This is a genomic window from Pseudoclavibacter sp. RFBA6, from assembly GCF_002931575.1.
GTDB classification, from domain to species: Bacteria; Actinomycetota; Actinomycetes; order Actinomycetales; family Microbacteriaceae; genus Pseudoclavibacter; species Pseudoclavibacter terrae.
On the sequence record NZ_PSUA01000015.1, the window covers coordinates 222897 to 279471 of the forward strand.

General features: G+C 68.4%; 54 protein-coding genes (2 of these 54 only partly in view). 24 read left to right on the forward strand and 30 right to left on the reverse strand.

Annotation, left to right across the window (positions count from 1 at the left end):
• The 3 genes from C5C17_RS15765 to C5C17_RS15775 all read right to left on the reverse strand — a co-directional run.
• On the reverse strand, window positions 1-167 hold the beginning of the coding sequence (locus tag C5C17_RS15765; protein ID WP_104254340.1) for a DASS family sodium-coupled anion symporter. It extends 1432 nt beyond the left edge of the window; the window shows 167 of its 1599 coding nt (coding positions 1-167); the start codon lies at window positions 165-167; its stop codon lies off the left edge, out of view.
• A 109-nt stretch (window positions 168-276) separates the two neighbouring features.
• Window positions 277-1743 carry a hypothetical protein gene (locus C5C17_RS15770; protein ID WP_104254341.1) on the reverse strand — a complete coding sequence of 489 codons (1467 nt, stop codon included), beginning with the start codon at window positions 1741-1743 and terminating at the stop codon, window positions 277-279.
• A complete protein-coding gene (locus tag C5C17_RS15775) occupies window positions 1740-2093 on the reverse strand; it encodes a hypothetical protein (protein ID WP_104254342.1) in 354 nt (117 codons plus the stop codon). Before C5C17_RS15775 ends, C5C17_RS15770 begins: the two co-directional genes overlap by 4 nt.
• A 198-nt stretch (window positions 2094-2291) precedes the next feature.
• Between C5C17_RS15775 and C5C17_RS15780 the strand changes: the two genes are divergently transcribed.
• Entirely contained in the window at window positions 2292-2846 is a 555-nt protein-coding gene (locus C5C17_RS15780; RefSeq protein WP_308471317.1) for a low molecular weight protein-tyrosine-phosphatase, read from the forward strand.
• Complete coding sequence (gene purB, locus C5C17_RS15785; protein WP_104254344.1) at window positions 2843-4225, forward strand: adenylosuccinate lyase; 1383 nt, start codon at window positions 2843-2845, stop codon at window positions 4223-4225. The genes C5C17_RS15780 and purB overlap by 4 nt, the downstream gene beginning before the upstream one ends.
• Window positions 4226-4246: 21 nt before the next feature.
• Here purB and C5C17_RS15790 read toward each other — a convergent pair whose 3' ends face one another.
• The 10 genes from C5C17_RS15790 to C5C17_RS15835 form a co-directional block, all read right to left on the reverse strand.
• Entirely contained in the window at window positions 4247-4732 is a 486-nt protein-coding gene (locus C5C17_RS15790; protein WP_146079209.1) for a hypothetical protein, read from the reverse strand.
• 7 nt (window positions 4733-4739) lie between these two features.
• The gene (locus C5C17_RS15795; RefSeq protein WP_146079210.1) at window positions 4740-5393 is read right to left on the reverse strand and encodes a hypothetical protein; all 654 of its coding nucleotides are present in this window, start codon (window positions 5391-5393) and stop codon (window positions 4740-4742) included.
• A gap of 129 nt (window positions 5394-5522) precedes the next feature.
• Entirely contained in the window at window positions 5523-6182 is a 660-nt protein-coding gene (locus C5C17_RS15800) for a response regulator transcription factor (protein WP_104254347.1), read from the reverse strand.
• A complete protein-coding gene (locus C5C17_RS15805) occupies window positions 6179-7525 on the reverse strand; it encodes a sensor histidine kinase (RefSeq protein WP_104254348.1) in 1347 nt (448 codons plus the stop codon). The genes C5C17_RS15800 and C5C17_RS15805 overlap by 4 nt, the downstream gene beginning before the upstream one ends.
• Entirely contained in the window at window positions 7513-8748 is a 1236-nt protein-coding gene (locus C5C17_RS15810; protein ID WP_104254349.1) for a serine hydrolase, read from the reverse strand. Before C5C17_RS15810 ends, C5C17_RS15805 begins: the two co-directional genes overlap by 13 nt.
• Before the next feature lie 348 nt (window positions 8749-9096).
• Window positions 9097-10479 carry an NAD(P)/FAD-dependent oxidoreductase gene (locus C5C17_RS15815; RefSeq protein WP_104254350.1) on the reverse strand — a complete coding sequence of 461 codons (1383 nt, stop codon included), beginning with the start codon at window positions 10477-10479 and terminating at the stop codon, window positions 9097-9099.
• On the reverse strand, window positions 10476-12044 hold the full coding sequence (locus C5C17_RS15820) for an aminotransferase class I/II-fold pyridoxal phosphate-dependent enzyme (protein ID WP_104254351.1): 1569 nt from the start codon (window positions 12042-12044) through the stop codon (window positions 10476-10478). The genes C5C17_RS15815 and C5C17_RS15820 overlap by 4 nt, the downstream gene beginning before the upstream one ends.
• Window positions 12045-12047: 3 nt before the next feature.
• The gene (locus C5C17_RS15825) at window positions 12048-13382 is read right to left on the reverse strand and encodes a glutamine synthetase (protein WP_104254352.1); all 1335 of its coding nucleotides are present in this window, start codon (window positions 13380-13382) and stop codon (window positions 12048-12050) included.
• On the reverse strand, window positions 13375-14586 hold the full coding sequence (locus C5C17_RS15830; RefSeq protein WP_181028642.1) for a M20 family metallopeptidase: 1212 nt from the start codon (window positions 14584-14586) through the stop codon (window positions 13375-13377). Before C5C17_RS15830 ends, C5C17_RS15825 begins: the two co-directional genes overlap by 8 nt.
• Entirely contained in the window at window positions 14583-15710 is a 1128-nt protein-coding gene (locus C5C17_RS15835; protein WP_104254354.1) for an amidohydrolase family protein, read from the reverse strand. Before C5C17_RS15835 ends, C5C17_RS15830 begins: the two co-directional genes overlap by 4 nt.
• Window positions 15711-15942: 232 nt before the next feature.
• On the opposite strand from C5C17_RS15835, the gene C5C17_RS15840 reads away from it, so the two are divergent.
• Genes C5C17_RS15840 through C5C17_RS15865 form a run of 6 tightly spaced genes read left to right on the forward strand, consistent with a single transcriptional unit; the run spans window position 15943 to window position 21958 of the window.
• A complete protein-coding gene (locus C5C17_RS15840; RefSeq protein ID WP_104254355.1) occupies window positions 15943-17217 on the forward strand; it encodes an ABC transporter substrate-binding protein in 1275 nt (424 codons plus the stop codon).
• Window positions 17205-17957 carry an ABC transporter ATP-binding protein gene (locus C5C17_RS15845; RefSeq protein WP_104254356.1) on the forward strand — a complete coding sequence of 251 codons (753 nt, stop codon included), beginning with the start codon at window positions 17205-17207 and terminating at the stop codon, window positions 17955-17957. Before C5C17_RS15840 ends, C5C17_RS15845 begins: the two co-directional genes overlap by 13 nt.
• Entirely contained in the window at window positions 17950-18711 is a 762-nt protein-coding gene (locus C5C17_RS15850; protein WP_104254357.1) for an ABC transporter ATP-binding protein, read from the forward strand. The genes C5C17_RS15845 and C5C17_RS15850 overlap by 8 nt, the downstream gene beginning before the upstream one ends.
• Window positions 18704-19576 (forward strand): branched-chain amino acid ABC transporter permease, encoded by an 873-nt coding sequence (locus C5C17_RS15855; RefSeq protein ID WP_181028643.1) that lies wholly within the window; start codon window positions 18704-18706, stop codon window positions 19574-19576. The genes C5C17_RS15850 and C5C17_RS15855 overlap by 8 nt, the downstream gene beginning before the upstream one ends.
• Window positions 19573-20619 carry a branched-chain amino acid ABC transporter permease gene (locus C5C17_RS15860; protein ID WP_104254359.1) on the forward strand — a complete coding sequence of 349 codons (1047 nt, stop codon included), beginning with the start codon at window positions 19573-19575 and terminating at the stop codon, window positions 20617-20619. Before C5C17_RS15855 ends, C5C17_RS15860 begins: the two co-directional genes overlap by 4 nt.
• Window positions 20606-21958: an ArgE/DapE family deacylase gene (locus tag C5C17_RS15865; RefSeq protein WP_104254360.1), complete on the forward strand. Its 1353-nt coding sequence runs from the start codon at window positions 20606-20608 to the stop codon at window positions 21956-21958. The genes C5C17_RS15860 and C5C17_RS15865 overlap by 14 nt, the downstream gene beginning before the upstream one ends.
• 21 nt (window positions 21959-21979) lie before the next feature.
• On the opposite strand, the gene C5C17_RS15870 is transcribed toward C5C17_RS15865, so the two are convergent.
• Together C5C17_RS15870 and C5C17_RS15875 are read right to left on the reverse strand one after the other, a co-directional pair.
• On the reverse strand, window positions 21980-22846 hold the full coding sequence (locus tag C5C17_RS15870; RefSeq protein ID WP_160070981.1) for a MurR/RpiR family transcriptional regulator: 867 nt from the start codon (window positions 22844-22846) through the stop codon (window positions 21980-21982).
• Between the two features lie 110 nt (window positions 22847-22956).
• Window positions 22957-23856 (reverse strand): alpha/beta fold hydrolase, encoded by a 900-nt coding sequence (locus C5C17_RS15875; protein ID WP_104254362.1) that lies wholly within the window; start codon window positions 23854-23856, stop codon window positions 22957-22959.
• Between the two features lie 73 nt (window positions 23857-23929).
• On the opposite strand from C5C17_RS15875, the gene C5C17_RS15880 reads away from it, so the two are divergent.
• Entirely contained in the window at window positions 23930-24682 is a 753-nt protein-coding gene (locus C5C17_RS15880) for an SUMF1/EgtB/PvdO family nonheme iron enzyme (protein WP_104254363.1), read from the forward strand.
• Between the two features lie 58 nt (window positions 24683-24740).
• On the opposite strand, the gene C5C17_RS15885 is transcribed toward C5C17_RS15880, so the two are convergent.
• Window positions 24741-25235 (reverse strand): small multidrug efflux protein, encoded by a 495-nt coding sequence (locus C5C17_RS15885; RefSeq protein ID WP_104254364.1) that lies wholly within the window; start codon window positions 25233-25235, stop codon window positions 24741-24743.
• A gap of 181 nt (window positions 25236-25416) precedes the next feature.
• Between C5C17_RS15885 and C5C17_RS15890 the strand changes: the two genes are divergently transcribed.
• A complete protein-coding gene (locus tag C5C17_RS15890; RefSeq protein WP_104254365.1) occupies window positions 25417-26685 on the forward strand; it encodes a sensor histidine kinase in 1269 nt (422 codons plus the stop codon).
• A complete protein-coding gene (locus tag C5C17_RS15895) occupies window positions 26682-27284 on the forward strand; it encodes a response regulator transcription factor (RefSeq protein ID WP_104254366.1) in 603 nt (200 codons plus the stop codon). The genes C5C17_RS15890 and C5C17_RS15895 overlap by 4 nt, the downstream gene beginning before the upstream one ends.
• Before the next feature lie 514 nt (window positions 27285-27798).
• Here C5C17_RS15895 and C5C17_RS15900 read toward each other — a convergent pair.
• Both C5C17_RS15900 and C5C17_RS15905 read right to left on the reverse strand, forming a co-directional pair.
• Entirely contained in the window at window positions 27799-29922 is a 2124-nt protein-coding gene (locus C5C17_RS15900) for an FtsX-like permease family protein (protein WP_104254367.1), read from the reverse strand.
• Window positions 29919-30710, reverse strand: coding sequence for an ABC transporter ATP-binding protein (locus C5C17_RS15905; protein WP_104254612.1), 792 nt, complete (start codon window positions 30708-30710; stop codon window positions 29919-29921). The genes C5C17_RS15900 and C5C17_RS15905 overlap by 4 nt, the downstream gene beginning before the upstream one ends.
• A 133-nt stretch (window positions 30711-30843) precedes the next feature.
• Between C5C17_RS15905 and C5C17_RS15910 the strand changes: the two genes are divergently transcribed.
• Both C5C17_RS15910 and C5C17_RS15915 read left to right on the forward strand, forming a co-directional pair.
• Window positions 30844-32046 (forward strand): sensor histidine kinase, encoded by a 1203-nt coding sequence (locus C5C17_RS15910; RefSeq protein ID WP_181028644.1) that lies wholly within the window; start codon window positions 30844-30846, stop codon window positions 32044-32046.
• Entirely contained in the window at window positions 32043-32687 is a 645-nt protein-coding gene (locus C5C17_RS15915; RefSeq protein WP_104254369.1) for a response regulator transcription factor, read from the forward strand. Before C5C17_RS15910 ends, C5C17_RS15915 begins: the two co-directional genes overlap by 4 nt.
• Before the next feature lie 215 nt (window positions 32688-32902).
• Here the strand turns inward: C5C17_RS15915 and C5C17_RS15920 are convergent, their stop codons facing one another.
• Window positions 32903-33799: a LysR substrate-binding domain-containing protein gene (locus C5C17_RS15920; protein WP_104254370.1), complete on the reverse strand. Its 897-nt coding sequence runs from the start codon at window positions 33797-33799 to the stop codon at window positions 32903-32905.
• A gap of 125 nt (window positions 33800-33924) precedes the next feature.
• Between C5C17_RS15920 and C5C17_RS15925 the strand changes: the two genes are divergently transcribed.
• The gene (locus tag C5C17_RS15925) at window positions 33925-34920 is read left to right on the forward strand and encodes a DMT family transporter (RefSeq protein WP_219820522.1); all 996 of its coding nucleotides are present in this window, start codon (window positions 33925-33927) and stop codon (window positions 34918-34920) included.
• Here C5C17_RS15925 and C5C17_RS15930 read toward each other — a convergent pair.
• Window positions 34861-35673, reverse strand: a complete 813-nt coding sequence (locus tag C5C17_RS15930) for a tyrosine-protein phosphatase (RefSeq protein ID WP_104254371.1) — start codon at window positions 35671-35673, stop codon at window positions 34861-34863. The two genes, C5C17_RS15925 and C5C17_RS15930, sit on opposite strands and share 60 nt — an antisense overlap.
• A gap of 387 nt (window positions 35674-36060) precedes the next feature.
• Between C5C17_RS15930 and C5C17_RS15935 the strand changes: the two genes are divergently transcribed.
• The 8 genes from C5C17_RS15935 (at window position 36061) to C5C17_RS15970 (ending at window position 45243) form a co-directional block, all read left to right on the forward strand.
• A complete protein-coding gene (locus C5C17_RS15935) occupies window positions 36061-37131 on the forward strand; it encodes a mandelate racemase/muconate lactonizing enzyme family protein (RefSeq protein WP_258066248.1) in 1071 nt (356 codons plus the stop codon).
• A 31-nt stretch (window positions 37132-37162) separates the two neighbouring features.
• Complete coding sequence (locus C5C17_RS15940; protein WP_104254373.1) at window positions 37163-38227, forward strand: ABC transporter substrate-binding protein; 1065 nt, start codon at window positions 37163-37165, stop codon at window positions 38225-38227.
• 34 nt (window positions 38228-38261) lie between these two features.
• Complete coding sequence (locus tag C5C17_RS15945) at window positions 38262-39812, forward strand: sugar ABC transporter ATP-binding protein (RefSeq protein ID WP_104254374.1); 1551 nt, start codon at window positions 38262-38264, stop codon at window positions 39810-39812.
• Entirely contained in the window at window positions 39809-40801 is a 993-nt protein-coding gene (locus C5C17_RS15950) for an ABC transporter permease (RefSeq protein ID WP_104254375.1), read from the forward strand. The genes C5C17_RS15945 and C5C17_RS15950 overlap by 4 nt, the downstream gene beginning before the upstream one ends.
• Window positions 40798-41790: an ABC transporter permease gene (locus tag C5C17_RS15955; protein ID WP_104254376.1), complete on the forward strand. Its 993-nt coding sequence runs from the start codon at window positions 40798-40800 to the stop codon at window positions 41788-41790. The genes C5C17_RS15950 and C5C17_RS15955 overlap by 4 nt, the downstream gene beginning before the upstream one ends.
• Window positions 41791-41852: 62 nt before the next feature.
• Window positions 41853-42632, forward strand: coding sequence for a glucose 1-dehydrogenase (locus C5C17_RS15960; protein ID WP_219820523.1), 780 nt, complete (start codon window positions 41853-41855; stop codon window positions 42630-42632).
• Between the two features lie 10 nt (window positions 42633-42642).
• Window positions 42643-44127 (forward strand): aldehyde dehydrogenase family protein, encoded by a 1485-nt coding sequence (locus tag C5C17_RS15965; RefSeq protein ID WP_104254378.1) that lies wholly within the window; start codon window positions 42643-42645, stop codon window positions 44125-44127.
• A 90-nt stretch (window positions 44128-44217) separates the two neighbouring features.
• On the forward strand, window positions 44218-45243 hold the full coding sequence (locus C5C17_RS15970; protein WP_104254379.1) for a LacI family DNA-binding transcriptional regulator: 1026 nt from the start codon (window positions 44218-44220) through the stop codon (window positions 45241-45243).
• Window positions 45244-45280: 37 nt separating this feature from the next.
• On the opposite strand, the gene C5C17_RS15975 is transcribed toward C5C17_RS15970, so the two are convergent.
• The 5 genes from C5C17_RS15975 to C5C17_RS15995 form a co-directional block, all read right to left on the reverse strand.
• Window positions 45281-45478, reverse strand: a complete 198-nt coding sequence (locus C5C17_RS15975; RefSeq protein WP_104254380.1) for a hypothetical protein — start codon at window positions 45476-45478, stop codon at window positions 45281-45283.
• A 125-nt stretch (window positions 45479-45603) separates the two neighbouring features.
• Entirely contained in the window at window positions 45604-46749 is a 1146-nt protein-coding gene (locus C5C17_RS15980; protein WP_258066249.1) for an alcohol dehydrogenase family protein, read from the reverse strand.
• Window positions 46750-46813: 64 nt separating this feature from the next.
• On the reverse strand, window positions 46814-48136 hold the full coding sequence (locus tag C5C17_RS15985; RefSeq protein ID WP_104254381.1) for an NAD(P)/FAD-dependent oxidoreductase: 1323 nt from the start codon (window positions 48134-48136) through the stop codon (window positions 46814-46816).
• A gap of 51 nt (window positions 48137-48187) precedes the next feature.
• Window positions 48188-49705, reverse strand: coding sequence for an MFS transporter (locus tag C5C17_RS15990; protein WP_104254382.1), 1518 nt, complete (start codon window positions 49703-49705; stop codon window positions 48188-48190).
• A gap of 320 nt (window positions 49706-50025) precedes the next feature.
• The gene (locus C5C17_RS15995) at window positions 50026-50886 is read right to left on the reverse strand and encodes a fumarylacetoacetate hydrolase family protein (RefSeq protein WP_104254383.1); all 861 of its coding nucleotides are present in this window, start codon (window positions 50884-50886) and stop codon (window positions 50026-50028) included.
• Between the two features lie 228 nt (window positions 50887-51114).
• On the opposite strand from C5C17_RS15995, the gene C5C17_RS16000 reads away from it, so the two are divergent.
• Both C5C17_RS16000 and C5C17_RS16005 read left to right on the forward strand, forming a co-directional pair.
• Window positions 51115-51360, forward strand: coding sequence for a hypothetical protein (locus tag C5C17_RS16000; RefSeq protein ID WP_104254384.1), 246 nt, complete (start codon window positions 51115-51117; stop codon window positions 51358-51360).
• A gap of 88 nt (window positions 51361-51448) precedes the next feature.
• The gene (locus C5C17_RS16005; RefSeq protein WP_104254385.1) at window positions 51449-52297 is read left to right on the forward strand and encodes an IclR family transcriptional regulator; all 849 of its coding nucleotides are present in this window, start codon (window positions 51449-51451) and stop codon (window positions 52295-52297) included.
• 76 nt (window positions 52298-52373) lie between these two features.
• Here the strand turns inward: C5C17_RS16005 and C5C17_RS16010 are convergent, their stop codons facing one another.
• The 5 genes in view from C5C17_RS16010 to C5C17_RS16025 are tightly spaced (at most 47 nt apart) and all read right to left on the reverse strand, a layout consistent with a single transcriptional unit that may run on beyond the window.
• The gene (locus tag C5C17_RS16010) at window positions 52374-53843 is read right to left on the reverse strand and encodes an aldehyde dehydrogenase (NADP(+)) (RefSeq protein WP_104254386.1); all 1470 of its coding nucleotides are present in this window, start codon (window positions 53841-53843) and stop codon (window positions 52374-52376) included.
• Between the two features lie 47 nt (window positions 53844-53890).
• Window positions 53891-54682 carry a 2-keto-4-pentenoate hydratase gene (locus C5C17_RS16015; protein ID WP_104254387.1) on the reverse strand — a complete coding sequence of 264 codons (792 nt, stop codon included), beginning with the start codon at window positions 54680-54682 and terminating at the stop codon, window positions 53891-53893.
• 5 nt (window positions 54683-54687) lie between these two features.
• Window positions 54688-55104 carry an ester cyclase gene (locus C5C17_RS18785; RefSeq protein WP_258066250.1) on the reverse strand — a complete coding sequence of 139 codons (417 nt, stop codon included), beginning with the start codon at window positions 55102-55104 and terminating at the stop codon, window positions 54688-54690.
• The gene (locus C5C17_RS18790) at window positions 55101-55655 is read right to left on the reverse strand and encodes a flavin reductase family protein (protein ID WP_219820524.1); all 555 of its coding nucleotides are present in this window, start codon (window positions 55653-55655) and stop codon (window positions 55101-55103) included. The genes C5C17_RS18785 and C5C17_RS18790 overlap by 4 nt, the downstream gene beginning before the upstream one ends.
• Window positions 55656-55667: 12 nt before the next feature.
• On the reverse strand, window positions 55668-56575 hold the 3' portion of the coding sequence (locus C5C17_RS16025; RefSeq protein ID WP_258066251.1) for an LLM class flavin-dependent oxidoreductase. The gene runs 472 nt beyond the window's last position; the window shows 908 of its 1380 coding nt (coding positions 473-1380); its start codon lies off the right edge, out of view — the gene reads right to left on this strand; its stop codon occupies window positions 55668-55670.

A 56575-nucleotide genomic window follows, 5' to 3' on the forward strand; every position in this document is an offset into this window, starting at 1 on the left:
AGGCCGGCGAGGGCGATGCCGCCGACGAATCCCAGCCAGCGATTGCGGGTCGTCTTGCCGGAGAAGGCTTCGGCTCGTTCACCCGGGGAGCGCATCTGGGTCTCTGTGCTGGCGGTGGGCAGGGGTGAGAAGTGCTCGGCGTGCTCGCCGGCTCGGCGTTGTGGCATTGCATACTCCCTTGTATGTGTCAGCGCGCGTTGTCGTGTTCTCAACGGTAGGAAACCGGGCTTGGGACGGCCTCAGGAGTCTCGGTGACGTGACTGGTATCGACCACGGTCACGAGCGACGACCCTGAGCCCCGAGTTCGATCGGACCGTTCTCGATCTCCTCGGTGACCGCCGCGAACTGCTGCTCGATGCGTTCGACGAGGTCCTCAGGTCGCTCATCCATGCCTGGAAGCGGGTCGAGCCGATCGATCGTGTAGAGGTTCGTCTCGGCGATCTGAAGCCCGTCGTACGCCTCGAGCAGGTCAGCCCGGACTGAAGCAAGGGCCCGGTCGTCGCTCGCGTCGGCGAGGCCGGCGGTGTCGAGGTACCTGGCCTGGGAGTGCGCGGCGAGCGGGTCCAAGTCGAGTGGGGTCACGGCGTCGGCATCGCCGACCACGATGGTCGAGTCCGAGCCGTCGGGCGCAAGTCCCTGCAGTCCGACGATCGGGTCTTCCCTGTGCTGGATCTCGATGATGGGAGCCTCCCGCGCGCTGCCCCGCTCCTGCTTCTGCAGCTCCAGGCGGAGCCTCTCCGCGTCGATCGGGCCGCCGATGGAGACGAGGCCCTTGGTGTCGAACTTGCCCGTGCCGGCGATGGCCGCCGCGACGAGCGCGCCCTGGGAGTAGCCGGCGAACACGACGGCGTCGCCCGGGTCGATGCCGGCGACGTCCATGACGGCGAGCACGGCGGAGACCGACTGCGCGTCGATACCCGCGTAGGCGGCGAGGTTGCCGGCGAGGTCGAAGGGGTTCTCGGTCGTCCCGTAGGCCTGGTTCGATGTCCCCGTGATCGCGACCTCGTGGAGATGCTCGCCGCTCGCGTCGACGTAGCTCGTGATGCGCACCTGGGGCCCGCCGTCGACGGAGGGCGGGATGGCTGCGACGAGGTCGCGAAGGCCTACGGGAGGCGCGCCCCGCCCCTCGAGCGGGACCGCGGCGCTCGTCACCCGGAAACGATCGCTCGGGACGAGGCCGAGGGCACCCGCGCCCGCGAGGGCCCACGAGACGAGGCTGCTGCCATCCGCGCCCGGCACCGGCGGCAGACCGAGGAGGCCGAGCGCGAAGTCGTCGGCGTTCTCGACGGTCACGCGAATGAGGTCCTGGATGCGCGGATCGCTCAGCGTGGGCGCATCACCGGACAGTGCTACGACGGCAGCGATGCCGGCCGCTGGTCCCAGGAGCGCGACCGTGAGCGGCACCGAGCGGCCGAGCGCGTTGGCGATGCTGGCACCGACCGCATCGACCACGGCCCGAGAGAGGACCTCGGCACGTTCGTAGAGCTCAGCGGCGGTGAGGATGCGGGCGCTCAGCGAAGAGAGCTGCAGCTCGAGCGGTGCACCTCCGTAGAACGCCACTTCGGCTTGTGCGGACGAGGCCGCGAACGACAAGCCGGATGAGCTCAACCAGGCGTTCGGGGGCATCCACTCCTGCGCGGCGAGGATGGAGCGCAGCGCGGTGAAGTCCGCCGCGAAGAGGCCGGCGCGCGCGGCGACGGCCCGGACATCGCTCGCGCCGACGACAACAAGCTCGCCGCTCACCGTGCGATCAACGCCGCGGATTCGAGGGCGAGGGCATCGTGCACCGATCGGTAGTCCTCTTCCGCGAGTGCGGCCGCGGTGGCGACGAGCGAGATCGCGTCGGCGAGCAGTTCCGCCTCCAGCGCGAGGCACCGTTGCGCGGGCGAGGTCCACGTGTCCGCGTTCGCGAGCAGTCTGAGCCCAGAACAGATGTCGCGGGCTCCGGAGTCGAACGCCTGCAGTGCTCGAGCATTGTCGAGCGCCACGAGCTGCAGTTCTCGGAGGATCTGCGCTCGGACGGCGTCGACGGCCGGCAGGGTGGGGCCGATCACCGGCACCGCAATGGGAACGGTTGGCATGGTCTCTGGCATCGGCTGCCGTCCTCTCGTTCTTCGAAGGCTTCGATCCTCGAACGCGAACGCGCGCCGAAACGGATGCACCAGCCGCGGTGTGCACAGCGTCGCGTCCACAGGCGAATGGTCTGCGAAGTGGGGCCGGGTTCAGCGGCGTTGGAGAAGAGCGGATGAACGGGCACGCGGATGGGCTCGGAATGCGTGACAATGGGCGTCATGGCGAAAAACAGCAAGGACGCGGTCTTTCGCATCATCTTCGTCTGCACGGGCAACATCTGCCGTTCCCCGATGGCCGAGGTCATCTTCCGCGACATGGTCGAGAAGCTCGGGCTCGGCAGCGCCGTCAGCATCGCGTCCGCCGGGACCGGAGAGTGGCACGTCGGCGAGAAAGCAGACCCGCGCACGCAGTCGGCGCTCGAGCGGGCCGGGTTCACGGCCGAGAACCACCGCGCGAAGCAGTTCGAGGTCGACTGGTTCGACACGTTCGACCTCATCGTGACCTTCGATCGCGGCCAGCGGCGCATCCTCAAGGCGTGGGCCTCCGACGACGAGCAGCGCTCGCTCGTGCAACCACTGCTCACGTTCCATCCCGCGCCTCCCGGCGGGATCACGGAAGTCCCGGACCCGTACTATGGCAACGACCAGCTCTTCGACCACGTGCGCGACATGATCACGAGCGCATGCGAGGAGCTTCTTCGCCAGATCGAGCCCGTCGTCCGGTCGGCCCTCACGTCGCGCGCCGGATCGTCCTCATCCCAAGGAGCACAATGAGCCCCCTCCCTCCCCAGATGCTGAGCCCCCTCGACTCGCGTTACCGCAAGAGCGTCGAAGGCCTCGGCGAGCACCTCTCCGAGGCAGCCCTCAACCGTGCCCGCGTGCACGTCGAGGTCGAGTGGCTGCTGTTCCTCACCGACCGCGAGATGTTCGGGTCGCACAAGATCGACGCTGACAAGGCCGCCGCGCTGCGCGCCGTCGTCACCGACTTCGGCCAGAAGGACATCGACGAGCTCGCCGAGGTCGAGGCTCGCACACGCCACGACGTGAAAGCCGTCGAGTACTACGTGCGCGCCCGCCTCGAGGAGCTCGGGCTGAGCGAGCTCGCCGAGCTCACGCACTTCGCCTGCACGAGCGAGGACATCAACAACCTCTCGTACGCGGTCACGATCCGCGACGCGGTGAACGACGTCTGGCTTCCGGCCGCCTCAGGTCTCGCCGACCGCATCGCCGAGCTCGCAGTCGAGCTCCGGGATGTGCCCCTGCTGTCGTTGACGCACGGCCAGCCCGCGACGCCCACGACACTCGGCAAGGAGCTGGCCGTGTTCGCGCACCGCCTGCGCCGCCAGCTGAAGCGCGTCGACGCCACCGAGTACCTCGGCAAGTTCGCCGGCGCGACCGGCAACTTCGCGGCGCACCAGGCGGCGAGCGCCGACACGAACTGGGAGCAGCTCGCCGACGAGTTCGTCACGGGCCTCGGCCTCAGCTGGAACCCGCTGACGACGCAGATCGAGTCGCACGACTGGCAGGCCGAGCTGTACGCCGACGTGTCGCGGTTCAACCGCATCCTCCACAACTTCTGCACCGACGTGTGGACCTACATCTCGCGCGGCGTCTTCCGCCAGATCCCGCAGGCGGGCGCGACGGGGTCGTCGACGATGCCGCACAAGATCAACCCGATCCGCTTCGAGAACGCGGAGGCGAACCTCGAGATCTCGAGCGCCCTCCTCGACTCGCTCGGCTCGACCCTCGTCACGTCTCGCCTGCAGCGCGACCTCACCGACTCGAGCGCGCAGCGCAACATCGGCGTCGCGTTCGGCCACTCGCTGCTCGCCCTCGACAACGTGACGCGCGGCCTGCGCGAGATCGCCGTCGACGAGGAGCTGCTCGCGAACGAGCTCGACAGCAACTGGGAGGTGCTCGGCGAGGCGATCCAGACCGTCATCCGCGCCGAGATCGTCGCGGGGCGCTCATCCATCGCCGACCCCTACGCCGTGCTGAAGGACCTGACGCGTGGCCGCCGCATCGGCAAGGCCGAGCTCGTCGAGTTCGTGACGGGTCTCGACATCGGGCAGGACGCGAAGGACTCGCTTCTCGCGCTCACGCCCGGCAGCTACACGGGCGCCTCGTCGCGCCTCGTCGACCACCTGAGCTAGACGCTCAGCCCGGTCCGGCGACTACTTGCTGGTGGGGGCCTCGCCCGACGTCGTCTCGTCGAGCGGGGCCTCTTCTGCGTCTGCAGTCGGGGCGGATGCGGGGGCATCCGTTGTCGGCGTCGGCTTCTGCTCCGCGACGGGCTCGGCGGATCCTGCGGGCTCGGAAGCCTCGGAGTCTGCGACGACCGGCTCGCTGTTCACGGATTCCTCGGAGTCCACCCGCTTCGCCGCACGGCTCTCCTCGCCTTCGTCGCTGCGCGAGACGCCCTGCTCCGCGTTCTCGAAGCGGTCGAGGTAGCGCTCGGCGTCGGGGTTCGGCGAGTAGGAGAGCACGAGCATCGCGATCACGAGGATCGCGGCGATGAAGGCGACGCCGGCGAAGATGAGGGCGAGCACGAAGTCCTGCGTGGTGAGCAGCAGGATGAGGAGCACGAATCCGGCCATGACGGCGGAGATGCCGAGCAGTTCGAATGGCTTCAAGACCGCGCGGCGCTTGGGTTGTGTCACTGGGGAATCAGGCTTTCTTGGTGAGTTCTGGCTCGGCGGCCGGCGCATCCGCGAGGATGCCGCGAAGGGTGATGCCTTCGATGACCAGCAGCACGCCGAGCACTGCGAGGTACGCGCCGACGTAGCCGACGGTCTGCACGGATGCGGTGAGGCTGCCCTCGACCTGCTCGAGTCCGCCGTAGTCGACGCGCAGGTCTGGTGGGATGATCGCGACGAGGAGTCCGAGCAGCACCGTGATGGCGCCGGTGATGAGGACCTCTCGGGAGAAGAACTTGGTGGCGCGGCCGACTCGGGCGCTGATGAGCTCGAGCACACCCGTGACGAGCGCCCAGGTCGCGACGGTCGCGATGAACGCGGCCGGGGTTGCGTGCTCGATCTCGGCCGTGCCCATGAAGAGGGCGAAGCCGCCCGCGAGGGCTGAGACGACGGCGCGCACGAAGGTGAGGGCGCGGGCCGGGTGGTCCTTGAAGCCGACGGCTTCGAAGCCGATGAGCACGCCGGATGCGAGCGCGAACGCCCCGAAGGTGATGAACCCGAACGAGGCCGAGTGGTCCTGCGAGAAGGTGATGACGGCGGCGATGATCAGCGCGGGGACGGCGCGGGCGATCATCGACATCCACAGGCGTTCCGGTACCGCGGTGGGCCCCACTTGCATCGTCATCGTTCGCTCCTCACGATCTGCGGCCAGTCTACCCAGTGGGTCGTGTGTGGCTCCCCGGCGGGTCGGGCCGTCACCGTGTTGCAACCTGGGCGCCGGCAATCCCGTCACGCGTGCGCGCTGCGACCTCCGTCAGCGGACGTCGACGAGCCCAGCGCGGATGCCCCAGAGCACGACCTGCAGGCGGTCCCTCGACGCGGTCTTCTGGAGGAGCCCCGCGAGGTGGTACTTCACCGTGGTGGGTTCGACGTACAGCTCGCCGGCGATCTCCGCGTTGGATAGGCCGCGCGCGAGGAGCCCGAGCACGTCGAGCTCCCGCTCGGTCAGCACGACCTGCGTCGGCGGGGCGATGTGAGCGGCGGGTCGCCGCCTGTCGGCGAATTCGTGGAGGATACGGCGCGTGAGCCGCTGGTCGAGCGTCCCGTACCCAGCGGCCACCGAGCGGACCGCGGCGAGCAGCGTCGCCTCATCCGCGCCCTTCAGCAGGAACCCGGCGGCCCCGGCCTCGAGCGCCGCGAAGACGTCGGCGTCGACGTCGAAGGTCGTGAGGATGAGCACCGCGGCGTGGAGGGATGGATCCGCGGCGATCGTCCGCGTCGCCTCGATGCCGTCGGTGCCCGGCATGCGGATGTCCATGCAGACCACGTCGGGGTTCAGCTCGCGAGCGAGGCGGGCCGCTTCGGCACCGTCGGCGGCTTCGCCGACGACCTCGAAGTCGGCCTCAGCGCCGAGGATGACGGACAGCCCGGCGCGCACGACCGCCTGGTCGTCGGCGATGAGGATCCGGATCATGATGCCTCCCAGTCTCGGTCCACGCCTCGGACTGCGCCTCGGATCGTGAGTTCGTTCCGCCAACCGCCGTCGCTCGTTGGCCCAGTTTTCAGAGTCGCACCCACGAGCTCGGCCCGTTCGGCCATGCCGGAGAGGCCGTACCCTGGCGGTGCGGGCGCGGGCTGTGCGATCGCATCCGGCGCGGACCGGGTCGGCGCGTTCGCGACGACGATCGCCACCTCGCCGTCATCGAAGCGGATGCTGACGTCGCTGCGCGCACCGCGGGCGTGACGTGCCGCGTTCGCCAGGGACTCCTGCACCATGCGGTACGCGGCGGCCTCTGTCAGCGGGCCGAGCGACCGGGGCGCGCCGGTAGTGCGAAAGTCGACGACCTGGCCCCGCTCGCGCGCGGCATCGACGAGCGTCGCGATACCGGCAAGATCGGGGGTGGGGCTCGGGCGATCTGGCCCGCCGTTCGACTCGTCGTCGTCGCTTCGCAGCAACCCGACGGTGCGCCGGAGGTCGACGAGCGTCGTTCGTGCATCGTCTTGAATGCCCTGCATCATGGACCGCGCGCGCTCGGGATCGGAGCGCGTCAGGGTCGTCGCCGCCTGCGCGCTCACGATGATGCCAGACAGGTGGTGGCCGGCGATGTCGTGCAGTTCGCGTGCGAGCGCGGTGCGCTCCGCCCGGAGCTCGCCGCGCGCCCGCTCCACCTGTCGCTGCTCGGCCATGCGCGCCTGCTCGCGGAGCGCATCCGTCAGCCGCTCCCTCCCGAGCACGTAGTCGGCGATGCCCGCGGGGAGGACATAGAGGAGCAGGATGCGCAGGAGCAGCGTTGCGGTGAGGACCAGCGGCGCCTCGCGTGACCCGAGGAGCATCGCGACGCCACCGACGGTGGTCGTCGCCGCAGCCCCCACGACGAGCGCGATGAGCGCGGATCGTCGGGGCAGGTGTCGCACGACACGGTACGAGGCGATGCCCACGGCGAGCGCGCCGATGCCGAGCTCCCCGGCCGTCGTGCCGAGGATGGCGAGGTCGATGCCGACGACCGCAAGGAACACGGGCAGCGGTCGGAGGCGGCGAGGCCCGAGCAGCACCCCCTGCACTGCGATGAGACCCGCCAGCAGCAGCGGTGAACCGGTTCCGGGAACCGACGCGAAGAGTGCGCGATCCCAGGTGCCGATCGCGAGGAATCCGACGGCTCCCGCCAGCACGAGGAGACTGGGCGTGGCGGACCAGAGGGCGCCGACCACGGCCGAGTTCCGCGGCGATGAGCGCATGACCCGATTCAACCACGTCGGGTGGTGGCCGTTGATGAGGCCACCACCCGACGCGAACGCGTCGTCTGCTACTGCCCGCACAGCGTCTCGTCGAGGGCGTCGATGACCATGCGGTACTGCGCGAGGAGCCGCTCGTTGTCGTCGGCCGGCACGACCGCCCAGGGCAGCGCGGTGACGGCGATCGTCACGGCGGTGCCGTCGGGGCCGATGGCGTTGCGGGTCTGCGTTCCGGGGATGTCTCCCCCGTGTCCCCACGCGACTCCGCCGCAGGACAGCGGGTAGCTCTGCACGCCGAGGCCGTACGCGGCCCCGGGGGTCAGCTCGTCTCCCGCGGGCACGGTGGACTGCATCTCGGCGATCGACTCCGCGCTCAGGAGACTGCCGTCGAGGAGTGCCCGCATGAAGGTGTTGAGCTCCGACGGCGTCGAGACCAGAGCTCCGGCGGCCCAGCCGAACGCGGGGTCCAGGTCGGTGATGTCCCGGAAGTCGCCAGGCGTCTCCGCGTGGTAGCCGCGGGGATGCTCGCCGCGCAGTTGCCGCTCGCCGGGTGCGGGCAGGTAGGTGTGCTCGAGACCGAGTGGTGAGGTGATGCGCTCCTCGATCTGCGTGGCGAGGGCCCGGTCGGTGACGGCCTCGATCATGAGCCCGAGCACGAGGTAGTTGGTGTTGCTGTAGCCCCACTTCTCCCCCGGGGCGAAGGCCGCGGGGCGCTCGAACGCGACGTCGAGCATGTCCCTGGGTGAGATATAGGTGTGCTGCGCGCCGAACGCGTCCGCGGCGATCTTGTCCGCGTATTCGGGCAGGCCGGCGGTGTGCTGGAGGAGCTGGCGCACGGAGATCTTCGTGCCGTCGACCCCGTCGCCGGTGACGAGGCCGGGCAGGTACGTGTTGATCGGCTCGTCGAGGGCGACCTGCCCCTCTTCGGCGAGCTGGAGGACGATCGTCGAGACGAACATCTTCGTGTTGCTGCCGATGCGCACCTCCCCGTCAACGGGTGGAGCCTCCCCCGTGGCGAGGTCTCCCTGTCCGAGGGCGAGGTTCGCGGTCCTACCCTCGGGGTCGGTGACGGATGCGAGCACGCCGGGGTAGCCAGCGTCCACGAGCGCCTGCATGGTCGCCTCGTGCGGGTCCGGGCCGACATCCGCGTTGGCGTTCGCACTGTTCGACCACGCACCGACGCTGATCGCGCCGGCCGCCAGGACGCCGGCGGTGGCGATCACCGCGGTCAGCTTCCTCGGGCGGCCACTCAGAACGGGGGCTGTCGGATCGGTTGGCTGTGCGTCTGCGGTTCGTTGCGTTTCCATGCATCCAGCGTGACGAACCCCGCCACTCGGCACCCCATCCCTGCGAACAGTCGCGCCTGCCTGCGTGGCCAGTCCGGTCGCGGCTCGCGGCTCGCGAACGTCAGCGGTGCAGGCCAGGACCGCCATCGACGTCGTGACCGAAGAAGTATTTGACCCCGGCCCGCCACGGAAGGTCGAGGAGCCGTTCGGCGTACTCGCCGAACGCGGCGACGTCGTCTGGTCCGATCGTGCTGCCGATGGTGGGATGCGCGAGGCCCGACCAGGTGGAGTCCTACGTCTGATGGACACAAGCCAGGCTCGGTCGCGGTGACGAACTCGCGATGACGTGGCCGCCTGACCTCCTGGCCTTCAAGCGAGGACGGAACGAGCGGCCTCCTCGCCCATGCGTATCGCGCCTTCGATATGCGTGAACCCGAGTCCGGCGATGTCGGAACTCGCGAAGCGGATCCGCCCAACTGCGGCCTTCGACGCCTCCCCGTATCGAACGGTGCCACCGACGTCGAAACTTGCCCCGTACGCGCCCCGCGTGTAGCGCTCGTTCACCCAATCACTCTCGAAATACGCACGTGGATGCAGGGCAGCGTCACCGAAGTACGCAGCGAAGGAACCGAGAATGGCGCTCCGTCGCTCCTCCTCGGAAAGCGTGTAGAGGCGGTCGGCCACCCGATCCGAGACGAACCCGACGAGCGTGCCGCCGTTGTCACCCGGCACCGTGTTGTCGTACGCCTCGTGCACGTCCCGGTAGGGACTGAAGGCCGTGCCGGAAAGCCCATTGTCGCGCCAGAACGGCTCGTCGTACCAAGCCTGGACCTTGATCACCTGACCGCTGGAGAGGTGCTGATATGCCTGCTGCTTGATCGGCGGGAGAGCAGGCTCAAAGTCGATTCGTGAGATGAGCTGCGGTGGAACGGCCACGATGACGTCCGAGGCCAGGAAATCGGCTTCGTCCGTGCGAACGAGAATGCGATCACCGGACTGCGCGATGGCGCGAACATCTGCGCTGAGCCGCATCGCGTGCTCACCGACCCGCTTGGCGAGGGCGAGCGGCACCTGGTGCATTCCACCGCTGACCCTGCGATCGAGAATGAAGTCGGGGTCCACGAGATCATCGAATCCGCCCGCACTCGCGCACATGACGAGAGCCTGGAGCATCGAGAAGGCGTCGGCCGGCTTGGTGAGCATGGCCCCGGCGATGAAAAGCGCGACATTGTCAACCGCCTCGTCATCAGAGGAACGGGCACGGAGCCAACCGTCCAAGGTCACCGAGTCCAGTTCGGCAGCCCGAGGATGCAGCCACGGCGCAGAGGGGTCGACCTCGAGCGACAACGTCTGCAACTCGGCCATGAGTCGCTCTGCCTCAACGACGGTGGCCGGAGGCATGGGGAACACCTCGCCCACGTAGGTGCGCGCCACGCCATCGGGCCCGATGTAGACGTTCTCCCCCGTCCTGTAGCGCTGGAACGTCTGCAGACCCAACTCCTCGATGACGGCGATCAACCTGGTCTGGTCTGGCGCGATCCACTGCCCGCCGACCTCGACGAGCGTCTCGCCGTGGTGCTCTGACTTCACCCGCCCGCCGACACGATCCCGCGCCTCGAGCACGAGCACAGAGAGCCCGGCGTCCTGCAGCATCCGAGCTGCGGACAATCCGGCCATGCCTGCGCCGATGATGACCACGTCTGCGTCCGCGTCCTGGGCCCGATCAGTGGGGCCGGTCTCGGTTCTCGTCATCTCGCATCTCCTCGTCTCCGGCGCTCGGCGCCGTTTCCATCGAACCCGGACCGGACGACCCGGAACAGACTGCTGTCGCGGGTGACCGCGCCGCGAATGAACCCTCCGTGGCTGCGCGCCGTGTCGCGGAGGAAATGCACGACCTCCTCGGTGATCTCCTCGCCCGGCAGGACGTTCGGGATGCCGGGCGGGTAGGCCGCGAGGGTGTCCGAGGACACCCGCCCCACCGCCAGCGCCGCCGGCACCAGCTCACTCGGAGCGAGGAATGCGGCGCGGGGCGTGAGCACGCTCCGGCCTGCCGGAGGCAGCGTCCGCTGCAGCACGCCTGGCGGCGTGGCCGCGTCGGTGAGACCCTCTCCTGCGATCCTGGCCGCCTCCTCGAGACTCGACACGATCCTTTCGACATCGGGTTCGGCCCCCGCCCCGAGCAAAGCGATCACGGCATGCGAGGTCGCGGCTTCGAAGTAGACGCCGAGGCTGTTCGCGCAGATCTCCTTGAGCTCGTACCCGGAAGTGCCGAGGGCTGAGACGTCGATGGGCACGTGAAGCGGGTCCATCGCCACGATGTCCGGGAATTGACCAAAGCTGTCCTCGACGAGCGTCAGTGCGCTGCTCGCACGCACTGCCGCACGCAGCGCATCCGCCGAGCGCACCGACCTGGCGATGGCCTCGGCCCCCGTGCTCAGGTGGTGGCGAGCGATGTCGAGGGACGCCAGCAGCCACGTGTTCTCGCTCGTGGACTGCTCGAGGTTGAAGGTGCGCTCGACAAGGGGTTCGAGCAGGTCGGCGAACGGTCCCTCCGCCAGGTGCAGCATTGCCGATTGCGTGAGGCTCTGGCCTAGCTTGTGCGTACTGGAGACGACGAGGTCGGCCCCTTGACGCAACGGGTTCTCCGGAACGAGCGGGCTGAAGCCGAAGTGCGCCCCCCAGGCCGCGTCCACCACCAGGGGAAGCCCGTGCCGGTGAGCGACGGACGCGAGCCCCTCGACATCGGCCACTGCCCCGAAGTAGCTCGGGCTGATGACGTAGACACCGGCCACGTCGTCACCGGCCGCCGCGCTCTCTGCGAGTACGTCCTCCAGGTCGGCCGGGGAGACGCCGTGCGCGATGCCGCGCTCCACGTCGATCCCTGGGAGCACGAAGCGCGGCGAGAGGCCCGAGAGGATGAGTCCGTCGACGAAGGAGCTGTGCGAGCTGCGTTGGGAGATCATTCCGGAGGCCAGGCAGCCGAGGGCAAGCGCAGCGACGCGATTGCCCTGCGAGGCGCCGTTCGTGAGGAACCAGACCCGGCGGGCTCCCCATGCGTCCGCAGCGAGTGCTTTCGCGCGATCCAGGGGGTTGTCATCACCTTTGTCGAGCCCCGTGAGGAGTGGCGTCCAGTCTTTCGCGAACGGCCGATCGGCCATGAACCGGTCGAGGCGCTCGGGCACGGCACCGGCCTGAGCACTGTGCCCTGGCACGATCACCCGGACGAGATCTCGCTGCGCGAACGCATCGAGCGCGTCCGCATACGGTGTCTGATCCTGGCTGTGCGCATCAGAGGATGCAGCGGAATCGTTGGTCATCGTTCAGTACCTCCAGCGGACGCGAGCCGCCACATCGTCGCCCTCGAGGTCGCGATGGGCCTCCCAGTCGCGAGCGCGGACTGCGCGGTAGGAGTCGAAGAGCTCGGGCCCGAGCAGGTCATGGAAGAACGTGCTCGCGGAGTAGCGATCGAGTGCGTTCCCGAGGTCGGTGGGGAATCGCTCCACTCCGAGGCTCGTCCGCTCGGCATCAGTGAGCTCGGCAGGATCTGCACGGACGGCGGACGGCAACGGCGTGCGCCTCCGGACGCCCTCGGTAGCCGCCCCGATCAGAGCAGCCACTGCCAGGTAGTGGTTGGCGGCGGGGTCAGCGCACTTCACTTCGATGTTCGACTGCTCGGCACCGTACCCCGCGAAGCCACCCATGTACCGGACCGCCGCTTCGCGGTTGCTCGGCCCCCAGCAGGCGTATGCCCCTGCCCAGTGGTGGGGTTTCAGTCGCTCGAAGCTCAGCGTGGATCCTCCGAGCAGCACCAGGCCGTCGACGAGGTTGCCGACGATCCCGCCGACCATGTGCTCCGCGTCCTCCGCCATGCCTGACTCGCGCTCGGGATCGAAGAAGATGTTCGACCCGCTGGCCGAGGCCGACAGGTGGATGTGGCATCCGTTCGATACGCCGCCAAGCACGGCCACGGGGGCGAAGGAGACCAGGAACCCGTGTCGAAGGGCCACTCGGGTCACTACCATGCGGGCGAGGACGTAGTCGTCGACAGCGCGCACCGGGGCGCGCGGCGCTAGGGACAGCTCAATCTGCCCGGACTCGTACTCGGGGTGCAGCTGCTCGACGGGGACACCGGCGACGCGGAGGGCGTCGAGCAGCTCGAGGTGCCAGGTCTCGAGTTCCAGGAACGGCAGGGTGCCATAGCCCGGTCCCGAGTGAGCGAGTTCCGGCGCGTCCTTCGTGCCCCGGAAGAGGGTGAACTCCAGCTCCATGCCGACGAGGAACTCGTAGTCGGAGTCACTCGCGATGCGCTTGAGGGCCGATCGCTGACAGGTGGGGTGGGGCATGCCGTCCAGGGCGAAGAGGTCGCTCGGCGCCCATGCGAGGCCGAGCTCTTCGTCGATCCAGGCCAGGGCGCTGGAGTCGGGGATGCCGCGGAGGTCGCCGATGGTGGGATCGATCGCCGTGGTCGAGGTCGCGAAATCGTCAACCGCCAGGAGCATGCCCACGCTCAAGGAGATCGTCGATCCTCGTGTGAGAGCGGAGGGCACCCGGTCTTGCGGGATGACCTTGAGTCGGCTGATTCCGGCGTTGTCGATGTGCGAGATCATCAGCGCACGGATATCCCGGATGTCGACGTTCTGCGGTGCGTCAGGCATGGAGCTCCTTCTGGTCGAACATGAGCTGGGGGTTGTTTCGCACGACGGCGAAGTAAGCGCGGAGCATCATCCGCGCCAGCACCTCGACGAGGTCGTCATCGGGTGCAAACGCCGGATTGTGCAGTCCGGGCGAGTCAGCATGGCCATCACCGACGCCGACGAAGATCATGAGCGAGGGGAAGATCTCGCAGTAGAACGCGAAGTCATCTGACCCGCACGATCGGAAGGGTTCCGCCTGCACGGCGCCATCGTCCTCGAGCGCGGCAGCGATGGATGCGGTCAGCTCCGGATCGTTGTGCAGGACGGGCTCGCCCTGACTGAAGACCACTTCGGCCTCGCATCCGTACGCCCCCGCGACTGAACGCGCGACCTGGCCGAGCTCAGCTTGGAGGAACCCCCGGTCGCCCTCGTGATAGCTGCGCACCGTTCCGCCGAGCGTTGCTTCGCCGGGGATCTGATTGTTGGAGTCGCCGGCGCGGAGACGGCCGATCGTCACGACCGCGGGCGTCATCGGATCGATTCGCCGGGAAACCAGCTGCTGGACCGCTTGGACGATGGCCGCGGCCGCCACGATCGGATCGTTGCCACGGTGCGGATAGGCGCCGTGGGCGGCCCGTCCCGCGATCCGAATCTCGAAGTCATCGGCAGACGCGTTCACCGGGCCGGGAATCGACGAGATGTGGCCGCTTGGGAGCGCCGGCTGAAGGTGCAGTCCGAGCATGGCCTGGATCTCGTTGCCTCGGAACTCATCGCTGGCGACGAAGTCACGGGCTCCGGACGGCATCACCTCTTCGCGCGGCTGGTAGGCGGCGACGAACCCGATCGGGATCTCAAGCTCCCTGAGTGTCATCGCTGCCGCCGCGAGCGCGGCTGCATGCACATCGTGGCCGCACAGGTGCGCAGCGCCTGGGCGCTCGGACGACCACGCTCGACCGCTCTTCTCCTGGATCGGCAGGGCATCGAGCTCCGCACGGACCGCCACGGAGGGCCCGCTCGCGGGGCCGACCCGGACGTACATCCCCTCCGCGACCGGCACGCCCGTGACACCGAGTGCAGCTTCGATGAGCGACCGCGTCTCCGTCTCTTCCCCGCCGAGGCACGGGCTTCGGTGAATACTGTGGCGCAGTCCGATCGCCGCCGGGATGTGGCCGGCGAGGTGTCGGCTCGCTTCGCGCTCGAGCGCGTCGATTTCCGCGATCCTCACGCGTGGTCCTCGATTCCGTAGAGGCGCGCTGCGTTGCCGGACGCGATCAGGCCCGCTATGCGGCGCGCTTCCTCGGCGGTCGTCCAGTCATCGGCGATCCAGCTGTCGAGGAGTCGCCCCAGCTGCGTTCGCCACGACAGGCTGCTGATGAGGTACTGCTCGGCGAGGCCGTAGGCGTCCGAAGAGAACAGAATCTTCGTGAATGGTGCGACCTCCATCATGTGTCCGATCGCCACGCCAGCGCTTGGCCCGAGGTAGTGCGTGACGGCGCCGACGTCGCAGTACACATGCGGGAAGAGCTGGGACAGGATCCCGGCCTCGCGGATGAACGGGTAGCAGTGAAGCAGGGTGAATGCGGCACCGGACTCGACGGTCGCCGCGAAGAATCTGGTCGCCCTCGATGGGTCGGCTCGGAACAGCTGGATGTCGCTGTCTCCGTACCCCGTGTGCAACTGGATGGGCTTGCCGAACGGAATCGCCGCCCAGAGCAGGTGACGCAAGATGACGGGTTCAGTGAGCCGCCAATTCCCCGTGGCCGAGGCTGTGGAGAACCAGCGCCCTGCCGCCTCGACGACCTCAGCGGCGCTCGGCGGCTCGGGCGGGATGTCGAACCCGAACCGGTAGACGATGATCGACTTGAAGCCGATCGCGCGCTCGGCGGCCTCGGTGAGTGCGGTGAGGAAGTCGATGGCGAACGTTGCCGCGGTGCTCGCGGGGGCAACGCGCTCTGCAATGCGCTCGAGTCGCACGATCTCATGGGCAGGAATCCCGGTGATCTCCGTCATGGTCGGCGGCGAGGCCACCGGAGACGCTTCGAATCCCGTGTCGATGAGCAGGCGTGAGATCCCAGAGGCGCCCATCAGACGGCGGTGCACCTCGTCGGCCCCGAGCTCCGCGCGCCGGTCGAGATAGGCGTCGATTTCCGTGTGGCGCGGGAGGTCGAGCAGCGGCGCGCAGCGGGAGCGGATCGCGAGGCCGATCGGAGAGTCGAGCGTCTCTTGCGGTATGGGGGCCAGGTGGTCTGACTCCGTCGCGAGGAGGCGGAACTCTCCTCCCGTCAGCGAGGTCGGAACCAAGCCGTGGCAATGGTGATCCAGCAGCGCCAGTGAATCGGTCACGCTCATGTGAATCCCTTCGAAGTTTCATCGTTGCCGACATGAGATGGAGGCAATATTTCCGGTATGCACGTTCCGAACAACCTCGTTCGAGGCACACTATCGCAGATCCGAGCAGAACGTAACAAAAATTTCACATCATTATCTATTGATCAATTCAGGAATGTGAGTATCGTAAGTCCAACGCATTCCAGACCGCTCGGGCAACGGTGTCCGAGACCACAACTGCAGGGAGTCCCCCATGAGTTCCAAACGCGTCCAAGTGCCTTCTCGTCGGGCAGCAGCACTGGCGGCAGTGGCGGCAGTGACCCTGACCATGTCCGCATGCGCACCCCCAGGTGGTGGGTCCTCCGGAGGTGGGGAGGGTGACGTCGTCCTGGGCCTGCTTGCACCGCTCACCGGCGGCTCAGCCGCAGACGGCGCGCTCATGGAGCAAGGAGCGCGGCTCGCCGTCGACGAGTTGAACGCGGCGGGGGGCATCGAGGGTCGGACAGTGACGCTCGAGGTCGCCGACGTCAAAGACCAGAGCGCCGACGCGGTGGCCTCGGCGGTCAACTCCCTGACGGCCAACCCCGACGTGGCAGCGGTCTTGACCGGGTACGCGAGCACCACCAACTTCGAGATCGACCTCATGGCCGAAGCGGGCATGCCCTACATCATCGGCGGAGGCAGCGACCAGACAGCGGCGATCATTTCCGAGGACCCCGAGGCCTACCCGACGGTGTGGTCACTCACCCCCTCGTACGCCGGGTACGGCACCGACTTCCCTTCCAAGGTCGCAGCGTGGAACGAAGACGGCTCCTTCCCGCTTCGCAACGAGACCGTGTACATCATCTCCAGCGACAATCCCTACTCGAACGGAATCGCCTCCGGTCTGAGCGAGACGTTCGAGAGCGACGGCTGGAACGTGGTTGGCCCCGACACCGTTCCGTTCGGCGAAGTCAACGACTGGACGACGCAGATCACCAAGATCAAAGAAGCCGATCCCTCGGTCATCGTCAACACCGACTACCAGACCGCGAACGCCGCGAGCTTCCTCAGCCAGTTCGTCGCCAACCCGACTGATTCCCTGGTGTTCTCGCAATATGCGCCAAGCGTGCCCGAGTTCATCGATCTGGCAGGGTCCGCCGCGAATGGCGTGCTCTACAACCTGCCGATCTCCCCGTTGAAGACCACGCCGGAAGGCGAGGCGGCGATCGCGGCATTCGATGAGGCCTACGGCACCGACCCGGGTCTCTACGGAATCATGCTCTACGAATCCGTCCGCCTGTGGGCGGATGCCGCCGAGGCCGCCGGTGACCCCGGCGATCGCGAGGCGGTCGGCGCCGCGATCGGTGATCTCGACGTCGTGACCTCACTCGGTCGAGTGCATTTCGACCCGGCTACGCATCTCACCGTAGCGGGCGACGACGGAATCCCGATGATCTACTTCCAGATCCAGGATGAGCAGCGAGTCAGCATCGCGCCGGACGAAGCCGCCGAGACCTCCTTCACCGTGCCGCCATGGATGCAGTGACCCCCCGGCCCGGCCCCGTGCTGTCCGTGCGCAACGCCAGCCGGGTGTTCGGCGGCTTCACCGCCGTGCGCGACGTCTCCTTCGATGTAGCCGAGGGAGAGATCCTCGGCATCGCGGGCCCCAACGGCGCAGGCAAGTCGACGCTCTTCAATCTGATCTCCGGCGTGCCGTTCGGACCGTCGTCGGGTGAGATCTGGTTCGACGGCGCGAGGATCGACCGACTCCGTGCACCGAAGATCGCGCGCCGCGGCCTGCGTCGCACCTTCCAAAGCGAGCAGCTGTTCACGACGCTCACAGTCGGGGACAACGTGTCAGTCTCCGCCGCATACCTCAGCACCGGTATGACCCGTGCGGCTCGCCAAGAGTCCGTCGACATCGCCATCGACGCCGTCGGTATCGGCGCATACCGTGACCTGCCCTCCGGCGAGGTGCCGCTGCTGGTGAAGAAGAAGCTCATGATCGCTTCCGCCCTGGTCGCGCAGCCGCGGCTCCTGATGCTTGATGAACCAGCGGGCGGCCTCGACTCGGAAGACCAGGCCGAGCTCATCGAGCTCCTCAGCTTGCTCAACAGCCAGGGCCTGACACTGCTCATCATCGAACACGTGCTGAGCCTCCTCCGCGAGCTGGCGGGTCGGATGGTCGTGATGGCTGCCGGGTCCTCGCTGAGCGAGGGGACCCCCGAACAGGCGCTCAGCGACCCCGCCGTCGTCGAGGCCTACCTGGGGGGCGCGCATGAGTGAGCATCCACTGCTAGAGATCTCGGGTCTCCGAGCCGGGTACGGCCGCGCGACTGTGCTCCGGGGCATCGACGTCACCGTGCAACGAGGAGAGGCAATCGCGCTCCTCGGCCCGAACGGCCACGGCAAGACCACCATGCTCAACGCCGTCTCCGGACTCATCCGCCCGATGGCGGGAGCCATCCGATTCCAGGATGAGGACATCGTGCGCCGCGACCCGACGGAGATCTTCCGACGCGGACTCGTCCACATCCCTCAGGGCAGCCTGCTGTTCCCGCGACTGACCGTGCAAGAGAATGTGCTGCTCGGTTCGCGTCGCCCCGAGGCCCGTGCCCACCGGAGCGAGACGCTCGAGCTCGTGCAGGCCCTGTTCCCGAAGCTGCAGCAGCGCCGCGACCAACTCGTCGGCACACTGTCCGGCGGTGAACGGCAGATGGTCGCGATCGCAATGGGTCTGATGGCGAGGCCGGAATTGCTGGTCCTCGATGAGCCCACGCTCGGACTCGCCCCCAAGGTGCGGGGCGAGATCCTGGCAGCCCTCAAACAGGTACAGCGCACAGGACTCACGCTCCTGGTCGCCGACGGAGACATCGATTTCCTCTTCGAGCTCACCGACCGTTGGTATCTCATCGAACTCGGCCGCGTGGTCGGAAGTGGCAGCGCAGACCAGCGCCCCTCACAACAGGAGGTCATGGACATGTACGTTGGCGGGACCCATCCCACAGCCAGCTCGACTCCGGCAGGCAGCAATGGCTGACGCACTCATCGCCATCCTCGTCTCCGCCGTCGTACTCGGCTCGCTCTACGCTCTTCTGGCGAGCGGATTGTCGATCGTCTGGTCCACCCTCGGCGTCTTCAACTACGCCCAGGGCGGGATCCTGATCGCGGCCGGATATCTCATCTGGACCCTCGCCGGTCCGCTTGGGGTCCCGGTACTTCTGGCCTTTATCCTCGCCGTCCCGTTAGTGGCACTCCTCGGCGTCGTGCTCGAGCTGGTGGCGGTCCGTCCGCTCGTGCATCGCGCCAACGGCACCCTGCTGGTGATGGTGTCGACGCTCGCCGTCGCGAGTGCCATGGGTGGCGCCATGCAGCTCATCTGGGGCCCGACGAACCGCCAGCTTCCCGCGGTCTCAACTGAGACTGTGTCCATCGGAGGGACCCAGGTCGCCGTGACGAGTCTGCTGGCCCTCGCGCTCGCCCTCTCTCTCGTGATCGGGCTCATCCAACTGCTGAACCGCACCGAGTGGGGCGCGGGCATCCGCGCAGTGGCGCAGAATCGCGACATGGCGCTGCTGATGGGGATCAAGCCGTCTCGGGTCTACGCGACGGTCTTCGGCATCGCGGCCGTCCTGGCATGCGCTGCGGCGCTCATCTACGGAACGACGTCCACCCTCACGCCCACGAAGGGGTTCGAGCCGCTCCTGACTGCTTTTGTGGTGCTCGTGTTCGGCGGCTCCGCGACACTTTGGGGCACGCTGCTCGGCGCGTTCGTGATCGGCCTGCTCGAGGCGGCGACCTCGTTCGCGCTCGGCCTGCAGTGGAGCCCGGTCATCGTGTTCGTGGTGCTGGTCGCGGTCCTCCTGATCCGACCCCAGGGCTTGGTCAAAGGACGGACGGCATGAAACATCTCCTCTTCCGCTTCGGCGTCTATGCCGCTCTGCTGGCCGCGGCGTTCTTCACGCCGTACGTGATCGTGTCCGGCCCCGCGCGGCTTCTGGCCATTACTGCCTTGCTCTACGCGCTGCTGGCGACCAGCTGGAACCTGACGATCGGGTTCGGTGGCATCTTCAACTTCGCGCACGTGGGCTTCTTCGGCCTCGGCGGCTACGCCATGGCAGTCTCGACGGTGTCGTGGGAATGGAATCCGTGGTGGGGCCTCCTGTTCGGCGGGCTCACGGGAGCGGCCGCCGCGGCCGTCGCCTTTCTCCCGGCGCTGCGGATGCGCGGCATCTACGTGGCGCTGGTGACCTTCATCTTCGTGCAGTTGTGCTTCTACCTGGTGCTCGCCGTCCCCGGGCTGACCGGCGGCTCCAACGGGCTCCCCGGTGTGCCAGGGCTCGCGCTCGGCGACTTCCGCCTCTCGGATGCCGGCGGACTCGGCTATCTGTGGCTCACGGCCTTCGCTGTCGTCGCTCTGGTGATCGTGCTGCGCCACGTCATCCGATCGCCCTTCGGGCAGAGCCTCATCGCGCTGCGCGACAACGAGCAACTAGCGATCAGCCGCGGCATCAACCGCATCCGACAGCAACTGCTCTCCTTCGTGCTGAGCGGGTCGATCGCGGGTATCGCCGGTGCACTGTACGTCTCGTTCTTCCGAGTCGCCGACACCACCCTCTTCAGCTTCGGCTTCGTGACCCTCGGCCTGAGCATGATCTTCCTCGGAGGTACCGGACACATCTGGGGGCCGGTCCTCGGCGCGATCGTCGTCACGTTCGTCGACCGCTCCCTCACCGGCCTCGGCGCCTGGCAGCTGATCATCATCGGTGCGGGAACCGTGCTCGTGATGATCTTCCTCCCGAAGGGGCTGGCTGGCCTCGTCGACACTTCCGTCCGCGCGCTCGCTCGCCAGGTGCGCCGACGGAGACCGCCCTCCGCCCCGCCAACCATCCCAACAGCTCCAACCGTCACCTCACCAGGAAGCAGGATCGACCATGCCCGCATCTGACGTACCCCTCAAGCCCGAGCCCGAGCTCGCACTCCGCGAACGGGTGCTCGCTGCCGTCGACGCGCTGACCCCGCGGATGATCGAGTCTGTGGCTGCCGCCGTGCGCATCCCCAGCATCAACCCGAAGTACCCAGGGCAGGTCTACGACGACCATGTGGGACGCGAGAGCGAGGTCAGTGCGCTCATCGCCGAGATCTACCGTGAGGCGGGAGCCGAGGTGGAGATGGTCTCGGTCGAGGCGCAGCGAGACAACGCCTGCGCCCGTCTCGTCGGGTCAGGTGGTGGACGCTCGCTGCTGCTGAACGGGCACGTCGACGTGGTCCCGGCGAACGCCGAGAAGTGGAGCGAGGATCCGTTCGCCGGACGGGTCACGGACACTGCCGTTCATGGCCGAGGCGCGACCGACAACAAGGCCGGCGTCGTGGCCGCTGCGTATGCGGCCCTCGCACTTGCGAAGGCTGGTGTGAAGCTGCAGGGCGACCTCGTGCTCCAGGCTGTTGTCGGCGAAGAGGTGGGCGACCACGAGGCGGGCACCACCGCGGCCGTGAACGCGGGGTACACGGCGGATGCGGCAATCGTCGTGGAGCCGTCGCACTTCGACGATGGGGATCCCAACTACGCCATGTCGACCCCGGGCGGCCTGGTGTTCCGCGTCACATTGCAGGGGAAGACGGCGCATTCGAGCCTGCGGGGCATGACCGTCCACCCGACACTCCGCGGCGAGGCGCTGGGCGTCAACACCATCGACAAGTACTGGGTCGTCTACTCCGCGCTCCGCGAGCTCGAGAACCGCTGGGCACTGACCGATCGGCACCCCGATTTCGTCCCCGGTTATTTCAATCTCCTGCCCGGTGTCCTCGAGGCCCACCCGGTCGGCTTCCGGGTGCCCTTCGCCCACCCGGACGAGCTGGTCGTCGAGTACTGCGTGGCCCACCACCCCGACCGCACCAATGCCGAGGTGATCGCCGAGGTGGAGGCTGTGATCACGGCCGCGTGCGCGAACGACTCGTGGCTCGCGGCAAACCCTCCCCAGGTTGAGTGGACGCTGCTGTGGCCGCCCTACAACGCTCCTGAGGACCTCGATGTGGTGCCGGCGCTGCGTGCTGCCCACAGCGACGCTCTCGGCGCGTTCGACGGTTCACGCCCGGCGCTGCGCGAGGGATTCATGGGCCTGTGCGACGCAACCTGGCTGCAGGAGGCTGGCATCCCCGGTGTCATCTACGGGCCGGGGGCCGCCACCACCGCCCACGCCGAAGGCGAGTACGTGCCGATCCACCAGATCATCACGGTGGCCAAGACCTACGCGCTGACCGCTGTGCGGTATTGCGGCGTGGCCTGAGCGAACGGCTGCGGCGGCGGCTTACGCCAGGGGTGCTCGAGTGGCACCCCTGGCGCGCATGGCTTCGAGTTGCTCGAGCCGGGCTCGCCCCTCATCGCCGATCCGGTCGGTGACCGCCGCGATGAGGCTCTCCACGAGCGCGAGGGCCGGCACCAAACTGTCGAAGGGTGATGGCGCCTCGACTCGCACTGGCAGAACGACCCTGGCCAGGTCGGCGACGGGTGAGAGCCACCGATCCGTGAGCAGCACCACCTCTGCTCCCCGATCGGCCAGGCGCTGCGCGAACCTCACCGTCTCGATGTCGTAACGGCGATAGTCGAAGACCACGATCACGTCGGTGCGTGACGAATCGTTGACGAGTCCGAGCCGGCCGATCTCATCATCGGGGACCACCTCGACTCCTGGTCGGATCATCTGCAGGTGCGAGCACAGGTACTTGGCGAGGATCCAGCTGAAGCGGCCACCCATCAGGTGCACTCGCCGTCGCGGATCCGCGAGCAGGGAGACGGCGCGGTAGAACTCGCTCTCCGGCAGCTCGGCGAACGATTCGTTGATCCCCTGGTTGTACAGGTTCGCCGCGTAGCCGAGGAACTGGGAGGACTCGACCCGTCTATCGGCGCGGTCATACTGCTCGAGCGGTGATCCGAGATGCTCGTGGACCTCCCGAGCCAGCCGTCGCTGGAAAGCCGGATACCCCGAGAACCCAAGCCGAGAGATGAACCGCACGACCGTCGGCGGCGAGACGTTCGCTCGCTTCGCCAGCTCAGCCATGCGTTCGAGCCCCGCAATCGGGTAGTTCGCAAGGAGTGTACGGGCGACCTTGCGCTCGCTCGCCGAGAACCGATCCAGGGCGTCGCGGATGAGCTCCTCGATAGCCGGTTCAGACACGTCACTGCCTTCTGTCACAGGACACCCCCTTCGCGTAACGCACGTTACGAGGCGAGCCTACCGCCGTTTCGCTCGGGTCGAGATTCTCAGCGCCGCCTCAACTCCGGCGCTCAGCTCGAGTGAGCCTCGCCGGATGAACGCGAGTCGACCCCGCGAGCACCGGCGTGCATCGCCAACTCGAGCGCCTGCTCTGCCACAAGCTCTGGCTCAGAGGCGCTGACCACGTGCCCTGACTCCTCGGCCCGCACGTGCACGGCCCCGGGATGCGAGGCGACCGTCTCGAGGTGCGCGGCGATCAGCGGGCCGCGGGTGCGATCCGACGGCATCTCCTTCATGCCCGAGATCACCCGCATCGGCAGATCGCCAAGCCTCGGTGGGCGCGATCGCAAACCCGCGAGCTCGCTCCCCACGAGACGCTGCTCGGCGGCCGCCGCCCGCGCCGCACCCGGGTTCGTGGATGCATCCAGCGTTTGCGCCGCCGCGACCGGTTCCATCCCCTCGACGAGGCTCCGCAGCTGCACGCGCAGCAGACCGAGACGGGCGGCCGGCTCCAGCACCGACGCCGAGAATGCGAAGAGGCGCCGAGTCGACGGCCGGAAGTACAGCGACGCGTGCTCATCGCTCTGGTCGACGAGCACGAGCCCGTCCATCGGCGCGCCAGCCGACAGGCGGCGAGCTGCCAGGCGCCGAACGATCGGCCCGCCCCAACTGTGGCCGACGAGCACCAGCCGTGGCGGCTCCTGCGCGTCCACGACCACGTCGAGGTCGTCGGCGAGGCGGTCCAGCGTGCGCGGTGCAGGATCCGGCGTGCTCTCCCCGTACCCCGCCCGCTCGTAGGCGACGACCCGCACGCGCTCCGCGAGCATCCCGTGCACGAGCCCCCAGTACAGGCCGCTCGCACCCAGGCCAGCCTCGAGCACGACCACGGCGCCCGAGTCGCGCGGCCCGCTCGCGAACGTGCGCAGGCGACGACCGTCCGGGGTCGTCACGAAGGCGGCGGAGTCGATCATCCCGGCATGCTCTCACGCCCCGACGACCACCCGCCAGGCGCCGGTGGCACCCTCCGGTGCGAGGATGGGCCCAATGGATATCGAATTCTCGGCCATCGACGGCGGCACCGTCGAACTGCACGACGCGCGACGCAAGATCCGCCGCCGCGTGGAGCTCGAGCCGTTCGAGATCGGCGTCTACGCGGTCACGCAGTCGCAGCTCGGCGAGCTCCTCGGGGAGGCGACCGACGACGGGCTGAGCCACCCCGACCGGCCCGCGACCGATGTCAGCTGGCTGCGCGCCATCCGCTTCTGCAACGCCGCCTCCGAGTGGGAGGGCCTCGACCCCGCCTACTCGTACGACGGCGAGCAGGTCACCTGGCACGTCGACTCCGACGGCATCCGCCTCCCCACCGAGTCCGAGTGGGAGTTCGCGTGCAGGGCCGGATCGACGGCCGCGCAGTACGGGCCGCTCGCCGACGTAGCCTGGACCAGCCTCGACGGCGTCACCAGCCCGCAGCCCGTCGGTGGCAAGCACCCCAACCTCAACGGCCTCTTCGACACCCTCGGCAACACGTGGGAGTGGTGCTGGGACTTCCTCGACCCGGCCCGCTACGACGACTACCGCGTGTTCCGCGGTGGCGGCTACGCCGACGACACGTGGAGCGTGCGCGCCTCCGTCCGCCGCGGCGGGGCGCCCCGCATGCACCACGAGGACGTCGGGTTCCGCGTCGCCCGCGGCGGCTTCGACGCCGAGGATGCGGCCCAGGGGTGGTCTGCCCGCGCCGACCGCGAGCGCGCAACGAACGAGGGGCCCACCCCGTTCGGGTGGACCCCACTGCGCTGACGCATCCGCCCGCCTGATCCGGCGGCTCAGCGCCGCTCGGCGGATGCCAGAGCCCGGATCAGACCGCGAAGGCGATGACCCCGGTGATGAAGAGGGTCAGCAGCGTCGTCCACAGCACGATCGCGACCGCCTGCCAGACGAGCACGCGCCCCTTCGAGATGCCGCTTCCCGCGAGCGCCGCCGCCGTGAAGTGGGTCGGGAGCAGCAGCGGGCCGAGGAGGCTCACGCCGGCGACCCCATAGCGGTTGAAGGCGCGCTGGAACTTCTCGCGGCGAGCCGTCTTCGGCGTCGCGTCCTCGGGCGACTTCGCGAAGCGGGCCCGGATGGCAGCGCCGAGGTAGACGACAAGCGCCACGGCGATGAAGTTGCCGAGGGCACCCGCGATGGCGGCGATGACCGGGTTGATGCCGCCGATGATGCCGATCGTCGCGGCACCCTCACCCTCGATGAAGGGGACGGCACCGGCAAGCGCGACGACGAGCGGCTGCAGCCAGTCTGGCAACTGCGCCATCAGGTCCTGGAAACCGAGGATGAGCTCTGCGATGGGGTTCATGGTGTGGCCTTTCGGAGCTGAGGTGGGCTGCCGCGTCGGGTGCCGCGGTGATGTCTCCATTCCACCCGGGATGCGCGGCGTGCGGCAGTGCCGCCCCGTCACCACTCCTCGTGAGGATGCGCGTGCGGGTTCGTGACAAATGTCACGGGCCGCTCGCCCACGCCTGGCCTACCGTTGAGGGATGAGCACTCCACGCATCGGCGAGATCGCCCTCGCCCGCGGCGTCACCGCCACCTGGTGGTACACGGCAGTGGGGGTCTTGGTGTTCGTCGGCTTCACCATCTCGTTCTGGGTGCTGTGGACCTGGGCGGCCCCGAACCTCGACGCGACCTGGCGTCTCCCCGTCACCGTGGCCGGTGGCCTCGCATGGCTTGCCTCCGCCATGCTGCTCCTCCTCGATTACCGCCCGAGTGTGCTGGCCGTTCGCGACGGCGAGGCGCACCGCCCGTCGAGCCTCCACCTGCTCGGTCTCGGCCTCGCCGCAGTCAGCGCCGCACTCCTCGGTGTCGGCGCAGCCTCGTTCGTCGCCGTGGCCGCGGTCATCGCGTTCGTGCTCTCCGTGCGCCCCTGGACACCAGGGGTCAGGTGGCGGGTCGTCGTCGGCGCCACGATCGCCGTGGCCGTCGTGATCTTCTTCGAAGCCAGGACGTTCGGCGAGCAGGGCATCCCCGGCAATGCGTTCGCCGCGCCCGGCCTCTTCATCCTGATGACGCCGTCCATGACCGCCTTCTCTCTCTGGTGGTGGGAGATCGTGCTCGAACTCGACCGCGCGCGTGCCGCCGAGAGCCAGCTCGCCGCGACCCGCGAGCGCCTCCGCCTCGCCAACGACGTGCACGACCTGCAAGGGCACCACCTGCAGGTCATCGCCCTGCAGCTCGAGCTCGCGGAGCGCCTCATCACGAAGGACCCGGCCGCGGCGGCCGAGCAGATACGGGCCGCGCAGGGAGCCGTCAACGAGGCACGCGCCGGCACGCGCGCCCTCGCGACGAGCTTCCGCGGCGTGCCCCTGCCTGATGAGCTCGAGAACGCAGCCGACCTGCTGCGCGCCGCCGGGCACGACGTGCGGATGCACGTGGGAGCCGGCACCGCATCCGCCCCCGCCGACGTGCTCGGGCCGATCGTGCGCGAGAGCGTCACCAACGTGCTCAAGCACGGTGACGGCAACCGCGCTCGAATCGAGCTCACCCGCGACGGCGACGTATGGGTCTACCGCATGGTGAATGACGCCGCGGGCCACGGCGGCAGCGCTGCGGCTGGGGACGCGGCCCGGACCGACGTCGCGTGGGGCAGCGGCCTCACCGGTATGGGCGAGCGACTCGAGATCAGCGGCGGCGAAGTCGAGGCGTGGAACGACGGCACGAGCTTCACCGTGCAGGTGCGCCTGCCCGTCGGACATGCCCCGGTCACCGGCGCCTCTGGCCTCCCCGCGACGACAGGAGAACAGGCATGATCCGGGTGCTGCTCGCTGACGACGAGGACATGATCCGCACGGCCCTCGCCTCACTGCTGCGCCTCGAAGACGACCTCGAGGTGATCGCCGAGTGCAGCACCGGCACCTCCGCCGTCGAAGAGGCGCTGCGCCTCAAGCCCGACATCTGCCTCCTCGACCTCGAGATGCCGGGCCTCGACGGGGTCGAAGTCGCCGAGCGCCTGCAAGGCCTGCCGGAGGTGCGATGCATCGTCGTCACCCGGCACGCCAGACCCGGGGTGCTGCGCCGCGCGCTCGCCGCCGGAGTCCAGGGGTTCATCCCGAAATCCCGCCGCGCCGAAGAGGTCGCCGACATCATCCGCCGCGTCGCCGCCGGTCGACGCTACGTCGACCCCGAGATCGCCGCGGATGCGCTCGCCGACGAACGCAGCCCCCTCACCGACCGCGAGCTCGACGTGCTGCGAGCCGGACAGCGCGGCGAGACGATCGCCGAGATCGCCCGCAGCCTCCACCTCTCCCCCGGCACCGTCCGCAACTACGTGTCGTCGGTGCTGGGGAAGCTCGCCGTCTCGACCAGGCAGCAGGCGACCGTCGTCGCCCGCGAGCGCGGCTGGATCTAGCGCGCGGCGCATCCGGCCACGTCACCGCCTGGCGCTCGTCTCGGGATGGCATTGTCACTTCGTTGAGGGAAACTTCCCCGAACGAAGCGAGGTTCCCATCCCGAGACAGCCGCCGGTGACCGTCACGTGACCCCGGGCGGTGACCGTCACCCGGACCACATTTCGAGATGGCTTCCACGCACGCAGATGGCTTGCAACCCATCCCGAAGCGTGGAACCCATCCCGAAACGCGGACACACCCACTCGCGCGGGCGAATGCGCGAATGGATGCGCGGGGCCGCGTCAACTCGGGGCGTCCGAGCCGATTCGGGATGGCAACGTCACCTCGTTGAGGAGAACTTCCCTGAACGAAGCGATTTCCCCATCCCAAGACAGCCGCGCCGCCGCCCCGCCGCGCGATCCCGGGCGGTGACGTGACCCGGACCACATTTCGAGATGGCTTCCACGCACGCAGATGGCTTGCAACCCATCCCGAAGCGTGGAACCCATCCCGAAACCCCCACGCCGCAGCGCGTCAGCGGGCGGCCACGCCAATGGCCGGCCGCACGCGGCTCGCGGCCCGCATGGGCGCGACTGAGGCGAGCACGGAGGTGGCGATCACGCCCACCCCGAGCACCGCGAGCGTACCGAACGGCGGCATGCCGCCTGCCATTCCGAGGACGTGCAGGGCGAGCACCCCGTATCCGCAGCCCACGGTGACGCCAATCGCCGAGCCGACCGTGGCGGCGAGCGCGGCCTCGGCTGCGACGGAGCGGCGAGTGCCCGAACGGCTGACGCCCAGGGCCCGCAGCAGCGCGATCTCCTGCCGCCGCTCGGCGACCGAGAGCGCCAGCGTCACGGTCACCCCGATCATCGCGACGAGCAGCGTCACGCCGATCATGGCCGCCCCGATGAGCTGCCCGACGAGGATGGTCTGCTCGATCCCGGCCTGGACGTCGGCCGCCCAGTAGACGGGGACGCCCGGGTCCACGCGGTCGAGCACGGCTGCGCGCAACGCCTCGGGCGCCACCCCGGGTGCCGGGTCGATGAGGATGTCGGCCTCGCCGAGGCGTGCCTCCACGGACGGGTCCGCCGACAGGCGTTCGACGACCGCGTCGGGGTCGTCGACGAGGTCGACGGGGATGATGGCCGCGGTCGGGAAGTTGCTGGCGACGCTCTCCTCGGCGTCAGCCGACGCCCCGGCGACGCCGACGGTGAGCGCCGCCGTGAGGCCGACGCCAAGCGTCAGCACGGTGGTCATGGCGGCGCTGCGACGCGACGCACGACTCGCGTTGGACATCGTCAGTCGCAGCGCGACCGACCGGGATGCGAGCGGCCGCAGCAGGAGCGCCGACCAGCGGATGAGGAAGGGCCCGACGGCGACGAGCCCCGCGAAGACGAGCGTGCCACTCAGGGCGGCGAGCGCGAGGCCAAGGAACTCGTCGGTGGATGCGACGACCACCCCAGCGAGCGCGGACAGGGCCGCGACGACGAGCGCTGCGACAGCGAAGAGCAGGCGGGGCGCACCTCGCAGCGGGCGGGCATCCGAGGAGCGAGCCTCGCCGAGCGCGGCGACCGGTGAGGTCCTGCCCGCCGCCCGCGCAGCTGGCAATGCGGCGACGATGGAGCAGCACACGGCGAGGATGAGGCACGCGATGAGTCCCGCCGGCGCGGCATCGAAGGGCGCATCGAGCAGCCCGGCGCCTCTGGCCGCCGCGACGAGCCCCGCCGCGGCCGCGAGCCCGACCGCGACGCCCGCGGCACCGCCGACGAGGCCGATGAACGCCGCCTCGACGAGCACCGAGCGGCGCACCTGAGCGCGGGATGCTCCGACGCAGCGCAGCAGCGCGAGCTCGGCGGCCCGTCGGGCGAGCAGGATGCGGAACGTCGAGCTCACGATCACGACGGCCGACAGCACGGCGAGGCCGACGAACACGGTGAGGGCACCGAAGACACCCACGAGCGTGTCGGTCACGGAGCGAGCCTCCTCCGCGCGGCGCTCCTCGCCGCCCACGACGGTGCTCTCCCCCGCGACCGCGTTCAGCACGTCGAGGTCGGGGTCGCCCGTGACGAAGATCTGCACCGGGGCCATCGACCCGCCGAGCGCCACCGCATCCTCTTCCCGGATGAGGGCGACGTCCTGCCCGAACTCGTGCACCTGCCCGATCCCCGCGACCGTGAGCTCACGTCCGCCCGCGACGAAGACGTCACCGACGGTCGCGCCGGAGCGCTCGGCCGTGCTCGTGCCGATGACCACCTCGCCGACCTCCGGTGCGGAGCCGGCGGACAGCTCGCCGATGCCGCTCAGGGGGCCGGAGCCGGGGTCGCTCGTCAGCTTCCAGACGGCGGTGGTGCCGCCGAGCTGCACCTCGACGTCGCCGAGGTACTCGACGGCGACCTCGTCCACACCGGGGAGCGTGCGCGCCCGCTCGGCGATCTCCGTGGCCGCCTCCGACGTCAGATCGCTCGGCGGGATGACCACGGCACCCGCCGCCGCGGGCGTGCTCATGCCGAACGCGACGAGCGCGGTCCTCGCGTTGAGGGAGATGAGCAGCGACGCCGCCGCGAAGGCCGTCGCCGCGACGATCGCGATGCCGATGAGCACCGCCTGGCCCGGCCGTCGGAGCACGCTTCTCGCGGCCGCGCGGATGACGATCATGCGGGCACCCCGGCACCGGCCGCGAGCGCCGCGACGTGCTCGAGCACCCGACCGCGGGTGGGCGAGCTCAGGCTGCCGGCCGCCCTGCCGTCCTTGAGCAGCACGACCTCGTCGGTGACGGCCGCGGCCACCGGGTCGTGGGTGACCATCACCACGGTCTGCCCGTATTCGTCGACGCACGCGCGCAGAAGTGCGAGCAGCGAGCTCCCCGACTCGCTGTCGAGGGCGCCCGTCGGCTCGTCGGCGACGATCAGGTCGGGGCGCCCGAGCAGGGCCCTCGCGACGGCGACCCGTTGGCGCTGGCCGCCGGAGAGCTGCGCCGGCAGGTGCCGGAGCCGGTCGGAGATGCCGAGGCGTTCGACGAGCTCAGCCCGCCAGCCGCGCTCGGGGCGACGCCTCGCGAGCGACGCGCCCAGGTCGATGTTCTCGCCCGCGGTGAGGTGCGGGAGCAGGTTGCCGTCTTGAAACACGAAGCCGACCCGGTCGCGCCGCGCCGCCGTCAGGGCCGCGTCGTCGAGCCTCCCGAGGTCGGTATCGCCGAGCAGGATGCGGCCGGTGGTCGGCTGGTCGAGCCCCGCGAGGCAGTGCAGCAGGGTCGACTTGCCAGAACCGGATGCGCCCATGATGGCCGTGAACCGCCTCGCGGGCAGGTCGAGGCTCAGCCCGTCGAGGGCGCGGACGCGGTTGCCGGTGTCGCCGTACTCGCGCACGACGTCGATGGCCCGGGCGGCCAGCGGAACAGGCGGAGCGGAGGGCGGGGAACGGAGGTCGCCGGGGTCTGAAGTCATGCATCCACCCTCTGAGGTGGGCACGGCTGCCCGCGTCGACCGAGGGGACGGTCGTGGCCGGCGCGCTCGTTCCTTCGAACGATTTGCCCGCAAAACGGAGTGTTGCTTGAGGCGCGTCCGCGAGGATGGAGGCGTGACGACAAGCAGCGACGGCGGACGGGGGCGGCTCGGGTCGCTTGCGGCCCGCCTCAAGGCCGCGCCGAAGATCGCCGCGTTCGCAGTGCTCGCGCTGCTGCTCGTGGTGGACTTCGAGCTCGCCGCCCGGCTTGCGGTCGTCCCGGAGACCGGTCCCACCGACGGTCTCATCGCGGGGGCCCTGGCCACCGCGTTCGTCGCCGTCGTGGTGGCTGCACTGGCCCTCGCCCGCGGCCGGCTTCCCGCCGCCTTGGGCGTGGGATCCGCCTTCGCGGTCTCGCTCCTCGGGTCCGGGGTCGCCGCATCCGCCGGCGCCCCCTGGCCTTCGCTGACCGAGTCGGCAGCCCTCGTCGTGCTCACGGTGTTCGGCGTGCGCGCGGCTTCCCTCCGAGGTGCGGTCGCCGTCGGCGTCGGCGCTCTGGTCGTCGCACTCGCCATGACCCTGCTGCGCATCGGCGTCGACGGAACCGCGATCCTCCTCGCCGTCCTCGTCTGGGGGTGCGCCGTCATCGGCGGCGTCGCCGGGCGGTTCGTGCGCCTGCGCCGCGAATCCGCGCTCGAGGCCGCCCGGCGAGCGGAGCGGCTGGAGCTGGCGCGGGAGCTCCACGACGTGGTCGCGCACCAGGTCACGGGAATCGTCGTGCAGGCGCAGGCGGCGCTCGCGGTCGCCCGCGCCGACCCCGAGCGCACCACCGAGGCCCTGGCCGCCATCGAGGCGGCTGGCACCGAGGCGCTCGCCGGCATGCGTCGCATGGTCGGCGCGATCCGCGACGAGCACGGCGATGGGGAGCCCGCTCCCATGACCGTGCCATACGGCCTCGTCGACATCCCGACGCTCGTCGATCGGTTCGACCCAGGCCACGAGCGCACGACCCTGCACCTCGAGGACGCGGATGCTCCCCTGCCGCCCGGCGTCGGCGAGTCCGCGTACCGCGTGGTCAGGGAGGCGCTCACGAACGCGCGCAAGCACGCGCCCGAGGGGACAACCGCCGTGTCGGTGCGCGTGGTCGACGCCGAGCTGCTGCTCGAGATCGAGAACGACGGGGTGCGCGCGGGCAGTCGCGAGGAGGGCGCCGCCGGGTTCGGACTCACGGGCCTGTCCGAGCGGGTCACGGCGCTCGGCGGGGCCATGCGCGCGGGCGCCGACACTCCTGACACGTGGACGGTCTCGGTCACCCTGCCCCTGGAGCCGCAGCAATGATCACCGTCGTCCTCGCCGACGACCAGGAGATGGTGCGCGCGGGTTTCCGCATGATCCTCGAGGCGGAGGGTGACATCCGCGTGGTCGGCGTCGCCGGTTCGGGTGACGAGGCGGTCGCCACAGCCACGCGGCTGCTGCCTGACGTCGTGCTCATGGACATCCGCATGCCCGGGATGAACGGGCTCGACGCCACACGGATCATCACCGCCCGGCCGGACGCGCCGCGAGTGGTCATCGTCACGACCTTCGACACCGACGAGTACCTGCGCTCGGCGCTGCAGGCCGGCGCATCCGGGTTCATGCTCAAGGATGCGGGGCCCCGGCTGCTCGTCGAAGCGGTTCGCGCCGCGGCAGATGGGGACGCGCTCGTCTCGCCCTCGATCACGGTGCGGCTGCTTGGCGAACTCGCCGGGAGTGCCGCCAGACGGCTTCCATCCGATGCTGAGCACGAGCTGTCCGACCGCGAGGTGGAGATCGCGGCCGCGATCGCGCGCGGCGGCACCAACGAGGAGATCGCTGCTGACCTCTTCGTCTCGGTCTCGACCGTGAAGACCCACGCGCGCAACATCAGCGTGAAGCTCGGCGCCCGCAACCGCGTCGAGATCGCGGCGTGGGCGTGGCGGATGGACCTCGTCAGGTGACCCACCGGTGACAGCGTCGCTCCGCTCTCCGGATGGAGAACTCACCTCGTTGCGGGAAGTTTCCCCGAACGAAGCGAACTTGCCATCCCGAGACCACCGTCGGCGACCGCGGACTGCGGTCAGGAGATCGCTCCCGTTTCGGGATGGGTTCCGCGCTTCGGGATGGCTTGCAACCCATCCCGAAGCGCGGAACCCATCTCGAGATTCGCCCGGAGTCAGCGGCCGGTGAGGCGGTCGAGCACGTGGCGCAGCAGCGGCCACTCCGCGGTGCCGCGGAGGTAGGCGGCGGATGCGCGCAGCATGGGCGGGTGCTGCATCCGCACGATGCGCACGTTGTCGCGCGGCTCGCGGGTGAGGGGCAGCATCCCGACCCCGAACTCGGCCGCGATGAGGTCCTCGACCAGCGCGAGGTCGTCGGACTGATGAGTGACGTTCGGCTCGTAGTCGGCGAGCGAGGCGAGCACGCCGATGGCGATCTCGTCGGCGTTGTTCCTGGAGTTGCCGATCCACTCGCGCTCGCGCAACGCGAGCATGAGGTCGCGGTTCGGCAGAGGCTCGAGGCCGCCGCCGGGGAGGGCCGCCGCGACGCTGTCCGGAACGCCGATCCCCCACTCCCCTTCCCACAGGCGCACGCTCTCGTAGCCGGGCGGGATGCGCAGGGGTGCAAGCGTGTAGTCGTAGACCAGGGCGAGGTCGATGCGCCCGGCGTCGACGAGCGCGAGTGCCTCGTCCGGCTCCTGCTCCTCGAGCACCAGCCGCACGCCAGGGTGCGAGTCGGCGAGCTCGCGCATGATCGGGAACAGCGCGCGGGCCGCGGTCGCGAAGCCAGCGACGCGGAGGGTTCCCTGCGGTTCCGCGTCCGGGTCGAAGTCGCGTCTCGCCTCGTCGAGGCTCGCGAGGATCCCGGATGCGCGTGCGGCGAGCCGCGAGCCGGCGGCGGTCAGCCGCACCCCACGCCCCACCCGCTCGAGGAGGTGCGCGCCCAGTTCCTGCTGGAGGAGCGCGAGTTGCTGCGAGACGACAGAGGTCGTCGTGAGGTGCTGATCGGCGACGGCGCGCATGGAGCCGAGACGCTCGAGGTCGACGAGGTACTCGAGCCGTCGCGTCTCCATGTGGACTCCCGCCGATCATCCGGACCGCGGGCCAGGCGCCCACGGAGCCATTGTGCGCGAACCGCGAACGATGCGTTCGTATTTCTCGCGTGGACACGGATGCACGGGCGCGCCATCCTGGGTCCATGACCGCGTCCACGTCTCCGCCAGCTCCACGCGGAAGTGCCCGTTCCGGCACCCTCATGACGATCAGCGCCATGCTGTTCGTGCAGCTCGGCCTGGCGCTCAGCACCGGTCTCTTCGAGCAGCTCGGGCCGCTCGGCACCGGTTGGATCCGCCTCGTGTTCGCGGCGGCACTCGTGCTGGTGATCGTGCGGCCGCGACGCGCGTGGTTCACGCGCAGCAGCTTCCTCGCGTGCGTCGTGCTCGGCGCGGCGACCTCGGGGATGACGCTGCTCTTCACGCTCGCGATCGACCGCATCCCGCTCGGCACTGCCGCTGCCCTCGAATTCCTAGGCCCCCTCGCGGTCGCCGTGCTGCGCAGTCGGGGCCGGGCGCTCCTGTGGCCGCTGATCGCCGCCGTCGGTGTCGTGCTGCTGACGGAGCCGTGGACCGGGAACATCGACCCGATCGGCGTGCTGTATGCGCTCGCGGCCGCCGCGTGCTGGGCCGTCTACATCCTGTGCACGCAGCGCGTGGGCGACGAGCTCAGCGGGGTACGCGGCCTGGCCGTCTCCATTCCTGTCGCGGCCGTCATCGCGAGCATCATCGCGGCGCCGAGCACCATCCCGCTGCTCACGTGGGAGGCGGCCCTCGCCGGCCTCGGCTTGGCCGCGCTCCTGCCGACCGTGCCGTTCATGCTCGAGATCCAGGCGCTGCGGCGCATCACCGCCGCCGCCTACGGCACCCTCACGAGCCTCGAGCCCGCGGTCGCGCTCGTCATCGGCTTGCTGCTGCTGCATCAGGTGCCCGGGTTGCTGCCGGTCGTCGGCCTCGTGCTGGTCATCGTCGCTGGCATCGGCGTCGAGCGCTCGGCAGGGCGAGCCACCTCCGCGACCGTGGCGGCCGCGCCTCCAGCCTCCGGCTCGACACCCCGCGCGCTGAGTCAGGAGGCGGCGAGCTCAGACGCCGGTGAGGCGCCCCTTGAGCGCGGCGAGCTCCGCACCGGTGAGCCCGCCTGACTGCAGGTACGCCGCCGAACCGCCCTGCGCATCCACCCACTCGAGCGCGTGCTCGATCGCGGCTGGGGGCGTCGCGGCGACGAGGTCTTTGATCTGGTCGGTGAGCGGCAGGCCGTACTGCGCGACCATGCCGTACATGCGCTCGGCCCACTCCCCTGAGAGGTTGGCTTCGGAGGACGCGTAGTCGGCGATGATCGCCGACCGCTCGACCCCGACCGCCTCGAGCACGAGCGCCGAGCCGACGCCAGTGCGGTCCTTGCCGGCCGTGCAGTGGACGACCACGGCGCTCGGCGGGGTGACGGTCGCGGATGCGACGAGTCGCGCGAGCTCGGCGAACGTGGTCGCGCTGTGCTCGAGCATCTCCACGTAGAGGGCGCCCAGGGTCGGGATCTGCGCGAGCACCGCATCCATCGCCTTCGCCTGCTCGGCGGGGTCGCCGCCACGCGCAGCCGACTGCAGCCCCTGCTGGACGAGGCCGGTGACGGCACCCTCGAGCAGGGGAAGCTCCACGACCTGGAACGGCCGACTCACGGGCAGGCGGTCTGGCGCCATCTGCCGCTCGGCGGGTGTGCGGAAGTCGACGATCGTGCCGATGTCGCTCGCCGCGAGCTCCTCAAGCCCCTTCGGGGTGAGCGAGCTCAGCGCATCCGATCTGTAGAAGATACCAGGCGCGGTCACACCGCCGGATGTGACCGGCATGCCACCGGTGTCGCGGAAGTTGAAGGTGCCCTCGAGGGAAGTCGCCGTCGTCATGCGATCACCCTAGACGCGGGCACCGACATTCGAGCGAGGCGGGTCAGACCAACCCCCTGGCTTCGGCGGCCCCTCGGACACCTCAACCGGGTGCATCGGCACGAGAGACCCACCGTCACCGGGCCGGGAGGCTGCGTCTCTCGTGTGGATACACCGGGCTCGCGACCACCCCGACCCGGTACGACCGGCGTCGCGGGGCGTAAGACCGTGTCGGGGGGCGGACGCAGGTTTGTGGGGCGCATGGTAGCGCGTGGCACCGACCTCGTCCATCGTCCGGTCGAGCGCTTGACACGGTCGCCGACTGGTGTCACTCTCTACGAAAGGAAACCGGTTTTCTAAACGTTTTCGAAGACTAGCGAGAGGGCCCCAATGGCGAGGATCCAATCAGTGGCTGCTGACCACTACCGAGTACCCCTGCCCGTGAAGCTGACCGACAGCATGCACGGCGACATGGACGACTTCGAGCTCATCACCGTGCGAATCCGCGACGAGGACGGGATCGAGGGCCTCGGTTACACGTACACGGTCAACGCGGGAGGGCGGGCCGTGGCTGTCATGATCAACGACTACATGGCAGATGCGATCGTCGGCGAAGAGGCCAACCGCATCGAGCAGCTGTGGGAGAAGCTCTGGTGGCAGCTCCACTACGCGGGGCGCGGTGGCCATCAGACCTCGGCTATCTCGGCGATCGACATCGCGCTCTGGGACCTCCTCGGTCGACGGGTCAAAGAACCTCTCTGGAAGATCTTCGGTGGCTACGACCCGAAGGTTCCCGTCTACGCAGGTGGCATCGATCTGCAGTTCAGTCTCGACCAGCTGCTCGACCAGGCCGACGGGTTCCAGGAGGCCGGCTTCCGAGCCATCAAGATGAAGGTCGGTCGCGACAGCATGCGCGACGACATCGATCGAGTCGCAGCGATGAGGACGCACCTGGGCGACAGCTTCCCGCTCATGGTCGACGCCAACATGCGATGGAGCGCGGACCAGGCCATCGCAGCGGCGCGTGAGCTCCGCGAGTACAACCTCGTCTGGCTGGAAGAGCCCACGATCCCGGATGACCTTCCCGGCCATCAGCGGATCCTCCGCGAAGGAGGCATCCCCATCGCCGGAGGGGAAAACCTCCACACGCTCCACGAGTTCCGAGCTGCCATCACCTCGGAGGCGCTCAGCTACCCCGAACCGGATGTGACGAACTGCGGCGGGTACACGGTCTTCCGCAAGATCGCCTCGCTCGCGGAGGCGCACAACCTGCCCGTGACGAGCCACGGCGTGCATGACCTCACCGTGCACGCCCTCGCCGCCGCCCCCAACCGCACCTATATGGAAGCTCACGGCTTCAGCCTCGAGGCCTACATGACGGACCCCATGCCCATCGTCGACGGGCATGTCACAGCCCCCAGCACTCCCGGCCACGGAATCGACCTCGACTTCGCGGCCCTCGAACCCCACCGCGCCTGATCGCGCGCCCCAGAACACAACAAGGAGCATCATGAAACAACGACGTTTTATCTTCCTCGCCGCGGCTGCCGCCACAGCCCTCAGCCTCACCGCCTGCACGGCGCCGTTGGAGAACGGCGCGGGCGCGAGCGGCGCACCGGCGGCGACCGGAGCCACGCAGGTCGTCGAGTCCCAGTCAGCGGAGACCTGCGTGAACGACACCCCGAGCGACATGGAGATGTCGGAGATGGTCATCGGATTCTCCCAGTCGGAGAACGAGCAGAACCCGTTCCGAGCCGTCGAGACTGAGTCTGTCCGCCAATCCGTGGAGGGCGCGGGTGCGGAGTTCGTCTACACCAACGCCAACAGCGACCAGGCGAAGCAGCTGACCGACATCCAGTCGATGATCAACCAGGGTGTGGATGCGCTCATCGTGGCCCCCATCAGCTCGACCGGCCTGCAGGGTGCCTTCGCGGACGCTCAGGCGCAGGGCATCCCCGTTGTCACCATCGACCGGCAGTCGGAGGGCACGCCGTGCGACGACTACCTGACGTTCCTTGGCTCGGACTTCTACGAGCAGGGGGTGCGAGCCGCACAGGCCGTCGTCGAGGCGACCGGCGGGGAGGGCAAGATCGCGGAAATTCAGGGTGCCCCCGGGAGCGACGTCGCGACGCTGCGCACGGAGGGTTTCGCCGAAGAGATCGCGAAGCACGAGGGCCTTGAGATCGTCGCGCAGCAGACCGGCAACTGGTCGACGAGCGAGGCCCAGGAGGTGCTGAGCCAGATCGTCTCCGCCAACTCGGACATCACCGCCGTCTACACGCACAGCGACACGATGGCCCTTGGTGCGGTGACCGCGCTCACGAACTTCGGCAAGGATCCGGGCGCTGATGTCTCGATCGTGTCCATCGACGGCACGGCCGACGCCGTCACCGAGATCGCGAACGGCAACATCTACGCCGTCGTCGAGACCAATCCCCGCTTCGGCCCGGCCGCCGTCGACGCCCTCACCTCGTGGTTCGCGGGCGAGCCCGTGTCGCAGGAGATCATCATGAAGGACGCCCTGTACACGAGCGAGAACGCGCAGGAGGCACTCGACTCCGGCGCGGCCTACTGAGCCGGCTGCGGCCGACGAACCTCGATTGGCAGTCATGGCTGACACATCACTCGTGCTGCAGGCACGCGGAATCACCAAGACCTTCGGCGCCGTGCGCGCACTCACGGACGTCTCTCTGAACCTCTACGCAGGGGAAGTGCATGGGCTCAACGGCGAGAACGGCGCCGGGAAGTCGACGCTCATCAAGATCATCACTGGCTTCCACAAGCCGGACGAGGGCGAGCTCCTGCTACAGGGCGAGAACGTGAGCTTCGCCCGACCCCTCGACTCGCAGAACGCCGGCATCGCGACGGTCTACCAGGAGGTCAATCTCATCCCGGAGCGAACGGTCGCGGAGAACATCCTCCTCGGCAGGGAGCCCCGGGTGGCCGGGATCCTGAACAAGCGGGCGGCCCTCACGCAGGTGCAGGAGATCCTCGATCGATACGCATTGCGTCTCGACCCGAAGTCGAAGGTCTCCGAGCTCGGACTCGGGATGCAGCAGATGGTTGCGATCGTCCGCTCGGTGGCGTTCGAGGCGAAGGTCGTCATTCTCGACGAGCCGACCTCCGCGCTCAACGGCTACGAGATCGAGACGCTGTTCTCCGTCATTCGGCAGCTGCGCGACGAGGGTACCGCCATCCTCTTCGTCAGCCACCGCATGTCAGAGCTGTACGAACTGTGCGACCGCTTCACGGTGCTGCGAGACGGTGCGTTCGTGACCGAGAGCACTCCGTCGAAGCTGCCGCGGCCGGCACTCGTGAAGGCGATGCTTGGCGGCGTCGACCTCGAAGAGGGGGTGCTCGACCGCGATGCCGCGCAGCAGCGCATCGACGCGATCTCCACCCATGACGTCGGGCTGTCGGTGCGGAATCTCAATTGGAGCACTCGCGTCCGCGACGTGTCGTTCGACGTCCGCAAGGGCGAGATCGTTGGCCTCCTCGGTCTGCTCGGTGCGGGTCGCACGGAGACGTGCAAGGCCATCTTCGGTGCCGTCAAGCCCGACTCCGGAACCGTGATCGTGGACGGCGCTCCCCTCAGAAAGGCCACCCCGTCTGGTTCGCTCGCCGCTGGCATCGCTTACCTCTCCGAGGACCGCCGCACCGAGGGGATCTTCCCGGGCCTCAGCATCAGGGAGAACATGACCGCCGCCATCCTGACCCGTATCTCGAAGCTCGGCTTCGTGAGTCGAGCCGCGCAGAACGACGTCTTCCGGGAGTTCTCCGATGAGCTCCGGATCAAGGCGGCCGCACCCGACCAGGCGATCAACGAGCTCTCCGGAGGCAACCAGCAGAAGGTGCTGCTCGGACGCTGGCTCTCCCTCGGCCCGAAGGTCATCCTGCTCGACGACCCGACCCGCGGCATCGACATCGGAGCGAAAGCCGAAGTGCACCGCGTCATCCGGGAGCTCGCGAAGAAGGACATCGCCGTCGTCGTCACCTCGAGCGAGACCGAGGAGCTCCTCGCGCTCTGCGACCGCCTGGTCGTCCTCAGCGAGGGTGCCGTGACGGGCGAGGTCTTCCCACACGAGGTCGACTACGACTCCGTCATCTCGCTGCTGTCGGGTCAGAGCGCAGCGACTCACACGATGGAGGAAACAGCATGAGCACGCAAACTTCTGCAGCTGGCACCACCGGCCTCGTCCGTGGACCGACACCGGGCAAGACCCTTGCGACGTGGGCGAGCAAGTACTCCGTCTACGCGGCGCTCGTGCTCCTGTTCGTGTTCAACCTGGTCGCGACCGAGGGTTTCGCGAGCGCCTTCACCTTCCAGAACCTGCTCTTCTCGGCGGCACCGATCATCATGATCGCGGTCGGCCAGACCCTCGCCATCGGGACGGGCGGCATCGACCTGTCTGTGGGATCGGTGATGGCGCTCGCCTCCGCGACCGTCGCGCTCTACCTGGGCTACGGCGAGGTCGCGGCGATCCTCATCACGATCGCCGCTGCGGCACTCATCGGGCTCTTCAACGGCTCGCTCATCGCCTTCGCCCGCATCAACCCGCTCATCACGGGTCTCGGTCTCCTCGTGGCGGTCCGAGGATTTGCTCAGGCGGTTTCGGGAGGTTCGCGGAGCACGATTCCCGCCGGCGGTGTCTTCACCTGGATCGGCAATGCCACATTCCTCGGGATCCCCGTCGTCGCCCTCTTCGCGCTCGCCGTCGCGGGAGCGATCGCGATCGTCGTCCGCTCGACAGCATTCGGGCGGTACGCACTGTTCACCGGGTCGAACCGCAGCGCCGCCTACCTCGCCGGGACGCCGCGCAACGCGACGCTGCTCACCATCTACACGATAAGCGCCGCTCTGGCCGGGATCGCAGGCCTCATGGTCTCGGCTCGTATCGGCGCCTCCGACCCGAGCTTCATCGGCCTCAACTTCGAGCTGACGGCCATCGCGGCAGTCGTCATCGGCGGCACCCCGCTCGTCGGAGGCCGAATCTCCGTGCCGGGCACCGTCGCAGCGGCCATCTTCCTCCAGCTGATCGACACCACGTTCGTCATGCGGGGCATCGACTTCGCATTCGCGCAGGTCCTCAAAGCGGTCCTCATCATCGCCGCGCTCTACCTGCAGCAGTCGAGAAAGGACACCAGGTGACCACCCCAGCCACACCGACGGCCGCCATCCCGCGCCCAACCGCCCAGCGCCGCAACCGGGTGCTCGAGCTCACCCAATCCCACGGCGTGATCGGGGCGGTGCTGCTCCTCTGCATCGTCGCAGCCATCGCGTTCCCCTCGTTCGCAACTCCCGCCAATCTGTCGGCCATCGCCACAGCGGCCTGCTTCATCGGACTCATCACCATCGGGCAGAGCCTTGTGCTCATCTCCGGCGGCATCGACCTCTCGGTCGGCTCCATGGTGGGGCTGGCGACTGTCATCGCCGCCCTGGCGGCACCGTACGGGTGGATGGCTGCGCTCCTGGCTCCCATCCTGGTCGGTGCGGTCGGCGGCCTGCTCAATGGCCTGCTCATCGGCAAGGCGAGAATGGCGCCCTTCATCGTCACGCTCTCTGCCCTGCTCGCGTTCAAGGGCATCGCGGTCGCACTTGCATCGTCGAGCATCGTGATCGACGCCGACAGTGCGTTCAGCGCCATCGGCAACGGATCCTTCCTCGGCATCAGCAACCTGATCTGGGTGCTGCTCGCGGCCTTCGCGATCGCCGGCCTCATGCTCAACCGGACGGCGTTCGGCTCCGATCTCTTTGCGCTCGGCGGCAACGAGGACGCAGCGCGCATGATGGGCAGCAACACGAGCCGCGTGAAGGTCGCTGTCTACGTCATCAGCGGGTCGCTCGCGGGTCTCGCCGGAGCTCTCCTGGCTTCGCGCCTCTCTTCCGGCGTCTCGACACTCGGAACCGGGTACGAGCTCACATCCATTGCCGCAGCCGTCATCGGTGGCGTGCTCCTCACCGGCGGCGTCGGGACGATGCTCGGCGCGCTCTTCGGAGTGCTGCTCATCGGCATCATCCAGAACATCATCAACCAGGTCGGCACCCTCAACGCCTACTACCAGGACCTCGTCACGGGCCTCTTCCTCGTCCTCGCCGTGGTCGTCCAGGGCGTCCTCTCGAACCGCCGAAGGCAATGACGGCCCGCCCAGGCTCCACTCCAGTTCCACCCCCACCTATCCCACAACGAAGGAGAACTCCCTTGGGAACCCTCGACAGCAAGATCGCACTCATCACCGGAGCAGCCTCAGGCATGGGCCGCGCCATGGCACTCGGATACGCGCAGGAAGGCGCCCACGTGGTCATCGCCGACCTCAATCTCGACGGCGCCAACACCGTCGTCGACGAGATCCGAGCGGCGGGTGGCTCCGCATCCGCGAAGTCGCTCAACGTGAGCAGCACGGAGGAATCGAAGCGGGTCGTCGACGAGATCGTCGCCGAGCACGGAAGCCTCGACATCCTCGTCAACAACGCGGGGGTTGGTCTCATCAAGCCCCTCGACGAGATGACCCCGGATGAGTGGGACCGGATCTTCAACGTCAACGTCAAGGGGCTCATGTTCCTGACGCAGGCCGCCTGCGTGCCGATGCGTGATCAGAACAGCGGCAAGATCATCAACATGGCCTCCATCGCGGGACGCCGCGGCGAAGCCCTGGTCTCGGCCTACTGCGCCTCGAAGGCGGCCGTCATCTCCATCACCCAGTCCGTCGCCCTCGCCATGGCCCCGTACGGCGTGAACGTCAACGCCATGGCCCCCGGCATCGTCGACACGCCCTACTGGAAGCAGGTCGACAAGCAGTTCGGCGATCTCACCGGCAAGGCGGAGGGTGAGACGTTCAAGGAGAAGTCCGCAGACGTGCCACTCGGCCGCACCTCCGTGCCGGAAGACATCGTGCCCCTCGCCATCTTCCTCGCCGGCCCGGGATCCAACTACATCACCGCCCAGACGTACAACGTCGAGGGCGGGATGGTGATGAGCTGAAAGGCACCCCATGACCTACGACATCTTCGCAACCGGCTCACTTCTCGGAGCGCAGCCCGCAATGCGCATCGGCGCGGACTGGGTGCACACCGACAGCACCAGCACGGTCGACAATCCATCGACAGGCGAGGTCATCGCTCGCGTCCCGGTCGGCGAGAACGGGCATATCGATGCCGCGCTGGGACAGGCGAGCGTCGCGCAGCGCGTGTGGGCCAAGCGCTCCTACGTGGACCGCGCATCCGTGCTCGAGGAAGTGGTGAGGCAGGTGGATGCGCACGCCGAGGAACTCGCGCAGATCGTCGTCGCCGAACAGGGCAAGACCATCGTCGAGGCCCGTGGCGAGATCGAGGGAGTGAAGGGGTTCCTCGGCTACGCGATCAGCCAGAAGTACCGGAACATCGGCGAACTCGCTGCCCCGTCGAACCGCGACCAGCAGCTCGTGATCCGGGAGGAACCCGTCGGTGTGGTCGCGGCGATCATCCCGTGGAACTTCCCGGCGGCGATCTTCTCCAGGAAGGTGGCGCCCGCCCTCATGGCAGGCAACGCCATCATCGTGAAGCCCAGCGGAGTCACCCCGTTGTCGTCACTCGCACTCGCCCGCGTCTTCGAACGCGCCGGGGTGCCTGACGGACTCGTCAACGTCATCACGGGGCCAGGCCGCACACTCGGCGCGGCGCTCGTCGAGCATCCGCTCGTCAGCATGGTGACCGTCACCGGGTCGACGAGGGCTGGGCAGGAGATCCTGTCCGCCGCGGCGAAGAAGGTCATCCCCGTCTCCCTCGAGCTCGGGGGCAAGGCTCCCGTGATCGTCTTCGACGACGCAGATCTCGACCTCGCCGTCGACCACGCTTTCGAGGCGCGCTTCATGAACTGCGGCCAGGTGTGCACCTGCAACGAGCGTACGTACGTGCAGCGCGGCGTCTACGACGAGTTCGTCGCTCGATTCCTCGAGCGGACGCGCGATCTCGTCGTCGGCGATCCGACGGATGAGGCGACCCAGATGGGGCCGAAGGTCTCTCAGGAGGAGTGGCAGAAGGTGAAAGAGCACGTCGACCGCGCTGTAGCGGCAGGTGCGACGCTCGAGTTCGGCGGTGGCGCACCCGCCGGCATGGAGGACAGCCCTGGCTACTGGTTCGCCCCAACGGTGCTCACCAACGTCACGAACGACATGGACATCGTCCAGCAGGAGGTGTTCGGTCCGGTCCTGCCGATCATCGTCTTCGACGAGTACGAGGAGGTCATCGAGTGGGCGAATTCAACCGTGTACGGCCTCACCTCTCACGTCTACACGACTGACATCCGCACAGCGATGTCCGCGACCGACGACCTGGAGTTCGGCGAGGTCTATATCAACCGGATCGGCCCGGAAGAAGTCCAGGGGTTCCACGCGGGCTGGAAGATGTCCGGTCTCGGCGGAGACGACGGCATTCACGGGTTCGAGCGGTACACCCGTCGCAAGACGATCTACACGGAGTACGCCAGAAGGGCCGGATAGCCTGGGGGGCGAGGGCCGGCGCCGCGAGCGTCGGGCCTCGCACCGCTCAGCACGCACGAGTCCCGACACACCGCGAAAGCCGGCCGCACCATGAACGCCACCCCCCAGCCGATGCGCGCTCGCCTCATCGACGTCGCCAACGCGGCTGGCGTCACGAAGTCGGTGGTCTCCCGGGCGCTCAACGGTGACACGACGCTGAGCATCAGGGACGAGACGCGGGCGCGGATCCTCGAGACCGCGCTCGCGCTGAACTATGAGCCGCACGCGGGCGCGCGGGCGCTCGCCGGTGCCCGCACACGCTCCATCGCACTGCTGGTTCCCGATCTCACCAACGCCGTGTATGCGCGGATCGCGCGAGGAACGTACCTCCGTGCCAGGGAGCGGGGCTTCGTCGTGCTGCTGGCCGAGGACGCGGAGTGGTCCGAGACGCAGTCGGACTACACCGACCTCGTCAGCGCCGGGCGCGTGGAGGGCCTCCTCATCGCGTCGGCAAGGGAGAAGCACCCTCTTCTCAAGGATGGGCGGCTCGACAACGTGCCGCACGTCTTCGTGAACCGGACCGTGACGGGGTCCAACAGGAACGTGGGGGTCGACATGGCGAATGCCAGCAAGACGGCACTCGACTACCTGTATGCCCTTGGCCATCGCACTCTCGGGCACATCTCGGGACCTGGGGATGTCTCCCCAGCGCGAGAACGAGAACGGGGCTTTGTCCTCGAAGCCGTCGCACTCGGGATCACACGGCCATGCGTCGTGCACGAGCCGTACACGGAGGCGGGCGGGTATGTCGCCACGCAGCGCATTCTCGACACGGATCCGGGAGTGACGGCCATCTACGCGGGCACGCTGCCCCAGTCGATCGGAGCGCTGAAAGCCCTCCATGACCTGGGCAAGCGGGTTCCAGAGGACGTCTCGCTGCTCTCCTACGACGACATGCCGGTTGCCGCGTATCTGCAGCCATCGCTGACGACCATGGCCCTTCCCCTGCAGGAGCTGGGGACTGCGGCGACGGATGCACTCCTCGATCAGCTCAGTGGCATCGCCCCGAAGGATGTGGTCCTGACGAAGCAGGCGGAGGTCATCGAGCGCGACTCGACAGCACCGCCTCGCCAGTGATCGTCTGTGGATGCGCCCAGGCGCGAGCGCAAGGACGTCAGCGACGGCGGCGGCGCGTGCCGAGCAGGGCCCCGATGACGGAGACCAGCAGCCCCGTCGCCCCGGTGATGAGGCCGACGATGGTGAGGAAGCCCGCGCCGATGTTGGCGTCGAGGGCGGTCGGGTCGGTGATGAGGTGCGCTCCCGCGAGCGCGAGGAATCCGACGGCGAGCAGGACGGTTCCGAGGGTCTGCAATTGGGTTCTCGCTTTCGTCGCGGCGATCGGGGGTCACTCCACCCAACAGCACCTGGATGCACCGAAACCGACAGTCGCTGCGGCGCGGCGGCTGTCTTCGGGCAGCGCAGCCAGCTCACCGGCCTCTACTTCGTTGAAGTCGCTGTCGCCTCGTCGCTTTCGGCATCGTCGGCTGGCGGCAGCAGCACGATCTTGCCGACGAGCATCTTGCTGAGGAACGCCTTCTGGGCTGCTTCGATGTCTGCCACGTCGTAGGTGGCGGACACGATGGGGCGGATCTCGTCGCGTTCGATGTAGCCGATGAGGTTCTCGAAGACCTCGTCCTCCTGGAACGTGCAGCCCAGGAGGCGCAGGTCGTTGAGGTAGATCGTGCGCAGGTCGAGCTCGACGATCGGCCCGCCGATCGCCCCGGCCACGGCATACGCCCCTCCTCGCCGGAGCACGGCGAGCAGATCTCGCATCTGCTCGCCGCCGACGAGATCCAGGACCACGTCGACCGACTGCTCCCCCAGGGCGGCGACGATGTCCGTTCCCCGGTCGAGCACCTCATCGGCCCCTGCCTCCCGCACGGCGTCCCATTTCGACGTGGATGCGATGGCGATGACGTGCGCGCCTCGCCGCTTGGCGAGCTGCACGGCAGCGAGCCCTACGCCGCCGGATGCGCCTGCGATGACCACGCGGTCGGCGCCGACGTCGGCTCGGTGGAGCATGTTCTCCGCGGTCGAGTAGGCGCACGGGATGCTCGCGAGCGCCGCGTCCGACCAGTCGCTGTCGATCCGGTACGACTCCGCGGCCGGCGCGACGAGGAACTGTGCGAAGCCGCCGTCGCATTCGCTGCCGAGCGTCCAGCACTCGTACGGGCGGTTCTCGACGTAGCTGCGGAGCATGTTGCGCACGAGGACGCGCTCGCCCACGCGGGTGGTATCCGCCCGCTCGCCGACGGCGACGATCACGCCGCACGCATCCGCGCCCTGGATGCGCGGGAACCCGAGCGCACTCCCAGACCAGGCCGCGTCCTCGTCCGTGAGGTCAGCGAAGCCCGTGCTGCCTCCGGATTCCGTGCCGGTGGTCACCGTCTTCGAGTACCAGCCGATACGGCTGTTGATGTCGGTGTTGTTGACCGCGGAGGCAAGTACCCGGATGAGCACCTCGTCCGGGCCGGGCGTTGGCACTGGGTAGTCGGTGCGCACTTCGAGCTTGTCGAAGCCGCCGTGGCCGGTGAGCACTGCGGCCGTCATGGTCTTTGGGATCTTCGCGTGAGAGACGGTCAAGATGAGCTCCTCGTTGAGCGAGTGAATTGTGTCGGATAGGTGGGCAGGGCGCGGCCGGGCAGGCTCAGGCCCGTGCTTGGTTAGGCTCCGCCTTGATGTCGCGTGCAACCTTCAGGCCACTCTCGATAGCCCCGTCGAAGAAGCCGGCCCAGAGGTTCGCCCAATCGGAGCTCGCGAAGTGCAGCGCGCCCTCTGAGCGCTGCAGCTCGGCCTGACTTGCCGTGTACTCGCCGGGCCGCTGGATGAGCCACGTCTCGCGGGCGAGCGGGTCCTCCATCCAGTTGTGGGCCGCGAGCTCAAGCACCTCGAGGTCGTCGCGCCAGGTCTTGAGCGCGTCACTCACTGCCTCGATCGACGTGATGTCGAGCCGCGACCCGGACGCTCCGAACGCGACGAGCACGGCGTCCTCCGCTCCGACGAACTCCGTGCGCACAACGGAGAGCGGATGCGCCTGGCTCGAGTACGCGAAGAACGGCTTGATGGGCCCCTTGACGCGGATCCAGAGCTTGAGGCCCTGCGAGGCGGTGCCGGCGCGGCTCGCCCGCAGCTTCTCCTCGCTGAGCGCCGGTTCGACGGGGAGCTCGTGCAGGACGTTGAGGGGAACGGTAACGACGACTCGGCGCGCGCGGATCACGGCCCCGTCGCTCGTCGTGACGTCGGCACCGGTCGAGTCGTGGCGGATGCCCGTGACGGCGGTGTTGAGACGGACCTCGCCGGCGAAGTCGGCGCGGATGGCGTTGGGGAGCTGGTCGTTGCCGTCCTCCAGCCGGTAGATGGCGCTGGCCTCGTGCATGAGGTGCCACTTGCCGCCCGTGGCTGCTGTCCACCGCACCGCGGCCGAGTAACTGACCTCGTCGAGCGGGGCGTTGGTGTGCCCGACCCAGGCCGCCTCGTTTGCGTTGCGGGTCTCCTCGTCGAGGTCGAGGGCGTCCAGGGCCTGCTGCAGCGTCAGCTTGTCGGCCGCCTTGAACTCGTCGCTCGTCGCGACCTGGTCGGGGCGCGGCAGGATCTGGTTGCTCGTGCCGACGAGGCGTTCCATGCCGTCGTCGATGACCTCCATGAATCCGGCGAGGTCTCCCTTTCGCACCTGGTCGCCGGCGAGCCAGTACGTCTCCTCGGATCGCGGCCCTCGTCCTATCCGGAGCCCATACCTGGCGACCTCCGCCCAGACGTGCGGCTGCACCCAGTGCATCCAGTTCCCGCCGAGCTCAAGGTGCTGACCGAGACGGTCGTCAGTCCAGAGGCGCCCGCCGATGCGGTCCCGCGCCTCGACGACGAGCACGCGTCGCGAGTCGCCCTGCAGCTCCCTCGCCGCGGTCAGCCCCGCGAGCCCTGCTCCGACGATGAGCACGTCGACCTGCTCGGTCGTTCCGTTGTGTTCTGCCATGTGATCTTCCTCTTTCACAAAATCTGGACGGGAGCGCAGGCCGGATCGGGCTCAACGCGCCTTCTTCTGGGCCGCGTGCTTCTCGACTTCGGCCGGGGTCGGCAGCAGCATGGTCGCCGTGTCGATGCGCTCGTTGGTGTCCTGCCCGCGCACCAGCTCGCGGGCCTCCTCGATATCCGTGACGACGGGGACGGAACCCAGCAGCGGGCGAGACCCCGTCTCCCGCATCCGGGTGATCGCGAAGAGCGCGACCGCCGAGAAGAACATGACGTAGAAGGCTGGCGCGTACGTGTTCCCGGTCGTCTGCACGAGCACCTGACTCACGAGCGGCGTCGTGCCGCCGAAGATCGAGATCGCGATGTTGTGCGTGAACCCGACGCCGCCGTAGCGCGATGCCGTGGGAAACAGCTCCGACATGAACGCGCCGGTCAGGGAGAGGAAGAAGGCGCTCGGCATCATGATCAGGATGAGCGCGCAGTACAGCGCCCAGATCTCCCCGAACTGCATGAGCCAGAACGCGGGAAGCAGCAGCACGAGGTTGCCGATTGTAGCCATCGTGTAGATCGGCTTGCGACCGATGCGGTCGGACCAGCGCCCCACGAACGGGATCAGGACCGCCTGCATCAGGATGATCACGACGGCGGCGGATGCGACGTGCACCGCGGTCATGCCGATCTGCGTCTCCATGTAGGTGGGCATGTAGCTCGTCAGCATGTAGCTCGAGGTGCCGTCGGCGGCGATCACCGCGATGCCGATGAGGATCTGTGGCCAGTACAGGCGCAGGATGTTGCCGAGGTTCTGGCGCACGAAGAGCGGGTTGACGTCCTCTGCCGACGCTTCCCTGGCGGCCTCGAAGCTCGGCGACTCTGAGATCTGCTTCCGCAGCGAGATCGCGACGAGCCCGAGCGGGAGAGCGATGAGGAACGGGATGCGCCACCCGCCCTCCAGCATGGCGTTCTCGCCCCAGGCCGACGTGGTGATCCAGGTCGTGAGCGCCACGGTGCCGGCGCCCGCCGCGAAGCCGAGCTGCGACCCGGAGTTGAGGAGCGATGTCCAGAGGCCGCGGCTCCGGTCCGGGGAGAATTCGGCGACGTACGTTGAGGCCCCGGAGTACTCGCCTCCCGTGGAGAAGCCCTGCAGCATCTTGAGGAGGTACAGCGGGACGATGACCCAGAGCCCCACTTCTCCAGCGGTGGGCAGCAGACCGATGCCCGTCGTTGCCGCGGCCATGAGTGCCATCGTGAAGAACAGCACCTTGCGGCGCCCGATCTTGTCTCCGAGCGGCCCGAGGATCATCCCGCCGAGGGGTCTGACGATGAACGAGACCGCGAAGCCGAGGAGGGTCACGAGGAGGCCGGTGCTGCGATCGAGACCTTCGGTGAACACCGAGGTCATGATGACGGCGAGGTAGCCGTAGACGCCGATGTCGTACCACTCGATGAAGTTGCCGACCCCGGCACCGATCTGCGCCTTGCGGAGCTCCTTCTTGTCGACGACGATACAGTCGTCGACTTCGAGGCGCCGGTTCGGCCCCAGTGGTCGTCGTTGAGCTCTGGGCTGGGGGGACATGCGTGTCCTTCTCTCTTGAACATCGGTGTTCAGGCGCTGACTCGAGCCCGCGGTGGGGCCTTGTCGGTAGCTCGCCGCGCTCTGCATTCCGGTGTACTCCGCAAACCTGCGACGCCGGCGTCTTTCTGTGCGACATCGGCGTCGGTCGGTAAAACAGTTCGTTGAATGAACAGTACTTCGAAAAACTGAACTCAGCGTATGCCTGCGGGGCACTTCGGTCAAGACGTGAGCTACGAAACACCGCAGACCACGAAAGGCTCGCGGCTTATGAACTAGATGTTCATTCAATGGACGCGACGGTCACGTTGAAGTGAAGACGCTCACCGGGGCTCCACGATGACCTGCCGCTGAGCGCCAAGACCGTCGATCCCGAGTTCAACGACATCACCAGCAGCGAGGAAGACCGGAGGCGTGTGCCCCATTCCCACGCCTGGCGGGGTTCCCGTGTTGATCAGGTCGCCCGGCTCGAGCACCAGGAACTGACTGAGGTACCGCACGATCTCGAGTGCGTCGAAGACCATGGTCGAGGTCGATCCGGTCTGGCGCCGCACGCCGTTCACGTCGAGCCAGAGATCAAGCGCAGTAACGTCTGGCACTTCGTCCCTGGTCACCAGCCATGGGCCAGCAGGGTTGAAGGTCTCAGCCGACTTGCCCTTCGACCATTGGCCACCGCGCTCCGTCTGGAAGGCGCGCTCGCTCACGTCATTCACGACCGCCCACCCGGCGATCGCGGCCCCAGCCTCCTCGCGCGACGAAAGGTAGGACGCGCGTTGCCCGATCAGGATGCCAAGCTCGACCTCCCAGTCGAGTTTCGTCGACCCTCTCGGGATGCGGACGTCATCATTCGGTCCGACGAGGGTGTTGGGCGACTTCGTGAACAGGATCGGCTCGTCCGGAACAGCCTGGCCGGTTTCGGCTGCATGGTCGGAGTAATTGAGGCCGATGCAGAGAATCTGGTGCGGCCTTGCGAACGGCGCGCCGATGCGCTCCTCCCCGAGCGCCTCCACTCGCCCAGCCCTGATGCGCTGCTCGACCACAGGACGGATGCGCGCGACGCCGCCAGACGCGAAGAACTCTGCGTCGAAGTCGTCGACGATGTCGGAGAGCGCGACGTAGCTGGACTCACCGACGAGCACACCGGGGCGCTCCGCGCCCATCTCGCCGATTCGGATGAGTTTCATACTGAACCCCTCGGGTTGTGTTCACTGAACGAACTTGAAGTTGCACTAGCGAACCGAGCGTAGTCAAGGGAAGCGTGAACTGAAACAGGGAGATCTTTGCTGCCACTTGCGCGCTCGGACCGCAGAGGGCACACTGGTTGAAGATCACTGAACGAACATACTGTTCAGTCAGTGAACCGACAACGACGTCACAACACGGGCCACTGTCGACCCGACGAAAGGACCACCATGCACGCGCTCAACGCATTCCTCACGCAGCTCCTTCGCTCAAGCGGAGAAGCGCAGCGGTCGGCCATGGCCCCGCGACCCTTCACTGACCCGACGCCGTCGGGGTGGATCGCGCTCCCCTGGGAGGGCCTTCAGTTCAGTGGAGCACCAGAGTCGGCCGCATCGAGCGGTACCGGCCAGGGCGTCGCAGAAGCCGCAGATGAGTACCTGCGCTCCCTGACCACGAGCGAGTCCCGCACCGACTGACCACTCACCCGCACGAGCTGGCCCGAACCCCCTGGGGGTGCGGGCCAGCTCGCTTTCCGGAGCCGATGAGCAAACGAAGTATCATCAGGTGAACAGCCGGTTCGAAGATGGGGTGATCCGTATTCAGGAGACAGACAGCGGCGCAGACGTCGACGAGGCTCGCGAAGAGGCCGACGCCGCCCCCGACCTGACCAACCGATCCGTCCTGCGCGCGATGTCGTTGCTCGCCGAGCTCGGCAACCACCCGGAGGGCGCGACGGCAGCGGAGCTCGCTTCCGCGACCGGGCTGGCCCGGCCCACGGCCTACCGTCTGCTGCTCAGCATGGCGCACGCCGGCATGATGGTGAACACCGACGGCAAGTTCTCGCTCGGATGGGAGATCGCGCGTCTGGGCCGCCTGGCCGACCCCCGCAGTGGCCTGAAGCCGCACATCCAGGTCTACATCGACCGGCTCTCCACCGACCTCAACGAGAGCATCGGCTACGCCGTCGCGACGGGGCCGACCACGCTCGACCTCATCGCCGAGGCTGACAGCCAGCACATGCTCTCGTCGTCGCAGAAGTACGTCGGCCGGAAGCTCCCCCTGCACGCGAGCTCCACCGGGAAGGTCCTCCTCGCGAACCTCACCGACGAGCAGGTCGTCGCTCTGCTGCCGGCCAAGCTGCAGGAGTTCACCCGGTTCACGATCACCGACCGCGACCTCCTGCTGCGCGAACTCGGCGAGGTGCGCGCGAGGGGATACGCCACGATCGACAACGAACTCGAAGAGGGGCTCTTCTCCGTCGCGGTCCCCGTGCACGACGGCGACTCGAACCTCATCGGCGCCATCTCGGCCTCCGGGCTGGACCAGCGCATGAAGGCGGCGAGCGTCCACACCTTCATCGAACGACTGCAGCGCGCGTCGAGCGAGATCAGCACCCTCATCCGGGGCCTCTAGCGCGAGCAGGACTGGACCGACGAGCTCAGCGCCCCACCGGTGTCGGCGGGGCGCTGAGCCGTCTGACGCGCAGTTCCTACTTGCCGTCGACCAGCCGCGGTGCAGCATCCTCGGTCTCGTCTCGCAGGACGTCCGGCAGCAGCCGCGCGGGGAATCCCTGGAACGCGACCGGACGCAGGAACCTGTCGATGGCGGCGGTGCCCACCGACGTCGAGCCGCTCGCGGTCGACGCCGGGTAGGGACCACCGTGCTGCTGCGCGTAGGTCACCGAGACTCCGGTGGGCCACTGGTTCCAGAGCACACGCCCCGCTCGGTTCGCGAGTACGTCGACGAGGTCGGCGAGGTCATCGCCGTCTTCCGCCTGCAGCGACGCGGTCAGCTGCCCCTCGAAGGCTTCGGCCAGCTCAAGGAGCTGCGACTCCGACTCGTACTCGACGACAAGCGAGGACGGGCCGAAGCACTCCCCGAGCTGCGCGGCGGGGTCCGCCAGCACCGCCTCGGCGGTCGTGAGCTGCATGGTCGGCGACGGCTGCTCGCCGAACGGGTCGGGTCCCGCGTTGATGACGGTCGCCCCGTTCTGCTGCAGGTTCTTGACGGCTTCGACGTACCCCGACTGGATGCGCGCGTTGAGCATCGCGGTACCCGCCGGCAGTTCCGCCTCCTTGAGGGCGGCGAGGACCTTCGACCCGCGCGGCACGAGGATCGTGCCCGGCTTGGTGCAGAACTGGCCGCTGCCCATCGTGTAGGACGCGACGAACTCGCTGGCGATCGCAGGACCTCGAGCCTGGTCGGCTGCCTCGGTCACGAACACCGGGTTGTTGCTCCCGAGCTCCCCGTAGAACGGAATGGGCTCCGGGCGGGAGGTGGCGAGCTCGAAGAGCGCGCGTCCGCCGGGGATCGAACCGGTGAAGCCGACGGCCTTGACACGTGCATCCTGGATCGCGCGCCGGCCCGACTCGGTGCCGACGATGAGCGCGAAGGTTCCTGCCGGCGCCCCCGCCGCGCTGAGCGCGCGGTTCACCACCTTGGCCGTCTCGACCGAGAGCTCGATGTGCCCGTGATGCGCCTTGACGATCACCGGGCAGCCGGCGGCCAGGGCCGAGGCTGTGTCGCCGCCAGCCACTGAGAACGCGAAGGGGAAGTTACTGGCTGAGAACACGAGGACGGGACCGAGCGGCACCTTGATGCGGCGCAGATCTGGGCGAGGCGCCCCCATCGGCCAGTCAGCATCGGCGTGGTCGACCCTTGCGTCCAGGTAGCGACCGTCCTGGACGGTCTCGCCGAAGAGGCGAAGCTGGAACGTGGTGCGCTTCAGCTCCCCCCGGAGACGAGTCTCGGGGAGGTTCGTCTCCCGCTGCCCGATGGGAACCAGGTGGTCCGCCGCCGCGTCGAGGGCGTCCGCGACTGCGTTGAGGTACTGGACGCGCTCATGGCGCTCGCCTCGACGCAGGACCATCGCTGCGGTCGCCGCGCTCTCGAGGAGCTCATCGAGTTCCGTTGGCGTCGTCTCCCCGAGTGTCTTCGCCTGGGGTGCTGTTGTCGTCATGTGCTCGCTTCTCCTCGATGCTTTCCTGGTCGCTGATGCGGACGGGCTCAGTTCGCCGCGCCGTACTCGAAGTTGATCTCGCCCCAGCCCGCGAAGCTGCCCGTGACCTTGGTGCCCGGTTCCAGCTTCTCGGCCGCCAGGCAGCTGCCCGGCAGGATGAAGTCGCCGGCCCTGAGCTTCACGCCGAACTCGGCGACGCGGCGGCAGAGCCACGCGATTGCGGAGACCGGGTTGCCGTACACGGCTGAGGTGTTGCCGCTGGCGACGACCTTGCCGTCGTAGCGGATCTCCCCCTCCGTGTCGGCGAGGTTGAGCTCGCTGAGCTGGCGGGGCTGCGCGGCGATGATGACGCCGCCCACCGAGCCGCCGTCGGCGATCGTGTCGAGGATGCCGATCTCCCAGTTCGTGATGCGGGAGTCGATGATCTCGATGGCGGGGACCACGAAGTCCGTGGCCGCGATGACATCCGCCGCCGTCACCGTCGGACCGCCGAGGTCCTTCTTGAGCACGAAGCCCGGCTCGAGCTCGACGAAGGGGGCGATGAACTCGCCGGCTGGGATCTTGAGGCCTTCCGGGTAGAACTGGCTCGCGAGCAGGTAGCCGTAGTCGGGTTCGTCGACGCCGAACTTGTCCTGCATGGCCTTCGCGATGTTGCCGAGCTTGAAGCCGGCGATCCGGTCGCCGTTCGCCACCTGTCGCCGGACGACTTCCTCGCCGACGCGGAACGCGTCGCGCCGAGTGTCGCCCTCTTCGCCCGAGCCGATGAGGACATCGACGGGCGTTCGCGTCTCGCGAGCCCGGATGACCCTGGTCGCGATGTCGTCGATATTGATGGTCATGCTGCCTACTTCCCGGCGCCGAGGTGGACGATCTTCATGGCGGAGAGCAGTTCGCGTGGATCCCAGACCGTGTGCTCTTCCAGGATCTTCCCGTCGCGGTGCTTGATGAATGCGGCGCCGCTGACGTTCACGGTGCGACCCGTGGGAGGCACCCCCATGAAGGTGCCGGTGTGGGTGCCCGTGCTCTGCCAGTGGATGGCGATGAGCTCGTTGTCCTCGACGGCGTGCCTGATCTCGACGTTGAAGTCGCTGAACGCCTCGTGCGAGGCCTCGATCTGCTTGATGACGTCCTCGAGCCCCTCGGCGCCGGACTTGGAGTGGCGGACGTAGTCGTCGGCCACGATCTCCTGGAAGGCTGCGGTCTCTCCGTCGCCCCAGGCTCGGACCCAGGCGGCTGCGACGTTTGCGAGCATGGTGCTCATGATGTGGTCTCCTCGACGATCGGCTTCGGTGCTGGTGCTGGCTTGTCCCACTGGTCGAACTCGCCGAATTTGCCGCCGCGGAACACGAGCGCGTCGCCCGTCCCCTCCTCCATGCCGGTGATGGTGGCGACGATGATGTAGTGGTCGCCCGCGACGATCTCGTAGAGCACCGTGCAGTCGATCCAGGCGGTGGAGTTCGGGATGCGCGGGTTGCCGTGGGGTCCCGAGTCGTACTCGAGACCCTCGAACTTGTCGACGCCTCGGCGCGAGAGGGCCTTGCACACGTGCAGCTGCTCTGTGGAGAGTAGGTTGGCGGTGAAGTTCTCGAGGGTGCGGATGGTCGGCCAGGTGCTTGAGCCCTTGTCCACCGAGAATGCCGCGAGCGGCGGGTCCATCGACAGGGACTGGAAGGTGCCGACGACGAAGCCGACTGGCTTGTTCTCCGAGGAGGTGCCCGTGATGGCGACGACGCCGGTCGGGAGGAGCCCGAAGATCTGCCGGTAGTCGGCGGTGGTGATCGAGCCGTCTTCTGCGACGGGGATTGCGGTCATTGGATGCTCCGTTCAGGCTGGGACGCGTGCGGCGCGGTAGCGCGCGCCTGGATGGTTCTTGGGGAGGCGGGAGTTTCCCTCGCCGAAGAGGCTCTCGCGGAGCGTGCCGACGTTCGGCTCGGTGCGCATGAGGCCGCGCTTCTGCAGTTCGGGGACGACGAACTCGGTGAAGTCCTTGATGTCCTGGTACTTGACGGCGTGGGAGAGGTTGAAGCCGTCGGCGCCGCCCTCGGCGACCCAGGACTCGAGCTCATCCGCGACGGTCTGGGGCCCGCCGACGATGACGGGGCCGGCGCCGCCGATGCCGATGTACTCGGCGATGTCGCGCGGCGTCCACTTCTTCTCGGCGTCCATCTTCGTGAAGATGTTGAGCTGGGTCTGGCCGGCGTTGGTCTTGACGTCCTCGAGGGGCACGTCCGGGTCGAGCTGCTGCATGTCGAGCCCGGTCCATCCGCTGTAGCGCGCCATGGCCCCGTCGTAGGACACGTAGGAGAGGTAGTCCTCGTACTTGGCCTGCGCCTCTTCGTCGGTGGCGGCGCTGATGACGGTGACCATCTGCAGCACGGCGACGCTGTTCTCCTCGCGGCCTGCCGCGATCGTCGCGGCACGCAGGGTGTCGACCCACTTCTTCATGCTCGCCTTGGAGGTCGAGTTCATGAAGACGGCCTCGGCCGTGGCTGCCGCGAGCTCGACGCCCTTTCTCGAGCCGCCGGCCTGGAAGATGACGGGCGAGCGCTGCAGGGATGGCTCGCAGAGGTGGATGCCGGGAACGCTGAAGTTCTCGCCCACGTGATCGATGGTGTGCACCTTCGAGGGGTCGATGTAGGTGCAGGCGTCGGTGTCACGGATGACGGCGTCGTCTTCCCATGACCCCTCCCAGAGCTTGAGGCAGACGTCCACGAACTCCTCGGCGTGCGCGT

Excerpts from the sequence above, each read along its gene's own strand:
- C5C17_RS15775 (WP_104254342.1), bottom strand. The coding sequence starts at position 2,093 with ATGCCAGAGACCATGCCAACCGTTCCCATTGCGGTGCCGGTGATCGGC.
- C5C17_RS15780 (WP_308471317.1), top strand. The coding sequence starts at position 2,292 with ATGGCGAAAAACAGCAAGGACGCGGTCTTTCGCATCATCTTCGTCTGC.
- purB (WP_104254344.1), top strand. The coding sequence starts at position 2,843 with ATGAGCCCCCTCCCTCCCCAGATGCTGAGCCCCCTCGACTCGCGTTAC.
- C5C17_RS15795 (WP_146079210.1), bottom strand. The coding sequence starts at position 5,393 with ATGACGATGCAAGTGGGGCCCACCGCGGTACCGGAACGCCTGTGGATG.
- C5C17_RS15800 (WP_104254347.1), bottom strand. The coding sequence starts at position 6,182 with ATGATCCGGATCCTCATCGCCGACGACCAGGCGGTCGTGCGCGCCGGG.
- C5C17_RS15810 (WP_104254349.1), bottom strand. The coding sequence starts at position 8,748 with ATGGAAACGCAACGAACCGCAGACGCACAGCCAACCGATCCGACAGCC.
- C5C17_RS15815 (WP_104254350.1), bottom strand. The coding sequence starts at position 10,479 with ATGACGAGAACCGAGACCGGCCCCACTGATCGGGCCCAGGACGCGGAC.
- C5C17_RS15820 (WP_104254351.1), bottom strand. The coding sequence starts at position 12,044 with ATGACCAACGATTCCGCTGCATCCTCTGATGCGCACAGCCAGGATCAG.
- C5C17_RS15825 (WP_104254352.1), bottom strand. The coding sequence starts at position 13,382 with ATGCCTGACGCACCGCAGAACGTCGACATCCGGGATATCCGTGCGCTG.
- C5C17_RS15835 (WP_104254354.1), bottom strand. The coding sequence starts at position 15,710 with ATGAGCGTGACCGATTCACTGGCGCTGCTGGATCACCATTGCCACGGC.
- C5C17_RS15840 (WP_104254355.1), top strand. The coding sequence starts at position 15,943 with ATGAGTTCCAAACGCGTCCAAGTGCCTTCTCGTCGGGCAGCAGCACTG.
- C5C17_RS15845 (WP_104254356.1), top strand. The coding sequence starts at position 17,205 with ATGGATGCAGTGACCCCCCGGCCCGGCCCCGTGCTGTCCGTGCGCAAC.
- C5C17_RS15850 (WP_104254357.1), top strand. The coding sequence starts at position 17,950 with ATGAGTGAGCATCCACTGCTAGAGATCTCGGGTCTCCGAGCCGGGTAC.
- C5C17_RS15855 (WP_181028643.1), top strand. The coding sequence starts at position 18,704 with ATGGCTGACGCACTCATCGCCATCCTCGTCTCCGCCGTCGTACTCGGC.
- C5C17_RS15860 (WP_104254359.1), top strand. The coding sequence starts at position 19,573 with ATGAAACATCTCCTCTTCCGCTTCGGCGTCTATGCCGCTCTGCTGGCC.
- C5C17_RS15865 (WP_104254360.1), top strand. The coding sequence starts at position 20,606 with ATGCCCGCATCTGACGTACCCCTCAAGCCCGAGCCCGAGCTCGCACTC.
- C5C17_RS15875 (WP_104254362.1), bottom strand. The coding sequence starts at position 23,856 with ATGATCGACTCCGCCGCCTTCGTGACGACCCCGGACGGTCGTCGCCTG.
- C5C17_RS15880 (WP_104254363.1), top strand. The coding sequence starts at position 23,930 with ATGGATATCGAATTCTCGGCCATCGACGGCGGCACCGTCGAACTGCAC.
- C5C17_RS15885 (WP_104254364.1), bottom strand. The coding sequence starts at position 25,235 with ATGAACCCCATCGCAGAGCTCATCCTCGGTTTCCAGGACCTGATGGCG.
- C5C17_RS15890 (WP_104254365.1), top strand. The coding sequence starts at position 25,417 with ATGAGCACTCCACGCATCGGCGAGATCGCCCTCGCCCGCGGCGTCACC.
- C5C17_RS15895 (WP_104254366.1), top strand. The coding sequence starts at position 26,682 with ATGATCCGGGTGCTGCTCGCTGACGACGAGGACATGATCCGCACGGCC.
- C5C17_RS15900 (WP_104254367.1), bottom strand. The coding sequence starts at position 29,922 with ATGATCGTCATCCGCGCGGCCGCGAGAAGCGTGCTCCGACGGCCGGGC.
- C5C17_RS15905 (WP_104254612.1), bottom strand. The coding sequence starts at position 30,710 with ATGACTTCAGACCCCGGCGACCTCCGTTCCCCGCCCTCCGCTCCGCCT.
- C5C17_RS15915 (WP_104254369.1), top strand. The coding sequence starts at position 32,043 with ATGATCACCGTCGTCCTCGCCGACGACCAGGAGATGGTGCGCGCGGGT.
- C5C17_RS15920 (WP_104254370.1), bottom strand. The coding sequence starts at position 33,799 with ATGGAGACGCGACGGCTCGAGTACCTCGTCGACCTCGAGCGTCTCGGC.
- C5C17_RS15925 (WP_219820522.1), top strand. The coding sequence starts at position 33,925 with ATGACCGCGTCCACGTCTCCGCCAGCTCCACGCGGAAGTGCCCGTTCC.
- C5C17_RS15930 (WP_104254371.1), bottom strand. The coding sequence starts at position 35,673 with ATGACGACGGCGACTTCCCTCGAGGGCACCTTCAACTTCCGCGACACC.
- C5C17_RS15940 (WP_104254373.1), top strand. The coding sequence starts at position 37,163 with ATGAAACAACGACGTTTTATCTTCCTCGCCGCGGCTGCCGCCACAGCC.
- C5C17_RS15945 (WP_104254374.1), top strand. The coding sequence starts at position 38,262 with ATGGCTGACACATCACTCGTGCTGCAGGCACGCGGAATCACCAAGACC.
- C5C17_RS15950 (WP_104254375.1), top strand. The coding sequence starts at position 39,809 with ATGAGCACGCAAACTTCTGCAGCTGGCACCACCGGCCTCGTCCGTGGA.
- C5C17_RS15965 (WP_104254378.1), top strand. The coding sequence starts at position 42,643 with ATGACCTACGACATCTTCGCAACCGGCTCACTTCTCGGAGCGCAGCCC.
- C5C17_RS15970 (WP_104254379.1), top strand. The coding sequence starts at position 44,218 with ATGAACGCCACCCCCCAGCCGATGCGCGCTCGCCTCATCGACGTCGCC.
- C5C17_RS15985 (WP_104254381.1), bottom strand. The coding sequence starts at position 48,136 with ATGGCAGAACACAACGGAACGACCGAGCAGGTCGACGTGCTCATCGTC.
- C5C17_RS15990 (WP_104254382.1), bottom strand. The coding sequence starts at position 49,705 with ATGTCCCCCCAGCCCAGAGCTCAACGACGACCACTGGGGCCGAACCGG.
- C5C17_RS15995 (WP_104254383.1), bottom strand. The coding sequence starts at position 50,886 with ATGAAACTCATCCGAATCGGCGAGATGGGCGCGGAGCGCCCCGGTGTG.
- C5C17_RS16000 (WP_104254384.1), top strand. The coding sequence starts at position 51,115 with ATGCACGCGCTCAACGCATTCCTCACGCAGCTCCTTCGCTCAAGCGGA.
- C5C17_RS16010 (WP_104254386.1), bottom strand. The coding sequence starts at position 53,843 with ATGACGACAACAGCACCCCAGGCGAAGACACTCGGGGAGACGACGCCA.
- C5C17_RS16015 (WP_104254387.1), bottom strand. The coding sequence starts at position 54,682 with ATGACCATCAATATCGACGACATCGCGACCAGGGTCATCCGGGCTCGC.
- C5C17_RS18785 (WP_258066250.1), bottom strand. The coding sequence starts at position 55,104 with ATGAGCACCATGCTCGCAAACGTCGCAGCCGCCTGGGTCCGAGCCTGG.
- C5C17_RS18790 (WP_219820524.1), bottom strand. The coding sequence starts at position 55,655 with ATGACCGCAATCCCCGTCGCAGAAGACGGCTCGATCACCACCGCCGAC.